This is a genomic window from Salmonella enterica subsp. arizonae, from assembly GCF_008692845.1.
GTDB lineage: Bacteria > Pseudomonadota > Gammaproteobacteria > Enterobacterales > Enterobacteriaceae > Salmonella > Salmonella arizonae.
Window position 1 is genome coordinate 173,014 of record NZ_VXJW01000003.1, and the last position, 56,716, is coordinate 229,729.

Genomic DNA, 56,716 nt, shown 5'->3' on the forward strand with positions numbered 1-56,716 from the left:
GTCTTGCAGCGTTCGCCCAACAGCTTCACCAGTTCAGCAAGCTGCGGACCATTACGGGTATCGATATTTTCCTGCTCGATATGCCATTGCAGATGCGTCGCCACATATTCCGGCGCCAGCGTATTGATGTAGTGGTGGTTCAACCACAGCAGTTTATCGGTGTTAAAGGCGCTGGAGGATTTACTCACCGCGCCCAAAGAGAACAGATTGATCATCTCTTCGCGGGTGAAGATCTCCTGATCGCCGTTGGACCAGCCCAGGCGCACCAAGTAGTTCAGCAACGCTTCTGGCAAATAACCATCGTCGCGATACTGCATGACGCTAACCGCGCCATGACGTTTAGACAGTTTTTTACCGTCGTCGCCGTTAATCATCGACACATGCGCGTACATCGGCACCGGCGCGTTTAACGCTTTCAGGATGTTAATCTGGCGCGGGGTGTTGTTGATATGGTCTTCGCCACGAATTACATGGGTAATTTCCATATCCCAGTCGTCAACAACCACGCAGAAGTTGTAGGTCGGCGAACCGTCGGTACGACGAATGATCAGATCATCCAGCTCCTGGTTGCTGAATTCGATCGGCCCACGGATCTGGTCATCAAAAATAACGGAACCGTCCTGCGGATTGGCAAAGCGCACTACGCACGGCTCATCGTCAGCATGATGTTCGTGGCTATGACGGCAACGCCCGTCATAACGCGGCTTCTCGCCTTTCGCCATCTGCTCTTCTCGTAGCTGATCCAGACGCTCTTTAGAGCAGTAGCATTTATAAGCCGTTCCCGCCTCCAGCATCTCATCAATAACCGCGTTATAGCGATCAAAACGTTTGGTCTGGAAATAGGGGCCCTCGTCCCATTCCAGGTTCAGCCAGTTCATACCATCCATGATGGCTTCGATGGCTTCCGGCGTGGAACGTTCAAGATCGGTGTCTTCAATACGCAGCACGAACTCACCGCCGTGGTGACGTGCGAAAAGCCAGGAATAAAGAGCAGTACGCGCGCCGCCGACGTGCAAATAACCTGTCGGGCTAGGCGCGAAGCGAGTTTTGATTTTCATGAAATGGCCTTACGTTTATAAAGATGCCGACAACCGGCAAATCCTGGAAAGATGAATAGCCTTGTATTCTATCACTGTAGCTTGATTCCTCAATGTTGATCCGGTCAGAACGCTGCGCTTTGCTATTTCCGTATAGAAATCATGCGGCGCGGAGCGATTCGCGATCGTTTTGTTTAATTTTACGACGAACAAACAAAAACTTTAGAAAATGCGTTGACTCATTTTCAACTCTCCCTATAATGCGACTCCACACAGCGGGGGTGATTAGCTCAGCTGGGAGAGCACCTCCCTTACAAGGAGGGGGTCGGCGGTTCGATCCCGTCATCACCCACCAACTACTTTATGTAGTCTCCGCCGTGTAGATAAGAAATTGAGAAGTGGGTGATTAGCTCAGCTGGGAGAGCACCTCCCTTACAAGGAGGGGGTCGGCGGTTCGATCCCGTCATCACCCACCACTTTCTCACCAGCTAAGTTTCTTATTGTGAAGTACCGAAGTGGGTGATTAGCTCAGCTGGGAGAGCACCTCCCTTACAAGGAGGGGGTCGGCGGTTCGATCCCGTCATCACCCACCACTTCGGGTCGTTAGCTCAGTTGGTAGAGCAGTTGACTTTTAATCAATTGGTCGCAGGTTCGAATCCTGCACGACCCACCAATGTAAAAAAGCGCCCTAAAGGCGCTTTTTTGCTATCTGCGATATAACCTTGCGATAGCCAATACTTGATGGCGCTATACTTACCGGGCCGATGAGCGAATACAGGCCGGGTAAGGCGAAGCCGCCACCCGGCACAAATACCGCATCAACGCTACCGACTTACTTACCGTCTACATCTGATACAGCGGATCTTTCGCCCTCGATGCGGTTAACTCGCCAGCCTGCGTGCGCACCACATCCCATAATGCCTGTGCCGCCGTGGAGAGCGATCGGTTTTTTCGCCGCGCCAGCATAAGTTGCCTTTCAACCACGGGCGTCAGCCGTTTAACTTGCAAGAAGCTGCCCTGCGGGAGCGGTAACGCCAGCGCGGGCAGCACGCTGATGCCGATTCCCGCTTCCACCATTGGAAAGAGCGTGGCGGGATGGCCAATCTCCTGCACGATATTCGCCTCAATAACAAAATGGGCAAGCGCCGCATCAATCAACGGTCGGCTACCAGAAGCATAATCCTGTAAGACCAGCGGCGCCTGTTTAAGATCCTGCCAGCTTACCCATTCCTGATGCGCCAGCGGATGATCCTGGCGACACAACAGTAAAAAAGGCTCTGATAAAATGGCTTCACACTGTAAATCCGCCGCCGCTCCAGTTCTTTCACGCTATGACTGACCGCAGACTGACTCAGACCAATCATATCCCCTGCCCGACTAAAACTTTTTGCCTGGGCGACAGTAATAAAAATACGCAATTGACGCAGTGAATAATTCATCGACTAGATTCATATATAGATGCAATAAATCAATTTTATTTCTCAAAGCGAAAAACGCAAAATAGCTGCACCGACTTTCAGGAGTTTTTATGAAACTTTTTCGTATCCTCGACCCTTTCACGCTGACGCTTATCACAGTGGTACTGCTGGCCTCTTTTTTCCCGGCGGAAGGCGGCTTTGTGCCTGTCGTTGAAGGCATCACGACAGCGGCCATCGCGCTGCTGTTTTTTATGCATGGCGCAAAACTCTCGCGTGACGCGATTATCGCTGGCGGTAGCCACTGGCGATTGCACCTGTGGGTCATGTGCAGCACTTTTGTGCTCTTTCCTGTCCTCGGCGTCCTGTTTGCCTGGTGGGCGCCTGTTAATGTCGACCCTATGCTCTACAGCGGCTTTCTGTATCTGTGTATTTTGCCCGCCACCGTGCAGTCCGCGATTGCGTTTACTTCACTCGCGGGCGGGAACGTCGCGGCTGCGGTCTGCTCAGCGTCTGCGTCCAGTCTGCTGGGCATTTTTCTTTCGCCCCTGCTGGTAGGTTTGGTAATGAATATTCATGGCGCGCAGGGCAGTCTGGAAGAGGTTGGCAGAATTATGCTGCAATTGCTATTGCCTTTTGTGTTGGGACACCTGTCCCGCCCTTGGATCGGCAACTGGGTCGCGCGCAACAAAAAGTGGATCGCGAAAACGGACCAGACCTCTATTTTACTGGTGGTCTACTCGGCGTTCAGTGAAGCGGTGGTCAACGGTATCTGGCACAAAGTCGGCTGGGGATCGTTGCTGTTCATCGTCGTGGTCAGCCTCGTTCTGCTGGCGATCGTCATAGCCATTAACGTCTTTGTCGCCCGTAAATGCGGCTTCAACAAAGCCGATGAAATCACTATCGTCTTCTGCGGTTCGAAAAAAAGTCTGGCCAACGGGATTCCTATGGCCAATATCCTGTTTCCGACGTCAGTGCTGGGTATGATGGTATTACCGCTGATGATCTTCCACCAGATCCAACTGATGGTCTGCGCAGAGCTGGCGCGGCGCTACAAACGCCAGACCGAGAAGTTACAGGCGCAGCAGGAAAGCTGCGCCGCGAAGGCTTAAAGCGGGCGCTTCAGGGGCTGCACCAGTTGTGTCAGCCCCTCTGTTTTAATCAGCAGCGTGATTTGCATCAACTCCCCCAGCTTACCCGCCGGAAATTGCTCCTTACGGGCAAACCACAGCAGGTACTCTTCCGGAAGGTCGATCAATCGACGCCCCTGATATTTGCCGAACGGCATCAGCGTATTGGCGATGGCGATCAATTGCGCTTTCTCCATATCAGACACCCAGCAAACGGAGCATTTCCGCTTCATCAATGACATCAATGCCCAGTTCCTGCGCTTTGGCAAGTTTGGAACCCGCCGCTTCACCCGCAATCACCAGATCGGTTTTCTTCGATACGCTGCCTGCCACCTTCGCGCCCAGTTCCACTAAACGCGCTTTAGCGTCATCGCGGGACATCTGACTCAGGCTGCCGGTTAATACCACGGTTTTACCGGCAAACGGGCTGTCGATTTCTTGCGCATTAATGACTACCGGCGCAGGCCAGTGAACCCCTTCCGCCAGTAGCTGTCCGATCACCTCACGATTGCTCTCTTCGGCAAAAAAGTTAAAAACGTGGGTAGCGACCACAATTCCCACGTCAGGCACCTTTTGCAACTCGTCAATGGAGGCGGCCTGCAGCGCCTCCAGCGTACCGAAATAAGCCGCCAGTCCCGCCGCCGTCGCTTCACCAACTTCACGAATACCCAGCGCATAAAGAAAACGAGCAAAGATCGTCGCTTTGGCTTTTTCTAGCGCGTTAACGACATTTTGTGCGGATTTCGGCCCCATCCGGTCCAGACCGGTCAGTTTACCCGCCGTCAGACGGAACAGATCCGCTGGCGTATGGACGTACTCCCTTTCCACCAGTTGGTCGATGATCTTATCGCCCATCCCGTCCACATCCATCGCCCGGCGCGACACAAAATGTTTGAGCGACTCTTTACGCTGCGCGCCACAAATCAGCCCGCCGGTACAACGGGTAACGGCTTCGCCCTCGACGCGTTCTACGTCCGATCCGCACACCGGACAGTGCGTTGGGAACACAATCGGACGCGTCTCTTCAGGGCGTTCGGACAGCACCACGTTTACCACTTGGGGGATCACATCCCCTGCCCGACGGATAACGACCTTATCGCCGATACGCAAACCAAGACGATCAATTTCATCGGCATTATGCAGCGTGGCATTACTGACCAGCACGCCAGCCACCTGAACAGGTTCCAGACGCGCCACCGGCGTAATCGCCCCAGTGCGTCCTACCTGAAACTCGACATCGCGCACAAAAGTCATCTGCTCCTGAGCAGGAAACTTAAACGCCACCGCCCAGCGCGGCGCTCGAGCCACAAAGCCCAGTTGCTCCTGCAAGGCCAGCGAGTTGACCTTAATCACCACGCCGTCGATATCAAAACCGAGCGTGGGGCGATCTTCTTCGACGTTGTGATAAAACGCCAGCACCGCCTGGGGAGAATCACACAGCGTCACGCGATCGCTGACCGGAAGCCCCCACGCTTTAAATTGCAGCAAACGTCCCAGATGCGTATCCGGCAGCTCGCCGCCCTCCAGGATACCGACGCCGTAGCAGAAGAATGTTAGCGGTCGCTTCGCCGTAATACGTGGATCGAGCTGACGCAACGAGCCCGCCGCCGCGTTACGCGGGTTAGCAAACACTTTGCCGCCACTGCGGCGCGCTTCTTCGTTGATCTTTTCAAATCCGGCCTGCGGTAAAAATACCTCTCCGCGAACTTCAAGACGCGCCGGAATGTTATCGCCGCGCAGCTTTAACGGAATGGCGCGAATCGTACGCACGTTTGAGGTAATATCTTCACCGGTGGTGCCGTCGCCACGCGTCGCGGCTCTTACCAGAACGCCGTTTTCATACAGAATGCTGACCGCCAGACCATCCAGCTTTAGCTCGCAGCACCAGGTGACATTTTCCGTGCTTTTCAGACGATCCTGCACCCGTTTGTTAAACGCCAGGAAGCTCTCTTCATCAAACACGTTATCGAGCGACAACATAGGCACTTCATGGCGAATCTGGTTAAATGCCGTTAGCGGCGCCGCGCCAACGCGCTGCGTGGGCGAATCCGGCGTGATGAGATCCGGGCGTTGCGCCTCCAGCGCCCGCAGTTCCCGCATCAGGCGGTCATATTCGGCGTCGGGAATCTCCGGCGCATCCATCACATGATATAGATATTCATGATGGCGAAGCGTGGTTCGCAGTTCTGTCAGTTGTTGTTCGATTGGTTCCATATCACACCATCAATGATAAAAAACCCCCGACAGGCGGGGGTTACGTTAAAAATGTCACACCTGCGTTAATCTCAGGCGTTAGCGTCCATCACCTCGCGGATGCGATCCTGATATTCACGCAGTTTCTGCGGCGTCATCATCCGACGCTGGTCATCCAGCACTACGCCGCCGACCTCATCAGCAATATGCTGCGCGGATTGCAGCATCAGCTTAAAGTTTTGCAGCGCATCGCCGTAAGACGGCACCTGCATAAAGATAGTGACGCCGGGCGTAGTGAAGTCCGTCATTTCAGGATCAAAGGTTCCCGGATTAACCATATTCGCGAGACTAAACAAAGCCGGGCCGCTACCGTCCGGGCTCAAATGACGATGGAAGATGTTCATATCGCCAAATTTAAAGCCTGACTGCTGAATACTGTTCAGTAGCACTTCACCATTGAGCTCGCTACCATGATGGGCCGCGACGTTCATAATGATAACCACCTCTTTACGCTGTGGTTTTTCCACAACCGGCGCTTCTTCCACCACAGGTTCCGCCTCAACGGCAGGATCCGCAGGCTGGAAGGTTTGCTCTGCTAACGGCGGTGCGGGCTGCGCAACAGGCTGCGGCGCTTGCGACGGCTGTGCAGGCTGCTGCGGCTGTACCGGCGGCGCAGATGGCTGAACCTGTTGAGGCGGCGGCACAGGTTGGGGCGGCTGCTGCACCGGCTGTTGCTGCGGCGCTTGCGGCTGCGGTGGCGTCGCTGGACGCGGTTGCGCAGACGCATAAGGCGGCTGGTACTGGTGTTGCGGCGACTGGCGAGGGGCATCATGCTCCTGCGGCTGACCGGGGGCATGATTCACGCGGTGAACACGAACTTCACCCACGCCTTCGTCTGCATCGACATCGTCGTCATACGAGTCGTCGTCGCGTTTTGATTTCATGCGTTTTAGTGGACGATCGCGGAACATAGAAGATCGTTCTTTACGGCTGGTCCAGAAACCATGTACCAGTAAAGCGATTATGGCGATCGCGCCAACAATGATTAATATCAGACGCAAATCCTGCATCATTATATTCTCTGTTGTTCTAACACCTTGCCACCACGGCAAACATTTACTCACTAAGAGTATTTGCCGATTACGTCAAGTGCAAGTGTACTGTTGGCTTTCGCAGCATAAAGATGAAGGAAAATGTACTTTTTGCTGTTTTTTCGAACATTTCCGAACTATCTACCGTCTGATAACCGGGTAAGATATCCCACGCTTACCCAGGGCTTTAAGAAAAGGAGTATGTCCTGAATATGGTTTCATCATCCACAACCGTACCACGTAGCGGCGTCTATTATTTCTCGCAAGGATGGAAGTTAGTCACCCTACCGGGAATCCGCCGCTTTGTTATTTTACCTTTGCTGGTCAACATTGTGCTGATGGGCGGCGCATTTTGGTGGCTGTTTACGCAGCTTGACGCCTGGATACCTTCGTTGATGAGTCATGTACCAGACTGGCTGCAATGGCTGAGCTATCTGCTGTGGCCGATTGCGGTTATCTCTGTTTTGTTGGTCTTCGGCTATTTTTTCTCTACCCTCGCCAACTGGATCGCCGCGCCGTTTAACGGCCTTTTAGCCGAACAGCTTGAGGCGCGGTTAACCGGCGCCACGCCGCCCGATACCGGCGTACTCGGCATCATGAAAGATGTACCACGCATTATGAAACGCGAATGGCAAAAGCTGGCGTGGTATCTGCCGCGCGCTATCGTGCTGCTGGTTCTCTATTTTATTCCTGGCATTGGCCAAACCATCGCGCCGGTGCTGTGGTTTTTGTTCAGCGCCTGGATGCTGGCGATTCAGTATTGCGACTACCCGTTTGATAACCATAAAGTGCCGTTTAAAACGATGCGCGCCGCGTTACGCACGCAGAAGGTCGCGAATATGCAATTTGGCGCGCTCACCAGTCTCTTTACGATGATTCCGGTGCTTAACCTTTTTATTATGCCTGTCGCCGTCTGTGGTGCGACGGCAATGTGGGTGGACTGCTGGCGTGCTAAGCACGCGTTATGGAAATAAAGTAAAAATGTATAAATAAGGGATGGCTTATGCTGTCTCTTATTCCATACTGATAACCATTATTTCCCATCAGCATATAGATATGCGAAATCCTTACTTCCCGATATCTGGCTGGAAGGTATGCTGGGAAGGTATCCCAATTTCATACAGTTAAGGACAGGCTATGAGTAAGATTTATGAAGATAACTCGCTGACTATCGGTCATACGCCGCTGGTTCGATTGAACCGTATCGGTAACGGACGCATTCTGGCGAAGGTGGAGTCACGTAACCCGAGCTTCAGCGTCAAGTGCCGTATCGGCGCCAATATGATTTGGGATGCCGAAAAGCGCGGCGTACTGAAACCTGGCGTTGAACTGGTGGAGCCGACCAGCGGCAATACCGGAATTGCGCTGGCGTATGTCGCCGCCGCACGCGGTTATAAACTCACCCTGACCATGCCGGAAACGATGAGCATTGAGCGCCGTAAATTGCTTAAAGCGCTGGGCGCGAATCTGGTGCTTACCGAAGGGGCGAAGGGGATGAAGGGCGCCATCCAAAAAGCCGAGGAGATTGTCGCCAGCAACCCGCAAAAATATCTCCTGCTCCAACAATTCAGCAACCCAGCCAACCCGGAAATTCATGAAAAAACCACCGGCCCGGAAATCTGGGAAGATACCGACGGCCAGGTTGATGTCTTTATCTCCGGCGTCGGCACCGGCGGTACATTGACCGGCGTCACGCGCTATATTAAAGGGACGAAGGGTAAAGCCGATCTTATCACCGTCGCGGTAGAACCCACCGACTCCCCGGTTATCGCCCAGGCGCTGGCAGGCGAAGAATTGAAGCCGGGGCCGCATAAAATTCAGGGCATCGGCGCAGGCTTCATCCCAGGCAACCTGGATCTGAAGCTGATTGATAAAGTGGTTGGCATCACCAATGAAGAGGCCATTTCTACCGCGCGCCGTCTGATGGAAGAGGAAGGTATTCTGGCGGGGATCTCTTCCGGCGCGGCAGTAGCTGCCGCGCTTAAGCTACAAGAAGATGAAAGCTTTACCAATAAGAATATTGTGGTTATCCTACCCTCATCAGGTGAGCGTTATCTAAGCACCGCGCTGTTCGCCGATCTCTTTACCGAGAAAGAACTGCAACAGTGATGCCAGCATGTTAAAAATGCGTAAAAAAGCACCTTTTGGGGTGCTTTTTTGTGGCCTGCTTCAAACTTTCACTTCACCTGGCATTGATTCACCCTGACGGAACTGGTATTTAACCAGACTAATTATTTTGATGCGCGAAATTAATCGTTACAGGTAAAGCGTTAGCTGAATCGATTTTATGATTTGGTTCAAATCTTCCTTTCGCGGCATAATGTTTAATGACGAGCGAAACGTCAGCGGCCATAAGTTGCCAGCAACGGATTGCGTAGAACACTTTTGTGTCGCGCCCCGTTTACGCCAGCGCTAACAATACAGGCTAAAGTTGAGCCGCCAGGCTAGACTTTAGTTCCACAACACTAAACCTATAAGTTGGGGAAATACAATGTTCCAGCAAGAAGTTACCATTACCGCTCCGAACGGTCTGCACACCCGCCCTGCTGCTCAGTTTGTTAAAGAAGCAAAAGGCTTCACTTCTGAGATTACTGTGACTTCCAACGGCAAAAGCGCCAGCGCAAAAAGCCTGTTTAAACTGCAGACTCTGGGCCTGACTCAAGGCACCGTCGTCACCATCTCCGCAGAAGGCGAAGATGAGCAGAAAGCGGTTGAACATCTGGTCAAACTGATGGCTGAACTCGAGTAAGATTTTTTCCGGGTTCTTTTAAAAATCAGTCACAAGTAAGGTAGGGTTATGATTTCAGGCATTTTAGCATCCCCGGGTATCGCTTTCGGCAAAGCACTGCTGCTGAAAGAAGACGAAATCGTCATTGACCGGAAAAAAATTTCTGCCGACAAGGTTGATCAGGAAGTTGAACGTTTTCTGAGCGGTCGTGCCAAGGCATCTGCGCAACTGGAAGCGATCAAGACAAAAGCTGGTGAAACGTTCGGTGAAGAAAAAGAAGCCATCTTTGAAGGGCATATTATGCTGCTCGAAGATGAGGAGCTGGAACAGGAAATCATAGCCCTGATTAAAGATAAGCACATGACGGCTGACGCAGCCGCGCATGAAGTTATCGAAGGTCAGGCCACTGCCCTGGAAGAACTGGATGACGAATATCTAAAAGAACGTGCGGCTGACGTACGTGATATCGGTAAGCGCCTGCTGCGCAACATCCTGGGTCTTGCCATTATCGACCTGAGCGCGATTCAGGAAGAAGTTATCCTGGTGGCCGCCGATCTGACGCCGTCAGAAACCGCGCAGTTGAACCTGCAGAAAGTGCTGGGCTTCATCACCGATGCGGGTGGCCGTACTTCCCACACCTCTATCATGGCGCGTTCTCTGGAACTGCCGGCAATTGTGGGTACTGGTAGCGTCACCTCTCAAGTGAAAAACGGCGACTTTATTATTCTGGATGCCGTAAACAACCAGGTTTACGTCAACCCGACCAACGACGTTATTGAGCAACTGCGCGCTGTTCAGGAGCAGGTTGCCAGTGAAAAAGCGGAACTCGCTAAACTGAAAGATCTGCCTGCAATCACGCTGGATGGACATCAGGTAGAAGTTTGCGCCAACATTGGTACTGTTCGTGATGTTGAAGGCGCTGAGCGTAACGGCGCGGAAGGCGTTGGTCTGTATCGTACTGAATTCCTGTTCATGGATCGCGACGCGCTGCCGACGGAAGAAGAGCAGTTTGCCGCCTATAAAGCTGTGGCTGAAGCGTGTGGCTCGCAGGCAGTTATCGTCCGTACCATGGATATCGGCGGCGACAAAGAGTTGCCGTACATGAACTTCCCGAAAGAAGAAAACCCGTTCCTGGGCTGGCGCGCCGTGCGTATCGCCATGGATCGCAAAGAGATCCTGCGTGACCAGGTTCGCGCGATTTTGCGTGCCTCCGCTTTCGGTAAATTGCGCATTATGTTCCCGATGATCATCTCTGTTGAAGAAGTGCGTGCGCTGCGCAAAGAGATTGAAATCTATAAACAGGAACTGCGTGACGAAGGTAAAGCGTTTGACGAAAGCATTGAGATTGGCGTGATGGTGGAAACGCCGGCGGCGGCGACTATTGCGCGTCATTTAGCCAAAGAAGTTGATTTCTTTAGTATCGGCACCAATGATTTAACACAGTACACTCTGGCAGTTGACCGTGGTAATGATATGATTTCACATCTTTACCAGCCAATGTCACCGTCCGTACTGAACTTGATTAAGCAAGTTATTGATGCTTCTCATGCAGAAGGTAAATGGACTGGCATGTGTGGTGAGCTTGCAGGCGACGAACGTGCTACACTTCTGTTGCTGGGGATGGGTCTGGACGAATTCTCTATGAGCGCCATTTCTATCCCGCGCATTAAGAAGATTATCCGTAACACGAACTTCGAAGATGCGAAGGTGTTAGCAGAGCAGGCTCTTGCTCAACCGACAACGGACGAGTTAATGACGCTGGTTAACAAGTTCATTGAAGAAAAAACAATCTGCTAATCCACGAGATGCGGCCCAATTTACTGCTTAGGAGAAGATCATGGGTTTGTTCGATAAACTAAAATCTCTGGTTTCTGATGATAAAAAAGACACCGGAACTATTGAGATTGTTGCCCCGCTCTCTGGCGAGATCGTCAACATCGAAGACGTGCCGGATGTAGTTTTTGCCGAAAAAATCGTTGGTGATGGTATCGCTATCAAACCAACCGGTAACAAAATGGTCGCCCCTGTTGACGGTACCATCGGCAAAATCTTTGAAACCAACCATGCGTTCTCTATCGAATCCGATAGCGGCATTGAGCTGTTCGTTCACTTCGGTATCGACACCGTTGAGCTGAAAGGCGAAGGCTTCAAACGTATTGCTGAAGAAGGTCAGCGCGTGAAAGTTGGCGATCCGGTCATTGAGTTCGATCTGCCGTTGCTGGAAGAAAAAGCCAAGTCTACCCTGACTCCGGTTGTTATCTCCAACATGGATGAAATCAAAGAACTGATCAAACTGTCTGGTAGCGTGACCGTGGGTGAAACTCCGGTTATCCGCATTAAGAAGTAATTCTTGCCGCAGTGAAGAATGGCGCCGATTGGCGCCATTTTTTTATCCGTTGGCCTGATAAGCGTAGCCCATCAGGCCATTGCCGGATGGCGACGCAAGCGTCTTACCCGGCCTACGATTTTCGACCCCACGGTTTACAACGGTGAGGTGACCGGTCGGTAACATGCCTCACGCATCAGGATTTTCATTCCCTCCGGCCCGCTCTCCAGCAGCCGTCGCTCCGAATCCGCCACTAACAGTTCACAATCATAGCCACCCGCAATGCCAAACATCGCCCGCGCCACGCAGATATCTTCCAGCGCCTCTGTCCCGCTCGTTTCAAAATGCCCAACCATACGCCCCTGCTGGCGAACCACCAACCGATAACTCTTCATCGCGCCTCCCCTGCCGGTGGCAGAATTAACTCATCACAGCCACACCGTTGTGTCCAGGTCATGACCTCCAGCACGCGCTGCGCGGCATCTCTTGCCGCGTTCGTCAGATTTTTGCCCTGCACAATACCGCAGACCAGCTCGGCGCAGAAGAGATCGCCCGTCCCTTTTAACTCCGTCGCCACCCGTGGATGATCAAAGACCTCCACGGCCTGCGCGGTAACAACGGCAACCGTTATCGTCTCCAGAGATTCGCCCGGCGCGCTGGTAATGACTACCCATTTCAGCGTATCGGAAAGTAGCGATTGCGCCGCCGCCACCGCCTCTTCCAGCGTGCGGCATGGTTTACCACTCAGTATCTCCAGCTCGAACACGTTTGGCGTTAACCCCTGCGCCTGCGGCAGTAAATGTGTGCGATAGGCCTGAGGAATTTCCGCTTGCACATACATTCCGCTGTCGGTATCGCCAATAACCGGATCGACAAGAATACAGACCTCCGGATGCGAAGCCCGGACAGCCATTAACCACTCTGAGAGCAAGACAATTTGGTCTGCGCTGCCCATGTAACCCGTGGTTATCGCTTTTAATTCGCGTAACGCATCGCGCTCATTCAGCGCCGTAAGGTAGCCAGCAAACCATTCGGCAGGAAGAATGCCGCCATAAAACGTTTTATAGTGCGGGGTATTGCTGAACAGTACCGTCGGGACTGCCGTCACCCGTAGCCCCTGCGCTTTAATCGCCGGTACGGCAATGCTGTTGCCGACGCTGCCGTACACGACCTGTGACTGAACGGCGACAATGTCGGTTTGCAACGCCCGATGGTTGTCGTCAAAGAGCACTGACTGAATATCACTCTCTTGCCCCATAAAATTTTCCTCTCGCTGGACAGCAGGCTATCGCCTCACTATTATCGTCATATGCTAAAATTCATTTTGTCATAGGTCAATAATGATCAACGGAAAAACCGCCAGCGAAATTTTTAACAGCATTCGTCAACACATTACCGCTGGCACATTACGAGCGGAGGATTCGCTTCCACCGGTACGGGAGCTGGCGAGCGAATTAAAGGTGAACCGCAATACCGTCGCAGCAGCGTATAAACGGCTGATAACGGCGGGGCTGGCGCAAAGTTTAGGCCGCAATGGGACGGTGATTAAAGGCAGTCCGTCTCCCGTAGCGCTGGAAGGCGGCGATCCGCATACGCCTCTGCGCGACCTTTCCGGCGGCAATCCCGACCCGCAGCGCTTGCCCGACCTCAGCCGTTATTTTGCCCGACTCAGCCGCACGCCGCATCTATACGGCGATGCGCCCGTTTCACCCGAACTGCACGCGTGGGCGGTACGTTGGCTACAGGATGCTATGCCCGTCGCAGGCGAAATTGATATCACCAGCGGGGCTATCGACGCCATCGAAAGGCTGCTTTGCGCGCATCTGCTGCCGGGCGACAGCGTCGCGGTGGAAGATCCCTGCTTTTTAAGCAGTATCAATATGCTGCGTTATGCCGGTTTTAGCGCCAGCCCGGTCAGCGTAGATAGCGAAGGGATGCAGCCTGAAAAGCTGGAACAAGCGCTAAGCCAGGGCGCGCGGGCGGTTATTTTAACGCCGCGGGCGCACAACCCTACTGGCTGTAGCCTAAGCGCTCTCCGCGCCGCCGCGCTGCAAAATATCCTGGCGCGTTACCCTCAGATACTGGTCATTATCGACGATCACTTCGCCCTGCTTTCTTCATCGCCCTGGCAACCGGTGATTGCGCAGGCAACACAACACTGGGCGGTAATACGCTCCGTTTCCAAAACTCTCGGCCCCGATTTACGTCTCGCTATTATCGCCAGCGACAGCGCAACCTCGGCAAAACTTAGGCTGCGGCTAAATGCCGGTAGCCAGTGGGTCAGCCATCTGTTACAGGATCTGGTCTATGCTTGTCTGACCGACCCTGAGTATCAGCACAGGCTGACGCAAACGCGGCTGTTTTACGCCGCCCAGCAACAGAAACTGGCCTGCGCCCTACAACAGCATGGCATCGCCATTTCTCCCGGCGATGGCCTGAATGCCTGGCTCCCGCTGGAAACTCATAGCCAGGCGACTGCGTTTGCGCTAGCAAAATCCGGCTGGCTGGTACGCGAGGGAGAAGCCTTTGGCGTGAGCGCGTCGTCCCACGGTCTACGTATTACGCTGTCGACATTAAATGATAGTGAGATCAATATGCTGGCAGCTGATATCCATCAGGCGCTAAATCGCTAACAGGGGAAAATAACGTGCGAATTCATTTTGTTGTCCATGAGTCGTTTGAATCCACTGGCGCTTATCTGCAATGGGCTGAAGATCGCGGTTACGCCATTTCATGGTCGCGCGTCTATGCAGGAGAAGCGCTGCCGCTCAATGCCGATGGGTTCGATATGCTGGTTGTATTTGGCGGACACAGTCGCCGCGGACCACCCGCGAAGAGTGCCCGTATTTTGACTCTCGCGCCGAGCAGCATTTAATTAACCAGGCGATTACGGCCCGGCGAATGGTCATTGGCATCTGTCTTGGTTCGCAGCTCATTGGCGAGGCGCTGGGCGCCGCGGTGTGTCAAAGCCCGGAAAAAGAGATTGGTCACTACCCTATTACGCTCACTGAAGCCGGCCTGCGGCATCCATTTATCGACCACTTTGGTTCCCCGTTAACCGTCGGTCACTGGCACAACGATATGCCGGGACTCACCGATCAGGCGACAGTGCTGGCAGAAAGCGAAGGTTGCCCGCGTCAGATAGTGCAGTACGGCAATTTTATCTATGGCTTTCAGTGTCATATGGAATTTACCGTCGAGGCGGTTGAAGGGTTAATCCAGCATTCGCAGCAGGAACTGGCCGACGCGCAAGAGAAGCGTTTTATCCGTTCGGTCGCCGAGATGCGCACATAGAATTATCAGGAGATGAATAGAAAGCTGTGGCAGTTTCTCGATCGGTTGGTAGAGAACCATCAGCAATAACTTATATAACTACTGATGGCGCTATGCTTAACAGGCCTACAGTCGTGCTTCGTAAGCCTGATAAAACGCCATATAATATAGCGTTAAATTCCTGCCCCCTGGCTGAAGTGCTCTTCGCCAAACACGCCGGTAGACAGGTAACGGTCGCCGCGATCGCAGATAATCGCCACCACTAGCGCGCCAGGGTTGGCCTTCGCAATTCGAATCGCACCGGCTACCGCGCCGCCGGAACTCACGCCGCAAAAAATACCTTCACGCACCGCCAGCTCACGCATGGTATTTTCCGCCTCCTGCTGATGAATATCCAGCACCTCATCCACCAGCGGCGCACTGAAAATACCGGGCATATAGTCGGCAGGCCAGCGTCGAATACCCGGAATACAGCTTCCCTCTTCCGGCTGCAATCCGACGATAGTCACCGCTTTATCCTGCTCACGCAGAAAGCGCGAAACGCCGGTAATCGTACCGGTCGTGCCCATACTGGAAACAAAATGGGTGATCCGCCCTGCGGTTTGCCGCCAGATTTCCGGGCCGGTAGTCGCGTAGTGGGCGTAAGGATTATCAGGATTATTAAATTGATCGAGCAGTTTGCCCTCGCCACGTTCAGCCATGGATAGCGCCAGATCGCGCGCCCCTTCCATTCCCTGCTCTTTGGTGACCAGAACCAGTTCCGCGCCATACGCCCGCATTGCCGACCGTCGCTCCTGGCTCATGTTGTCCGGCATCAACAGTTTCATGCGGTAACCTTTCAGCGCGGCGATCATCGCCAGCGCAATCCCGGTGTTGCCGCTGGTCGCTTCAATCAGTACATCGCCCGGTTTAATTTCCCCACGCTTTTCCGCCTCAACGATCATTGACAGCGCCGCGCGATCTTTCACCGATCCTGCCGGATTATTGCCTTCCAGCTTGACCCAAATTTCACTGCCATTATCCGGCGTCATCCGCTGTAATTTTACCAACGGCGTATTGCCGATTGTTTGTTCTAATGTGTTCACGTTTTCTGTCCAACAAAATTCCCGGTGACGCTTCGCTTACCGGGCGAGAAACAGGAAAATTAACCTATCAAGCGGATTGCGCCAGAGCAAGCGCCTCATAAGGCTCAATACGCTCATCGCCGTGATATAAACGCGCGTGTTGCAGCCCGACAAACAGACGCTCGCCGCGCTGTGGGGCGTCATCGCCCGCCATCACCACCGTCAGCGGATCGTGATACCACCCCTGCGGCTGCACCACTAGCTGTGTATAGTGGCCCTTCGGGCTGGCCTCAATGACCTGTACCGGTAACGGAGAATCCAGACTGGTGCGGCGGCTGATATCCACCTCCCACGGACGCAGGAACAGATCGACCGGCCCCTGGTACGCGGGCGTATACCCCAACGGCCAGCGGTGTGCGCCCACGTGGAATTGTCCGCCGCGAATCGTTCCCTGGAGGCGGTTAACTTCCCCCATAAATTCCAGTACAAAGCGAGTAGACGGTTCACGCCACACCCGATCCGGCGCATCAGCCTGCTCGATATTGCCCTGACTCATCACCACCACCCGATCCGCCACTTCCGTCGCTTCTTCCTGATCGTGGGTAACAAAGACACTGGTAAATTTCAGCTCTTCATGCAGTTGGCGCAACCAGCGACGTAGTTCTTTACGTACCTGGGCATCCAGCGCGCCAAACGGTTCATCCAGCAGCAAAATTTGCGGTTCCACAGCGAGCGCGCGCGCCAGCGCCACGCGCTGTTTCTGTCCGCCGGAAAGCTGAGCGGGGAAGCGATCCGCCAGGTGCGCCAGTTGAACCATTTCAAGCAATTGCGTCACTTTTGTTTTAATCGCCGCCGCATTTGGACGTTCGCGTCGCGGCAGTACCGTCAGGCCGAAAGCAATATTGTCGAACACGGTCATATGACGAAACAGCGCATAATGCTGAAACACAAAGCCGACTTTACGCTCACGCGCGTGCAGGCGGCTGACGTCTGTACCGTGAAAGCGAATATGTCCGCTGCTCTGATGTTCCAGTCCGGCAATAATTCGCAGCAGCGTCGTTTTGCCGGAACCAGACGGCCCTAACAAGGCAACCATCTGACCGGAAGGAATATCCAGCGAGATATCATTCAGTACCAGGGTGCGACCAAACGATTTCTTAATTCTGGCGATCTCAATGCTCATGATTTTCCTCCTGTTGCGCGCGTTTTTCCTGATGTTCCAGACGCCATTGCAATATGCTCTTCAAAAACAGGGTAATAATCGCCATTAACGTCAACAATGCGGCGGCAGTAAAGGAACCGACGGTGTTGTAGTCCTGCTCCAGTAATTCAATCTGTAACGGTAGCGATAACGTTTCGCCGCGAATCGAGCCGGAAACCACCGACACCGCGCCAAACTCGCCAATCGCGCGGGCGTTGGTTAATACCACGCCGTACAAAAGCGCCCAGCGAATATTCGGCAACGTTACGCGACGGAACATTTGCCAGCCGGAGGCGCCCAGTAAAATCGCCGCCTCATCCTCCTGGCTGCCCTGACTGAGCATCACCGGCACCAGTTCGCGCACCACAAACGGACAGGTGACGAAAATAGTGACCAGTACCATCCCCGGCCAGGAGAACATAATTTGCAGATTATGTTCATCCAGCCAGCCGCCCAGCGGACCGTTGGAGCCGTAAAACAGCAGATAGACCAGACCCGCCACCACCGGCGAGACGGCAAAGGGAATATCCAGCAGAGTCAGCAGTAGCTGACGACCCGGAAAGTTAAAGCGCGTCACCAGCCACGCCAGCAAAATGCCGAACACCAGATTGACCGGTACCGCAATCAGGGCAATCAACACCGTCAGCCAGATGGCGTGCAGCATGTCCGGATCGGCCAGATTTTGCAGCACTGGCATTAGCCCTTTGCTGAACGCCTGCACGAAGATGTAGATCATCGGCACCAGCAGAATAAATGCCGAGACCAACATCCCGATGATAATCAGAAACCATTTTCCCCAGTTAATACGGGGGGCGTCATATCGCGTCAATTGAGTAACTTCCGCCATTAGTGACCTACCACGCGTCGGCCAAAGCGACTTTGTAACGTGTTAATCGAAAACAGTAGCAACAAGGATGCCGCAAGGATCACCGAGGCAATGGCGCTGGCGGCGGGATAGTCAAACTCCTGCAAACGTACAAAAATCATCAGCGAGGTCACTTCTGTTTTCCACGCGATATTCCCGGCGATAAAAATCACCGCGCCAAACTCGCCAAGGCTGCGGGTAAACGACAGGGCGATCCCCGCCACCAACGCAGGCGACAGCTCAGGCAGCACCACTTTGCGAAAACTTTGCAGGCGGGTGGCCCCCAGCGTTTGTGCCGCTTCTTCATATTCCGGCCCCAGTTCTTCCAGTACCGGCTGGACGGTACGCACCACAAATGGAATGCTGGTAAAGGCCATCGCCACCGCAATACCGAGCCAGGTATAGGTGACTTTGATATCAAACTGCGCGAGAAACTGCCCGTAAAAACCGTTCACCGAGAATAGCGAGGCCAGCGTTAACCCCGCTACTGCCGTCGGCAGGGCAAACGGCAGATCCATCAGCGCATCCAACAACGTGCGCCCAGGAAAACGATAACGAGTTAAAATCCACGCCATCAGCAGACCAAACACGCCGTTAAAAATCGACGCCACAAATGCCGCCAGCAGCGTCACTTTATAGGCGGCCACCACCTGCGGGTTGGTCACGACATCCCAGTATTGCGCCCAGCTCATTTGTGAAAGCTGCATCACCAGCGCGCTCAGCGGCAACAGCAGAATCAGGCAAACAAACAGCAAACTGGTGCCCAGGCTTAACGTAAAGCCGGGCAGCACGCGTCGGGAAGACATGGCAAGCATTACTTACGTCCCGCCGCCAGCAGTTTGTCCAGCTCGCCGCCGCTGGCAAAGTGGGTTTTCATCACTTCCGGCCAGGAACCAAACTTTTCTTCCACGCGGAACAATTCGGTCTGCGGGAATTTATCTGTCTGCTTACTCATGACTTCAGGGTTGTTCACGCGGTAGTAGTAATCGGTGATGATGGTCTGCGCCTGCGGAGTGTACAGGTAGTTCAGGTAAGCTTTGGCGGCTTTCTCTGTGCCGTTGGCCTTGACGTTTTTATCCACCCAGGCGACCGGGAACTCAGCAAGAATGTTCGTTTTCGGGATCACAACTTCAAATCCCTGGGCTTCATATTGTTTGCGGATGTTGTTCACTTCCGATTCAAAGCTAATCAGCACATCGCCCAGACCACGTTCAGCAAAGGTGGTAGTGGCGCCGCGACCGCCGGTATCAAACACTTCGACGTTTTTCAGAAACTGGGTCATAAACTGTTCGGTTTTAGCTTTGTCGCCGCCGTCCGCGTTATCCGCCGCTCCCCATGCCGCCAGATACGTGTAACGGGCGTTACCGGAGGTTTTCGGGTTAGGGAAAATCAACTTTACATCCGGTCGCACCAGATCATTCCAGTCGTGGATATTTTTCGGGTTTCCTTTGCGCACCAGAAACCCCATCGTGGAGTAGAACGGCGAACTATTGTTCGGCAGACGGCGTTGCCAGCCAGCCGGGAGCAGTTTGCCTTTGTCATGGAGAATTTGTACGTCAGTCACCTGATTATAGGTTACTACGTCTGCCTTCAGCCCCTGCAAAATCGCCAGCGCCTGTTTTGATGAGCCGGCATGAGATTGCTTAATCGTCAGCTTGTCACCGCCGTTGTCTTTCTCCCACTGCTGCTCAAAAGGCGGATTGAGGGCGGCAAACAACTCGCGGGAGACGTCGTAAGAGCTGTTCAGCAGTGCCAAAGCCTGTGCCTGACCGACCATTAACAGAGACGCCGCCAGCATCAGATAGCTTTTTTTCAGGAAGTTAACGGCCATTGCGCCCCTTATAAATTTAATGACTTTCTTATAGTCATCATATTTATAACGAGTGCAAAAGGCGTAACGGTTTTATATACCGTTTATTGATTTCAAAGTCGAAAAGGGAATAAGAGAATCCCTCCCCACGCTGAGTGAGGAGGAAACCGACATCAATCAGACGCCTACGCTCACGCTTTCAGGCAGGGTGCTGCCGCCATCAATGACGTTTTGCGTTCCGGTAAGATAGCTGGACTCATCGGAAGCCAGGAACGCCGCCAGCTCTCCTACTTCCAGCGGATCGGCAAGACGGCGTAGCGGAATGGCTTTTGCCATTTCAGTTAATACCGACTCCGGATCTTCAGGGTTAGACTGACGGGCAATGCTTTCCGCCATCGGCGTTCTTACATAACCGGGGCAGATAGCATTCACGCGAATACCGGACTGCGCATACTCCACCGCCAGCGATTTGGTTAAACCGACAATGGCGGCTTTCGACAACGCATAGGCCGTTTCGCCAGGGTCCGCCACCATATCTCCCGTGACGGAAGACATCATCACAATACGGCCATCTTTACGTTTGATCATCTCAGGCAGGACGGCTTTGGTCACGTTCCAGACGCCTTTAATATTAATATCAATGTGAAAATCGCGATCTTCTTCACTCATATCAAGGAAGTTGCCCAGACGGCATACGCCAGCGTTATTCACCAAAATATCAATTCTACCTTCAATCTCTTTAGCGCGCGCAACCGCCGCCTGCACCGAAGCAAAATCCCTGACGTCAGCCTTAACGGCAGTACAGCGGTGTCCGCGCCCGCCCAGTTCATCCGCCAGCTTTTCAATCTCATCGGAGATATCCAGCAAGATTAAGTTCGCGCCGTGGCGTGCGAATACGCGGACGATCCCTTCGCCGATGCCCTGTGATGCGCCCGTAACCAATGCTGTCTTGCCCGTGAGTTTACCCATTTTCAATGTCTCCTTTTGAATATGGAGTCTTACACTCCATTAACACTGAAAATACAGTAATATCAAATAAGTGCTGAGGAATAGCTCACTATTTAGGGAAACCCTGAGCAAAAACCGCTAGCTTCGATCCAAAAGCGTAATCAGTTCGCTGCTGCGTTCGATCATGCGAAGCGACTCTACGTCGTTCAATTGCACCATGCCGACGAAAAGCAGGTCGGTGACCGAGTTTTGCGCCGTTCGGGTAGACATAGACGAGCTGCGCCATTCCGTCTCGCCGGAAACGGTATCCAGCGTGTAATCCGCCAGCCGTCGCAGCGGAGAATCAGCCAATGAGGTAATCGCAATCACCGTCGCGCCCTGCTTACGGGCCGCCTCAGCGCAAAGCACAATCTCTTTTTTTGATCCGCTATAAGAAATGGCGATTTGCACATCTCCTTGCCGTAACGCTTGGGCAATCGTTGCCTGCACATGGGTGTCGACCTCGCAGGCAACGCGAAAACCTATTTTCATCAGCTTAAAGGATAAATCGCGCCCCACCAGGGCCGATCCTCCGACTCCGGTAATCTGAATGAGCGGAGCCTTACTGATAAGGTTAATCACCTGCTCCAGTCGCTCGTAATCCATCAGATTATAGGTCTCTTCAAGAGCGACAATTTTTTCCCTGTTCAGCTTACGGGCCATCATCTCCAGGCTGTCTTCACTGGTAATGGAGCTGTGCAAATGCACGGCCTTGTCCCGCTTCTTTTCACGACTGACGCTGTGTTCTTCAATGAGCGCCATTCGAAGTTCAGTGAACCCATTCGCCCCCAATTTTTGGGCAAATTTCACAATACTCGACTGGCTGATCTCCAACTGCTTCGCCATATTGCGGGAGGAAACCGTTTTCAATTCACCAACATGCGCCAGCAGGAAAGTGGCAATTTTCTGCTCGTTTTCCGTAAACTCGCCCTCTGCATTACGCATTTTCGCCAGATATAGCATCTCTCTTCCACTCCCGTAATCATGGAATCATTAATTCCAACGCACGTTCCGCAGGATAACACAAGCCTGGTTAGAATTTGATAGCCCTCACATTATTTGTATTACGATTCATTTATTCCGTTGAAAATTACACCAAGGAATATATGATTCCTTTTGTTGTTTATGGCAATGACGACATACACACTGAAAAAGGATAATCATAATGAAACTTACCCTGAAGTCTTTGGCAACCCTTACCCTCCTCGCCACCAGCGCCAGCCATGCGGCGGTGATCTATCAGGCGAACGATGGATCGAATATCGATCTTTACGGGCGTCTGGGCTTCAATATCTCTGATAAAAAAACAGGCGATACCTCAGGAGACTTTGATGCCCGTATCGGTTTTTCTGCCCGCCAGGCTATCAATGACAAGCTGGCGGTCATTGGTTTTACCCAATATCAGGTCAATGCCGCTGAATATGCCAACAACATCAGCGCGGAAGATCCCGATGATTTCACCGCCCGCTACGTCTGGGCAGGGATCGATTTTTCAGAATACGGTAAGCTGACCGGCGGACGCGTCTCATCCGGCCTTATCATGTTCACCGATATCGGAGATGTGTTCGCCAGCTCCGACGTTGCCATGGCCAGACAGGCTAACTTTGTTGATCCTACCGCCGTGCAGGTTTTCCGTCAGGACGGAACAATTCAATATCAGAACACCTTCGGAAACCTTGATTTTTCAACCGCCTATATTCTGGGTAATAACACCTCCGATCTGGATTACGGCTATAACGCCGCCCTGCGCTATACGCTGGATATGGGCGATTTTGGCCGCCTCCAGCCGGTCATTGCCGGTCAGACAGAGAAAGCGAGCCACGACAAAACTTCTGCGCAGTCGGATGACAACGCGGATAAGTACACTTTCTATGGTATCGGCACCCGCTACTATTTAGGTGATGTGATGCTCGGCCTGCTCGTTGCTCAGGATAAAGTGTCCTATCTCGACGGCTCGCCTGACAGTACCGACACAGATTACGAAGCGACCCTGGTCTGGAACGTCAGCCCGGACTGGGCACTCCGCACCGGCTATCGTCATCTTAAAAACGAAGACGGCGACAGCTTAAAACTTCGCGATACCACCTTTGAAGCGCAGTACAAACTTACCGTTCGCAGCTCCGTATTCGCCTCTTACTCATGGCGCAATGGCGAAAAAGGGACAAAACGCACCAATGGCAGCGACGTCTCCTTCGGCGGCAGCAACCCGGCGGATGACTATTTCCACCTTGGCTTACGTTACGAATTCTAATTCCCCTTTTTGGGAGAGCTTAACTATGAATAACTCTTTTATCCCCGCCGCCGCGCTGCTGTTTTGCAGCCAGGCCCTCGCCGCACCGCATCTTTTTATTGGCGATAACGTCAACGTTCTGGCGGCCCGTTCGGCAAAAGTCAGCATCTTTAGTAAAGATGTGGTTCTGCCAGATGGCGTCCAGAAAATGGTGGTGAAATTCGACAGCCCAGTAAACCCGGAGTCGGTAAACAATAATCGCGGGCGGGTGACCTCGAATCCCTATATCCTCTCGTTTAACGCGTCAGGCAATGTCGATATTCAACTCTCCGCGGGTAAACCGCTGGACGAAAAAGAAGCGAGTCAGATGGCGCAAAAGCCGGCCTTTACCCTCACCGCAGGCGGAAAACCAGTCCCGTTTGATATACAGATGCTCGACAGGGACAGTATCACCGTCTTCACTGACCTGAGCGCCATCGTCAACGAAGATAGCGTCATGATCCCGTCTCCAGCTCGTTCCACCGCCCCTGCGACCGCGCCTCTTGCGCACGATGAACTGTCTAAACTACAGCAACTGTATCTGAAAGCTGACGACACCCAGAAAAAAGCATTCCTGAAATGGGCGCTAAACCTGTAAAGCGAGAAATACCATGCAACTTGAAAACTTAATGACCGAAAGCGTCAACCGCGCGTCTCTGGAGATCGATCGGGTTTCTACCCTCGACATGTGCCGCATCATAAATAACGAAGATAAAACCGTTCCACTGGCAGTCGAAAAGGTGCTGCCGGCAATCGCTACGGCAATTGACGTCATTTATGCGCAGGTCAGCGCAGGAGGGCGGATGATTTATATCGGCGCAGGAACCTCCGGACGTTTGGGGATCCTCGATGCCAGCGAATGCCCTCCTACCTATGGCGTCTCCCCGGGGTTGGTTATCGGGTTAATCGCCGGCGGCGAGCAGGCCATCCAGCACGCTATTGAAGGCGCGGAAGACGACGGCGAAGGTGGGGAGAACGATCTGCAACACATCGCCTTAAATGAAAACGATGTGGTGATTGGCATTGCCGCCAGCGGGCGTACGCCGTATGTCATTGCCGGCCTGGAATATGCGCGTTCCCTCGGCTGCAGGACGGTAGGCATTTCCTGCAATCCGGGGAGCGCGGTCGCTAACGCTGCGGAGATTGCCATCACGCCGGTGGTAGGTCCCGAAGTGGTTAGCGGCTCATCGCGTATGAAAGCAGGCACCGCGCAAAAGTTAATTCTCAACATGCTGTCTACCGGCTTGATGATTAAATCCGGCAAGGTATTCGGCAATCTGATGGTTGATGTGGTCGCTACCAACGAAAAGCTCCATCTCCGTCAGATCACGATTGTGAAAAATGCGACGGGCTGCACGCGCCAGGAGGCGGAGGCCGCACTCAGCGCCTGTGGTCGCCACTGCAAAACCGCTATTGTCATGCTACTGAAAAACCTCAACGCAGCGGAAGCGAGTTTGCGTCTTGAGCAACATGGCGGCTTCATTCGCCAGGTATTGGAAAAGGAATAAAGTGAATGGCAAAAGAAATCAGCAACGATCTTCTGAAGGCAATTCTCGCCCGGGTTGGCGGCCCGGCAAATATTGCCACCTGCGGGAACTGTATGACCCGTTTACGCCTGTCGGTACACGATAGCACTCAGGTCGATCCGGCAATCAGAACTCTTGAAGGCGTCAAAGGCGTTGTGCTTTCCGATAACCAGGTACAGGTCATTTTTGGCCCAGGAAAAGCCCAGCGGGCGGCAGACGCAATGAATGCGCTGTTGGCCAATAGCGGCGAGACGTTGATGCAGGCGGCAGATATTGCCGCCAAAACGAAAAGCCAGCTAAAAGCGAAACAAACCTCGGGGGTTCAGCAATTTCTGTCAAAATTCGCCACTATTTTTACCCCGTTGATTCCGGGCTTTATTGCTGCCGGCCTGCTGCTGGGGATCGCCACGCTTATCGGCACGGTCATGCATCTTCCCGCCGATGCGCAGGGGATGCTGGCAGACGCTCTTAATCTTATGAAAGTGTTCAGTAAAGGGCTCTTCACCTTCCTGGTGATTCTGATTGGCTATAACGCCGCACAAGCGTTCGGCGGTACAGGGGTCAACGGCGCCATCATCGCCTCGTTGTTCCTGCTGGGGTACAACCCCGCGGCAACTACCGGCTATTTCTCCGGGATTCAGGATTTCTTTGGTTTACCTATCGATCCGCGCGGCAACATTATCGGCGTCCTGATCGCTGCCTGGGCCAGCGCGCGTATTGAATGCATCATCCGCCGTTTTATGCCAGACGATCTGGATATGCTATTAACATCGATGTTAACCCTGCTGGTCACCGCCGCACTGGCCTATCTGATCATCATGCCGCTCGGCGGCTGGCTGTTTGAGGGGATGTCATGGCTCTTTATTCACCTCAACAGTAACCCGCTCGGATGCGCCGTGCTGGCCGGGCTGTTTCTGGTCTCGGTGGTATTTGGCGTTCATCAAGGCTTTATCCCCGTCTATCTGGCGTTAATGAGCAGTCAGGGATTCAATAGTCTGTTCCCCATTCTTTCAATGGCGGGCGCAGGACAGGTTGGCGCAGCGCTGGCGCTCTACTGGCGGGCAGAAAGACACAGCGCGTTACGCAGTCAGGTGCGCGGGGCGATTATTCCCGGGCTTCTGGGTGTGGGAGAACCGCTAATTTATGGCGTTACGCTGCCGCGCATGAAGCCGTTTATCACCGCCTGTCTCGGCGGCGCTGCCGGTGGGCTTTTCATCGGCCTGGTGGCCTGGTCAGGTTTACCGATGGGGTTAAACAGCGCCTTTGGCCCATCCGGTTTGGTTGCGCTGCCGTTGATGACCTCCGCGCAGGGTATTTTGCCCGCCATGGCGGTTTATGCCGCCGGAATGGCGATCTCTTATCTTGGCGGTTTTATTTTTACCGTTCTGTTTGGCTGCCGCAATGTGAATCTGGACTAAGATCATGAACATAAAACTACTTTTTGCATCACTGCTGGCGTTTAGTTGTGCCGCCAGCGCGACATCCTACCCCGTGTTGACTGAAAGCACGCCGGAAAAGGTAGGACTGAATATTGAGCGGCTTAACAGGCTGGAGAGCTGGATTGCCCAGCAGGTCGACGCGGGTTATCCCAGCGTGAATCTGCTGATTATTAAAGACAATCATATTGTCTACCGTAAGGCCTGGGGCGACGCGAAGAAATATGATGGTAACACTCTGATGCGTCAGCCAATCAAAGCGACTACCGAGACCCTGTACGATCTGGCGTCCAACAGCAAAATGTACGCCACCAACTTCGCGCTACAAAAACTGATGTCAGAAGGCAAATTAAAGCCGGACGATCTTATCTCAAAATACATTCCCGGCTTTGTCGATCGTCCGGGGGAGGCGATCAAAGGGAAAAGCATGCTGAGGGTTGCAGATCTGCTGCATCACTCCGGGGGATTTCCCGCCGACCCGCAATACCCCAATAAAACGGTTGCCGGTGAGCTCTATTCCCAGGATAAATCGACCACGCTTGAGATGATCAAGCGTACGCCGCTAGAGTACCGGCCCGGCACTCAACATATCTATAGCGATGTGGATTATATGCTGCTTGGCTTTATCGTTGAGGCCGTCACCGGACAACCGCTAGATCGCTACGTCGAAGAAGCCATTTATCGCCCCCTCGGGTTAACGCACACGGTCTTCAACCCGCTTAAGAAAGGGTTTCAGCCGCAGCAGATCGCCGCGACGGAGCTGAACGGTAACACTCGTGACGGGATAATTCATTTCCCGAATATCCGTACCACCACGGTATGGGGTCAGGTGCACGATGAGAAAGCATTCTACTCTATGGGCGGCGTGTCAGGGCATGCGGGACTGTTTTCAAATACCGCCGATATTGCAGTATTAATGCAAACGATGCTCAATGGTGGCAGCTACGGTAACGTAACGCTATTCAGCCCTGAAACGGTGAAGATGTTCACCCGACGTTCGCCTGAGGATGCTACGTTTGGCCTTGGCTGGCGGGTAAACGGCAATGCGTCGATGACCAGCACATTTGGGACGCTGGCAAGCGCCGAGGCTTACGGTCATACCGGATGGACTGGTACGCTAACGGTGATCGACCCGGTAAACCATATGGCGATTGTGATGCTAAGCAACAAGCCCCACTCGCCTGTCGCCGATCCGCAAAAAAATCCCAATATGTTTAAAAGTGGCCTGATGCCTGTGGCCACTTACGGTTGGGTAGTCGATCAGATATATGCGGCGTTAAAATAGCCAGTTTCGCTGAAGGCGCATCACTGACAGTGCCTTCAGTTCCCTCTTCATGACCATCACAGCGCCAGCAGACGATCCAGCGACGGCGCAAAATAGTAGCCGCCGGTCACCGGTTTGGTGAAGCGCAGCATCGCGTCGCGTTTACCATCGGTATCGCCGAACATACTCAGAAGCTGCTGTTCGATATTATGCAGGCGCGCGCAGTAAGCGCAAAAATAGAGACCGTGCGTACCGCTGGCAGTGCCGTATGGCAGGCTCTGGCGCACAATCTTCAGCCCTTTGCCCTCTTCTTTCAGATCCACGCGGCTCAGGTGGGACGTTGCCGGGCGCGAATCACCATCGATTTCTTCATTAGCCTCTTTGGTACGACCGATCATCATCTCCTGATCGTGAATACTCATCCGGTTAAGCTGCTTGAGATTGTGTTCCCAACGCTGCACGAACACATAACTGCCGCCGGCATCCACACCATCTTTGATTACCGCCACTTCACGGCGCGTCTCTTCGCCCGCCGGATTCTCTGTCCCGTCGACAAAGCCGCTCAGGTCGCGTTCTTCCACCCAACGGAAGCCGTGAACTTCTTCTTTCACATCGATGCAATCGCCAAAGGCTTCCATCGCCGCCTGGGCAACAGAAAAATTCACATCGTGGCGCAGGGAAAGAATGTGGATCAGCACATCATACTGCGTGGCTGGCGCCAGCCCTTTACCATAAGGGATAAAGTCTTTCAGTTCTTCCGCCCCGACGCCACCGCTCAGGGCGCGCCAGGTATTGTTGCCAAACGCCACAACAGCGCCCAGATTGGCATCCGGAAATTTCACTTCGAAGGTCGCCAGTTTATCGGCAAACGTTCTGCTGGCTGCGCGCAGGGCATCCACGTCGCCTTTCACATTAGCTTCAATCCAAATTGCCGCACGGCAATGTTCCGGCAAAATGCCGCTTTGAACCTGAGACATGATTCCTCCTGAAAATGAGAATGCCACGCAGTCGTGGCATTAATGGAGGCTATTTTACCTTGTTTTTAAGCGAAGCGGTTTGTTCAGACGCAAATTAACGACGCCAGATGATTTTGCGCACGACCCAGTTTTTTAAGGCGTCATCTGAAGGCATTAAGCCTTCCGGCCCGCTCCACTCGCCAGAGAAAACATAACTAATATGCTGACTTCCCTCAGCTTTGCATTCGACGTTGGTATGACTATCGCTGGAAGCTGATTCGCAGTGACCAAAGGCTTTGCTGTAAAGGTCGCTAAACGGTGTACCGATTTTGACACCCGCAGCGGAGGGGATATCGCTGTCCAGCACATCGATACGGCTCACGGTCCCCTGCTCGCCGTTAATCACCATCGCGACGTTGTCGCCCTTCATCGCTTCAAAAAAGCGCACCACGTTGCCGTTATCGGTTTTCATGCCGCTACGCAGGCGATAATCGCCATCTAATGCCTCTGCAATAGCCTGCTTTTCCAGCGGCGTGGCGGCTGTCAGCTCTCCCACGCCTTGCTCAGTGACTTTTGTCGAGGAACCAAACCAGTTCCACGGATTTGCGGCAGACCAGTTGACCGATGAGAGCGTCGAACAACCGGTCAACGCCAGCGGCAGCGCGAGTAAAGTCAAACGCAGCGATTTCATCTCACTTCCTTTCTTTATTAATCAACGTTGGTTGGAGTGCGGGTTAACCAAAAAGTGCCGTTATTCTTTTCCGGAGACAAAACAGGCGCGGCAACGACGGTGAGTGACCAGCCAGATAAGCGCGACGATATCCACTACAAAAAGCGCCATCCCAGCGCCATTAACCGATTCCCCAGACAGCCATAACGCAGGTTGCCAGCAAAGCAATACCAGTTGCGCCAGAATGAGCCATCCTCGTAGCATACGCCACATCCCAGGAAATGCTTCACGCCGCCCGCTGAGTAAAAACGCCACTACCGCCGGAACGCCAGGCAACAGTCCCAGCCAAAAATTATCATGGTCGGGGTAAAAAAAGTTTAACAAAGTATTACCTTGTTCACGGGATGAACCGGCAATGACAAAGAGTATCCATGCGCGCGCCTGAAGTAGCAGCACGCACCAGAAGAGAAACGGCAGACGTAAACGTCCGTGTACGTCATAATCGGCTGGATGAAACTCAGTACTCTTCATCTTCAATCAGACGTTTACCCAGACTCAGAGCGTCAGAATGCTCATATCCCAGACGTTCATACATGCCCAACACAACGTCATTATCATCACGCACCATAATTTGGATTTTCGGACAACCACGGGCGATGAGTTTTTTTTCCAGTCGGTTAAGCAGCGCATTCGCAATACCGCGCCCGCGGAACTCTGGGTGAACACCCAGGTAATACGCCGAGCCGCGATGCCCGTCGTAACCGCCCATTACCGTACCGACAACTTCGCCGCTAACTTCCGCAACGAGAAACAAGCTGACATCGTGATTCACCTTGCGTTCAATATCCATTTCAGGATCGTTCCATGGACGCAGCAGATCGCAACGCTCCCAGAGGGTGATCACCTCTTCGAAATCTTCCTGGCGAAAAACACGTATTTCCATGGTATTCGTTGCCTTTTCGGGTGGAAAAACCAAGATTATGGCGCAAACATCTGATTCAGCCAATATCTGACGCGATGCAGCAGAAAAAATGGCATAATGGCGATGTGTCACGTATTGAAATTAAAAGTAAAACAATTCTCATCATCAGCCATCGTAACGGATTACGCGATACGATATAACGTCTTGAACTTAATTTTCACAACTCAGGCCGTATGAGCAACTTTAAACTCCTAAAAACTCTCACATCGCGCCGCCAGGTACTCAAAACAGGTCTGGCGGCCCTGACGCTGTCAGGTATGTCGCACGCATTAGCCAAAGAAGATACGCTGAAAACGAGCAATGGTCACAGCAAACCCAAAACTAAAAAAACCGGCAATAAACGGCTGGTGATGCTTGATCCCGGACACGGCGGCATCGATACCGGCGCAATTGGCCGCAATGGTTCTCAGGAAAAACACGTCGTGCTGGCAATCGCCAAAAATGTACGCGCTATTCTGCGAAATCACGGAATAGATGCGCGTTTAACCCGGACAGGGGATACCTTTATTCCGCTGTACGATCGGGTGGAAATCGCCCATAAGCACGGCGCGGATCTATTTATGTCTATTCACGCCGATGGTTTTACGAATCCGAAAGCGGCGGGCGCTTCCGTTTTTGCGCTTTCCAACCGTGGGGCCAGTAGCGCGATGGCGAAATATCTCTCCGAGCGCGAAAACCGCGCGGACGAAGTGGCGGGTAAAAAAGCCACTGACCGGGATCATCTGCTACAACAAGTCCTGTTTGATCTTGTGCAGACCGATACTATTAAAAACAGCCTGACGCTGGGTTCGCACATTCTCAAGAAAATCAAGCCAATACACAAACTACACAGCCGTACTACCGAACAGGCGGCTTTCGTGGTGCTAAAATCACCGTCAATTCCGTCGGTCCTGGTGGAAACCTCGTTCATTACCAATCCGGAAGAAGAACGTCTGCTGGGTACGACGGCGTTTCGCCAGAAAATCGCTACGGCGATTGCCAACGGCATCATCAGTTATTTTCACTGGTTTGATAACCAGAAAGCACATACGAAGAAACGGTAATCATGAAGCCCGATGCACAACACGTAAAACAGTTTCTGCTACGCCTGCAGGATGATATTTGCCAAACGTTATCCGCTGTGGATGGCGCAAACTTTATCGAAGATAGCTGGCGACGCGAAGCGGGCGGCGGCGGACGTAGTCGGGTATTACGCAACGGCGGGATTTTCGAACAGGCGGGCGTTAATTTCTCTCACGTTAACGGCGATGCGATGCCCGCGTCCGCCACCGCGCATCGCCCGGAACTTGTCGGGCGGAGCTTTGAAGCGATGGGCGTGTCGCTGGTAGTACATCCGCGCAATCCGTATATTCCCACCAGCCACGCTAACGTGCGCTTTTTTATTGCCGAAAAACCGGGCGCCGATCCGGTGTGGTGGTTTGGCGGCGGGTTCGATTTAACGCCCTACTACGGTTTTGAAGAGGATGCCGTTCACTGGCACCGCACGGCGCGGGATCTCTGCCAGCCGTTCGGCGAAGACGTTTATCCACGCTATAAAAAGTGGTGCGACGACTACTTCTTCATTAAGCACCGCAACGAGCAGCGCGGCATTGGCGGATTATTCTTTGACGACCTGAATACGCCGGATTTCGCCAGTTGCTTTGCGTTTATGCAGGCGGTAGGTAAAGGCTATACCGAGGCGTATCTACCCATTGTCGAGCGGCGTAAAACTATGGCTTGGGGTGAGCGCGAGCGCAGTTTCCAGCTCTATCGTCGCGGTCGCTATGTCGAATTTAATCTGGTATGGGATCGCGGCACGCTGTTTGGCTTACAGACCGGGGGACGCACCGAATCCATCCTGATGTCGATGCCGCCGTTAGTGCGCTGGGAATACGATTACCAGCCCAAGGAAGGCAGCCCGGAGGCAGCATTGAGCGAGTTTATTCAGGTACGCGACTGGGTGTAATTACCTGATAACTGCTCCGTTTCGTAAGACGGATATCGCCATCCGGCATGGGCATCGTCTCATTGACTGATGGCGGCTTGCTCATTATCAGGCCTACCTACACAAGCCATATATCATGCCCACTGACGCATCCGTTGATGCAGCGTCAATGACGGTTTCTCGGCAAACAGTTGCTGATAATCGGTGGCGAATTGTCCCAGATGCCAGAATCCCCACTGCATGGCGGCGTCTTTCACCGTCGTGCTTTGCGACCAGGGGCTTATCAGTTCCCGGCGTACCGCATTTAAACGAATACGTTTCAGCCACGCATTGGGGCCGATGCCCAAAATCGCGTGAAACGCATTTTGCATCGTGCGACGGCTCACATGCAGTTGATTACATAAATCAAGCACCGTCAACGGCTCCGACATATTTTCCAGCACATACTCCCGAGCCCGAGACAGTAACCTGCGATATCCTTGATGGCTGATACTTTCGGCGCTATGAATCGGCTTCGCCTCTTCCAGCATCGTGCCCATCGCCAGCAACAAATTATCACTTAACACCTTACGCACCGCGGGTTGATGCAGGGTTTCAGGGCTCTCGCTGAAGGTGGCCAGCGCCTGCTGCACAAAGCCCCACAGCGCCGCTTTATGCTGCTCTTTTACCTCCAGCGCTAACTGGTTACGCAACATATGCAGCACCCTTTCCGGGTTATGCAAAAACGTGGCCTGCCGGGAAATGACATCTTCTGAGATAACGACACCCAGAATGGTGTAATCGTCCGGCGTACTCAGTTCAAATTCGGTGCCTCCCGGTCGGGTGGCAATCTCAGCGCTGCCAAGCCCCTGAGCGCCAATAAACCCCTGCTCGCCGCGTGTCGCCGGAATACCAAACCAGAAAGAGTTTGGCCAAACCAGACACGACTGACGCAGCGCCAGGCCGGTGTATTCACGGAACACCTGAATCTCATCAAGCAGGATTTCCGTGAACTCGCCATGAAATTTGCCCGGGTGTAGCTGATCGTAGATCTGCTGCCAGGCGGTAATGGTCAGGGCATGTTCATAGACATCCGTCGTCCGCCGCTGATGAACATTGTCCACCTCGACTCTGGGCGTAAGTTTAACGTCTTCGGGTAACGCTTCATGATAAAGATGGTGTAAATTCGCTGTACGGGTCTTTTTCATGATCTTTTATGCCGGACGCCCGCCAGGACGCCCGGCCCTCCGACAGATTAATTTTTGATGCGATAGCGACTACTGCGTTTACGCAATACTCCGTCAGAAAAGAGGCTTTCCAGCACATTTCTGGCCTGCTCCAGCGGCCAGCCAAAATGCGCGGCAACCTCTCCCGCCGTCATTCCCTGACGTACTGATGCCAATAGCGCCAGTAACGCTTCGGCGAACTCTGGCGTCGCGGGGACGTCTGACGTTTTCTCAGGCGACGTTGGCGCACGCGTAAACCCGCCGATCAGCCACTGGGTATCCTCCTCCGGGCGACCAATTTCTTTGCGGCTAATCACACGGCCTGCGCGCTGAGCGGCGGCGCTTCCGGCATCCAGCGCCGCACGACATGCCGCCAGATCGCCCTCCACCACCAACGTTAGCCTGCCAGGGTCGAGCACTTGATGACTGAGCAAACGCACGTTGGCGGCTTTCAGCATGGCATCCGCCGCATCGACGGCGGCGACCATGCCGTCCACTTCCAGTAATCCCAGGGCATTGATCATCGGCAACCTCCGTTACGCACGCTGGACAGGATTACGGGCGATATCCAGTACGGCGTCGGCGAACGCGTTACAGGCAGCTTTACACGCAGCCTGGCTTCCGGTTAAGAACGCCGCCGAATAGTTGGTTTCCGACGGCGGCGGTACGTAAGTCACCAGTTGGACGTCTGCGGATTTCATCGCCGCGTCAATGCCGAATGTCGCTTCCAGCGGCGGCGCCACCAGGTAGGCCATCGGATCGCCCAGCGCGATACCTGCGGTGGAAGAAAGATATGAGCCGGTACGCGAAACCACATGCGCCAGGAACGCCGTATTTTCTGCATCGTTCGCCCACTGGAACGCTGCGCCATTTTCAATGCTGGCGACCATCGCATCCAGACCGGCCCGCACTTCCGCCGGGTTAGGCCCGCCGAGCATAATCAGCACCTCACCCGCGGTGGGCGATGGCCCGTGAGCCGCCCCGGCGTACAGCGAACGGCCATACACCACTTCGACCATTGCCTGTTTGGTCGCTTCATCTGCGGCAATATACGTCACGTCATCAGAGTCTGCAGTGATGAGTCCGAGGCTACGTATATGCGGCGGTAATTTAAGTTCTCGCGCGAAACCGTCATTCACGGAGGCAATCACGCGCATCGCGGTGACTGAAGGTCGAATCAAATCTAATGCGGGCATGATGCCTCCTTAACGGGTCATATTGATACCGGACGCTTTCTGCTCCAGCATCCGTTTGGCCAAATCCACAATCACGGCGGCCGCTTCTACCGGCGGCGTACCGCCCTGGTGAATATTCGAAATACAGGTACGATCCGCTTCGACGGTGGTCGTTACGCGCGGCGAGTACACGGCGTAGCAGGAAAGGCTTTCCGACTGGCCTAAGCCCGGACGTTCGCCCACCAGCAAAATCACTACTTTCGCGCCAAGAAGCTCGCCAATTTGATCTTCAATCTTCACGCGGCCATAGCGCACAAAGAACGGCGTGCCAACCTTAAGCCCTGCCTGTTTCAGACCCGCCAGCAGCGGTGGCAGGATCTCTTTATAGTTAGCGGTGATCGCATCCGTAGAGAGGCCGTCGGAGATCACCACCTGCACATCCGGGTTCATCACACACTGCGATTTCAGCGCGTCAATGGCTTCCTGGCTCAGGCGACGCCCCATATCCGGGCGGGTCAGGTAGCGGTTTTTGTCGCTGATTTCCGAACGCACTTCTAGCAGCCCCTGGGCTTTCACCCATTCTTCTGGCACCTCTTTGAGCACGGTGTCTTTCGAACGGGAGTGATCCGCCAGGAAGCGTAACAGCGCCTGGGTACGTGGACGCGGCCCGGCACGACCAGTACAGACGCGTGCCGCAGTACTGCGACGCAGTTCGGTCAGCACATCCGCACGATGCGGGTTCTCGACGCCAATCCAGGCTTTTGCCTCCGCGGAACCCAAATCCAGCGCGCAGCTTTCAGTCGCCGTCGGCGCGGCGCGCTGCGGCTTTGCGCCTTCCTGCGTTGACGGCGCGACGGGTTGCGGTACGTCCTGTCCCATTGACGCCATCACGCTACGTACAATTTCTTCAATCTGTTTTTGATCCATGGTGTTATCCCCGCGTCATCAGAAGAACAGTGACGGATCGCCCGCCCGTTTGGTCAGACGACCATTTGCCATAATGCCCATCGTTTCCAGCCAGCGTTCAAACTCCGGAGACGGCCGTAAATTCAGCAACTGACGGACGGTGGCGGTATCGTGGAAAGCGGTGGTCTGGTAGTTAAGCATGATGTCGTCGCCGAGCGGCATCCCCATGATGTAGTTACAGCCGGCGGTGGCGAGCAGAATCATCAGGTTTTCGTTGAGATTTTGGTCGGCGTCGGCATGGTTGGTATAGCAGCAGTCGCAGCCCATGGAGATGCCGCTCAGCTTGCCCATAAAGTGATCTTCCAGGCCAGCACGAATAATCTGCCGATCGTTGTAGAGATACTCCGGCCCGATAAAGCCCACCACGGTGTTAACCAGGAACGGATCGTAGTGCCGCGCCAGGCCATAGTTACGCGCTTCCATCGTCACCTGGTCGGCACCAAAGTTCGCGCCAGCCGACAGCGCTGAACCCTGTCCAGTTTCAAAGTACAGGCAGTTTTCCCCGGCGATGCGGTTGAACTCTGCCCCCACCGCCCGCGCTTCGTCGAGCATTGCCAGCTCCACGCCGAACTCTTTTAAGCCCTTCTCGCTACCGCAAATGCTCTGGAAAATCAGTCCGCCCGGCGCGCCCCGGCGTATCGCTTCAATCTGGGTGGTGACGTGCGCCAGCACGCAACCCTGCGTCGGAATATTGAATTTATCGATAACGCCGTAAACGGTGTCGAGCACGCGGGTCAGGTTTTCCACGTCATCGGTCACCGGGTTGACGCCGATCACTGCATCGCCTGAGCCGAAAGAAAGCCCTTCGTAGATTTGCGCGGCGATACTCTGCACATCGTCACGGGTATCGTTCGGCTGCAAACGGCAGCTAAAGGTGCCCGGAATACCGATGGTAGTATTGGCTTTTTTAATTACCGGCATTTTCTTACCGCCGTAGATCAGGTCGGCGTTGGAGCAGATTTTCGCCACTGCCGCCACCACTTCGGAGGACAGGCCTTTGCGGGTAAACGCGATGTCGTCCACGGAGGTTTCATCGCTCAGCACGTATTCGCGCAGTTCGCTGATGCTCCAGTTTTTAATCCGGTTATAGGCCGTTTCGTTGACGTCGTCCTGAATCAGGCGCGTCACGCAGTCCTCTTCATAGGCAATCACCGGATTGTTGCGGATATCCGCTACCGTCATTTCCGACAGTACCTGTTTTGCCGCTACGCGCTCCTGCGAACTTGCTGCGGCAACCCCGGCCAGCACATCCCCCGAACGCAGTTCGTTGGCTTTAGCCAGTACCTCTTTTACATCCTTAAACTGATAAACATTGCCGAACAATGTGGTCTTTAGTTTCATAAGTCGTTCCCTCAGGAAGGAAATGCGAGTGATTTCACCGTCACCGGCACAACCGATCCGCCAAAAAGAGGCGTACCAATGTCGATATAGTCTCCCGCCCGCACGACCACCTCATCGATGACCGCCAGCGGAAGTTGCGGTAACTGTGGGCGCAATAACATGCCCAGCGCTTTACCCAAATCCTGTTCGGCCACCACCAGCAGAGGATGCGGATTGGGATAACGCGCGACAAAAGCCGTCAGCGCGTCGATGACCGTGAGTAATGCGGCGTAACGCACTGGGAGCGTGGCGGGAAGCGCCAGCACGTAAGCGTCGGTTTGCGGGTCGAGATCGAGCTGGAGAAGCGCCTGCCGCCAGGCATTCACCAGATCGGCATCATCCTGCGGGATCGCCACCGGCAGGTTGCGCAGCGGCAGTTGAACGTCTTCCAGCCAGATAGTGCTGCCGGAAAGCGAGAGTGTATGCGCCCCCGCGCCGATGACCGTGGCGCGTACGGTTTGCGCCGGAAACTGCACGTTCATCTCACGCAGACGCGGGTGCTCATGCAGCGCGGTCGCCAGCAGCGGCCCGATATCAGAAAAGCAGAACGGGTCGGCAGGCTGATGGCGATAACATTCGCCGACGCCGCCGGACAGCGTGATCACCTCCGGCGTAATATCGGCGGGCAGCAGCCCGGTTTGCATCAGCGATTGCGCCAGCGGCGTGAGCGTACCGGCGATAACCTCAACGATGAGAGCCGCCATCCGCCGCGCCACCTGTCCCAGTTGCGCTACGGTCAACGCGCGGGCATCGGTGCCTGCGCCAAAAACCTCATCGACAATCCGCTGTCCTGGCTGATGCGCGTGGACCACCCGTCCCTGGCCGTCGGTTTCCAGCAGGCGACCACCGACGTTAAGGCAGGCGGTGCCGCTGACTTTTCCCGCATCAAACAGCGCGTAGTTAGACGTGCCGCCGCCGATATCAATATTCAGCACCCGACACATCCGCTGCTCAGACAAGCTTTGCGCCCCGGCGCCGTGACCGGCAATGACCGATTCCAGATGCGGCCCGGCGCTGGCGACCACAAAGTCGCCCAGCGACTGCGAGAGCGCCATGACCGCCGGACGGGCGTTGCGGGTTTTGGCGCTTTCGCCGGTGATAATGATCGCCCCGGAGTCCACCGATTCAGGCGCGATGCCTGCGGCCTGATACTGGGCCAGAATCAGCGTTTTAAGTTCTGCCTCTTTCAGACCGCCCTGCTTATCCACGGGCGTAAAGAAGACCGGGCTTTGCCAGCTAATGTCGCGTTTGATGAATTCGTAGCGCGGCACCTGCGACACCGCCGCACGGTTAACCAATTCCAGGCGCGAGAAGATCACCTGCGTAGTGGTGGTGCCGATATCGATACCGACGCTCAGTAGCTGGCGAGTATTCACGATTGCGCCTCCGCTTCGGTTTTCACCTGTGCGGCGTCATCTTTCGGCACCAGCATCATCGCCACGCCAATTGCCGTCACGCCGCCGATCAGCTTGCCGACAATCATCGGGAAGATCATGGCGTTCATATTGGCGGCGGCGAAGCCTAAATGGTCGCCCAGCGCGAACGCCGCAGAGACGGCAAATGCGCAGTTAATCACTTTGCCGCGGGTATCCATCTGCTTCATCATGCCGAACATAGGGATATTGTTCGCCAGGGTCGCCACCATGCCCGCCGCCGCAATATTATTTACGTTCAGCAGCTTACCGACATTCATCAACGGTTTTTCAAACCAACGTGTCAGCAACAGCACCATCGGGTAGGCGCCGAGCAGCACGCAGGAGATAGAACCGATCACTTCAATGGCGCGCATCACTTCGCCTGGTTTGTCGCCAGGGGCCATAAAGATAGGGTCAAGACCCGGAATTAACTCCCAACCCAGCAGGAATTTGACCACCGCAGCCGCCAGACCGATGGTGATCAGCGCCACCAGAAATTTGGCGAAGATCTGGAAACCGTTGATCATTTTTTCTGGGATAAACTTCAGCCCCAGCGCCACCAGCACCGCGACGATTAATACCGGGATCATGTTCATCAGGATAAGCGTGAAGGTAAACTCCACCGGCTGACCGTTGATTTGCACGCCTGAGTACATGGCGATCAAACCACCCGCAATACAACCAATGGGAATAGTAACGATACCCGCCAGTACGCCAAGCGCCAGGTAACGACGGTCAGAGGGTTCGATAATGCCAAGCGCCACCGGAATGGAGAACACAATGGTCGGCCCCATCATCGACCCCAGGATCAACCCTGAGTATAGCCATGCCGCCACATCACCGCCTGCCAGCTCTTTGGCGAGGAAGAATCCGCCCATATCACAGGCCAGCAGCGTACCGGCGAACATGGATGGGTTTGCGCCCAGCATTTCGTATACCGGGATAATAACCGGCCCCAGTACATGCGCCAGCACCGGCGCCAGCGCGGTCATACCGACCATCGCCAGACCCAGCGCCCCCATCGCCATAAAGCCCTCTTCAAACTGGCCGCCGGCCCCTTCGATACTCTTGCCGAATTTACCGAGGAAGCGCGCCGATCCGCCGAACTGCGACAGGACTCTGTCCACGGCGGCAATCAGCATAAAGAACATCATGATGTACATGATGATTTCGTTAATTCCCATAGCCTTATCTCCATTTGCCCTGTGTTTTCATAGACCTGATATTCTTTATTGTGCCGCCGCGTACAACTCGATGAGCTGTTCCTGGCTGGCGGTTCGTGGATTGGTGCGCATACAAATGTCATCCTGCGCCGCCTGCGCCCATGCGCTGTAGTGTTCGGGTCTGGCACCAGCGTCAGCCAGCCGTTTGCTCTGCCCCACTTCGGCAATCAGCTCGCTCACCGCCGCAATCGCATCGCGATCGTCCGATTTCTTATTGGTTAACGCCCGACCGATTTGACTGAAGCGTTCGCGGCATACCATCCGGTTAAAGCCCATGACCGTTGGCAGCAGCATGGCGTTGGCCAGGCCGTGCGGAATATGCAGCGCCGCCCCCGGCTGGTGCGCCATCGCATGACACAGTCCCAGACCGGCGCTGGAAAAGGCCATTCCCGCCATACAGGAGGCCAGTAACATATTTTCACGCGCCGTCAGATCGTGGCCGTAACCCACGGCTTTCGGCAGCGATTTGCCAATCATCGCTATCGCGCCAATCGCCAGGCTGTCGGTAAACGGCGTGGCGTTGAGCGCGCTGTAGGCCTCAATCGCATGAGTCAACGCATCAATACCGGTCATCGCCGTCACGTTTGGCGGAACGCCTTCGGTCACGGCAGCATCAAGAATCGCCACATCCGGCATTAGCGACGCGTGTGCCAGCACCTGCTTGCGCCCGCTGGCCGCATCGATAATCACCGTCACGTTGGTGGTTTCTGAACCGGTTCCGGCGGTGGTCGGCACCGCAATCAGCGGCAGACGCGGGCGTAATGTACTGCGCTCGGTCATTGCGCTCAGCGTCTGGTCAGGGTTAGTCACCAGCAGGGCGACCGCTTTCGCCGCGTCCAGCACCGAACCGCCGCCAAAGGCCACTACGCCATCGCATGCCGCCTCACGCAGTTGCGCCACCGCCGCGCAGACATCGGTGATGCACGGTTCACCCGGCGGGCACGGCCAGACCGTCATCGCGACGCCCTTCATCGCCAGGCTGCGTGCCAGCGGCGCGGTCATTCCCGCCTGATGCAGAAAACTGTCAACCATCACAAACAGATGGCTTAAGCCTCGCGATTGCGCCTCCTGTCCACAGGCGCTGAGCGCCCCAAGTCCGCACAGCGTGACCGGCGGTACGCTGAACGTTTTCACGCGTTGCAGATTCAGGGTGTCGAATGCCTGAAACAGCGCCGTCTGCAGTTCAGCTTGCATAGAGTCCCTCCGCTTTCGCTCTCCCGCTATTGGCTATCGCCAGCGGGGTCATAAACAGGCTGTGCTGCGGTAAATGCACCTGTAACTCCGGGAAACGCTGGCGAAATAACGCCTCCACGCCCGGCTGCATACAGGAACCGCCCGCCAGCCATAAATCAGTCACTCCCTGCCCGGCAATATGCCGAGCGACGATCTCCGCCATCTTTTCGTACACTGGCTTCACTATCGGCCAAATTTCCTGCGCATTGCTGCGCTTGTACTGTTCCGCCTCTTCCAGTGGAATACGGCGGTTGCCCGCCAGCGTCAGGGAGATATGATGTCCGCCAGTGGCTTCATCGGCGGACCAGGTCACCTTGCCCTGTTTGACGATGGCAATGCCGGTAGTACCGCCGCCAATATCCACCACACCCGCGTTATCCAGTTGCAGCAGATCCGCCACCGCCGTCGGTTCATCCAGTACGTGGCTGACCTCTAACCCGGCAGACTCCAGCACGTTGATCGAAATACGCGGGTCGGTGCCCGGCGGGAACGAGGTCGCCGCATGAGTAAAGCGACAGCCGAGCTGCTGTTCAAGCGTGTCGAGATGGCGGCGCACAATGGTCACCGCGCCGAAGAAATCCCAGACGATGCCGTCACGCACGACGTCCGCCCAGTCAAGGCACACCGCCACCGGCTGCGCGTCAGAGTCAACCACTATCGACACCACGTCACAGGTACCCAAATCCACCCCCAGCCACAGCGGTGTGTCACTGGCGGCGGGCGTCTGATGACACAGGGCCGCCGCTTTTTGCAGTCTGGGGGTGAGCCAGAGTTGTTCGTCGTGCGCCATGAGTCATCCCTTATACAATGCGAAACGCATCCACCAATACACAACGACGCAGCCGTACAAAGGTACGCGCGCTGGTCACGCCTTCGCCGGTTGGCGTAGTGATAGTCATGGTGGTCCAGCCTTCACCGCCCAATCCAAGCCCGGCAATGCACGGCCCGTTTTTGACGAAAATGCTGGTGTCGATGGCGTTCGCCATCTGGTTCATATTGTCAATGTTGCGCGAGTGCATCGCCGCCGTATGGTGGCAACCGCCTTCAAGTTGTACCGCCAGAGCGATGGCTTCTTCGACGTTGGCGACTCGCACCACCGGCAGTACCGGCATCATCATTTCAGTGACGGCAAACGGATGGCTGGCCGGGGTTTCAACGAACAACAGGCGCGTCTGCTGCGGCACGTTCAGGCCGATGGCGGCCGCGATCTTGCCCGCGTCACGACCGACCCAGTCACGGCTGACGGTACCTTTACCGCGTTCATCGATATTCTTCAGCAGCACCGGCTGGAGCTGTTCGGCCTGGGCTGCGGTCAGTTTCACCGCGTGCTGACCTTCCATCAGGCGCATTAGCTCGTCGGCGACGCTATCGACCACAATCAGCACTTTTTCGTCGGCGCAGATGATGTTGTTGTCAAACGACGCGCCTTTGACGATGGACTGCGCGGCACGCGACAGGTCTGCGGTCTCATCCACCACCACTGGCGGATTACCGGCTCCGGCGGCAATCAGGCGTTTATTAGTATGTTTGCGCGCCGCGTCCACCACCGCTTCGCCGCCAGTCACCACCAGCAGGCCAATACCGGGGTACTTGAACAGCCGCTGGGCGGTTTCGATATCCGGGTTCGCCACAGTGACCAGCAGATTTTCCGGGCCGCTGGCGGCGACTACCGCCTGATTGAGCAGGGTGATTGCCCGCTGAGAGACCTTTTTCGCTGCCGGATGCGGGGCAAACACCACGCTGTTGCCTGCGGCAATCAGGCTGATAGCGTTATTAATGACCGTTGCCGCCGGGTTGGTGGACGGCGTGACCGAGGCCACCACGCCCCACGGCGCATTTTCAATCAGCGTCAGGCCGTTATCGCCGGTCAGCACCTGCGGGGAGAGACACTCAACACCGGGCGTGCCGCGCGCCTGAGCGACGTTTTTGGCAAATTTATCGTCAACGCGTCCCATGCCGGTTTCGCTGACGGCAAGTTCCGCTAATTCTCGGGCATGTTTTTCGCCCGCCTCGCGAATGGCTTGAATGGCAAGCTGGCGCATCGCCACGCTCTTTAGCCCCTGCTGGGCCAGTTTTGCTGCCGCCACTGCGTCATCCAGGGAGGCAAAAACGCCCATCTCATGAACGGTACTGGTGGGCTTGCTGCTATCCTGCATTTTTAGCAGCACCGCTTTCACCACCTGTTCAATATCCTGTTGATTCATGATGCTCAGTCCTATTTATGGAAAACCACTTTCCCGCCAGCCACCACTTCATCGACGATGCCAATGACGCACAGATCGACCGGTGATAATTCGCTACGATGCGCCTGACGTGCGGAGCTACCGCTGACCAGCAGTACCCACTCCCCGGTTCCCGCCCCGATACTGTCGATAGCGACGGCGCACTGCCCGTCGGGGTTTCCCTTAGCATCGATCATTTCCACCATCAGCAATTTGTCATGCGCCAGTCCCTGATGGCGGACGGTACATACGATTTGTCCTGTGACGACTGCCAGTTTCATATCCGCCTCCATGGATTGTCCGTTGGGTCGTAGGCCTTGAATCTGCGCACCATCAGGCAATGGCGCACATTCATGCCGGATGGCGACGCTACGCGTCTTATCCGGCCTACCATCAAATGTTGCTGTCGCCTTTGAAGCTGATCGGGAACACCTCTTCCAGATCGCCGTGCGGACGTGGGATCACGTGTACCGAGACCAGCTCGCCAATGCGCTGCGCCGCAGCGGCGCCTGCATCCGTTGCGGCTTTGCACGCTGCGACGTCGCCACGCACCATCGCCGTGACCAAACCGCCGCCAATCTGCTTCACGCCGACCAGCTTCACGCGTGCGGCTTTTACCATCGCATCTGAGGCCTCAATCAGCGCAACCAGGCCCCGGGTTTCAATCATTCCTAATGCTTCCATCGTGTTTTCCTCTCATTAAAGGGGTCCAGAACGGGACCGTTCATTCAACCAGTGTTTGTAAGCGGCTTTCACTGCTTACGTCAGCCTGGCGCGGCACGGCTGCCACCAACGCCAGTTCGATAATTTCCTGCACGCTACAGCCGCGGGAGAGGTCGTGAAGCGGCGCGGCAAGTCCCTGAATTAGCGGCCCCACAGCGCGATATCCCCCCAGGCGCTGGGCGATTTTGTAGCCAATATTGCCCGCCTCCAGCGACGGGAAAATCATCACATTGGCGCGGCCTTGTAGCGGGCTGTCAGGCGCTTTTTGCGCGGCGACATCCGGCACGAAAGCGGCGTCAAACTGCAATTCACCGTCCACAAGCAGTTGCGGCGCACGTTCGCGAACGATCTCTGTCGCCTGCTGCACGTTGGCAACATTGGGGTGACGGGCGCTGCCGTTGCTTGAAAATGACAGCATCGCCACGCGCGGCTCTTCGCCGGTAATGGCCCGCCAGGTGTCGGCGCTGGCGATAGCGATATCCGCCAGTTGCGCCGCCGTCGGCTGCGGCACTACGCTGCAATCAGCGAACCCTAATGCCTGACCGGCGTACTGCGGCAGCATCAGGAAAATAGACGACAATGTCTGGCAGCCGGGTTGCAGACCAATCACCCGCAGTCCTGCGCGCAGCACGTTCGCCGTCGAGGAGAGATTGCCCGCGATACACACATCGGCATCACCCGCGCTCACCATCGCGGCGGCGAACATCAGCGGGTCGTTAAGCTTTTCCACCGCGTCCGACGGCGTTTTTTCTCCGGCGCGGGCAAGCCAGCGCTGCGCAAAGCTTTCGCGCATTGGCAGGTTGCCAGGGGGGGCGATAACCTGAATACCATCCAGCGCCATACGATGGCTGAGGGCAAACTGACGCAGCACAAACGGGCTGGCGACCAGAATGGGGCGTGCCAGGCCATGCTGTTGCAGGTAATGCGCCGCTTTCAGCACGCGTTCGTCCAGCGCATCCGGGAAGACCACCCTGGCAGGGGCGCGTACCGCCAGTTCGCGGGCGCGTTCAATGATCATGGCTTCTCTCCCAACCGTTGTTGAATTTGGGCGACCGTCAGCGGATGTTCCGCCACGCTCAAAATCATCATCACGTAAACCGTGCTAGAGAGACGGTTCAGCGCCTGTAAAATGTCCGGGCGCAAGACCTCAAAACTACGGGTAATAAACACCTGCGCGGCGAGGGTTTCCGTTTCGCGCACTTTGGTGCGTAGCAAATTAAGCAGCGCCGCATCGCGACCGTGGCTGGCCTCCGGCACCAGGTGATCGTGGTCGAGATAGCGCAGCGGCTGGTGGGAAAGCCGATGCAGTTCATCCTCGCTCAGCCCGACGATAGACTGCGCCGCCAGCGGCTCATCTATAGCGTCGGCGCGCATAATGTTGCCCAGCCGCGAACGGATATCCGCCAGCCACGGCTGCCAGGGTTCCGCCAGTTCGATTTGTAGCCACACGGTAAGCGCGATGGCGCTGTCGAGCGCGGCGCGAAAGCCGAGGCGCGGGTCGCTTTTGGCGACCATTTTGTCCGCCGTCAGATGGGTCAGCGTATCGGGCTTTTTCACCACCGGCTGGCGACACAGTTCACAGCAGGCCTGTGGGTGCGTATCGCTACTGGTTAAGCCATGTACCGGCTGCGGCTGCTGTTCGTCATCATCGACAAACAGCCGGCCTTGCTGATCCAGAAACTTAATGCGCAGGCGGCGGCTTTCCAGCAATTCCCGGGCCGAGGGCGTCAGTCGTGCATCAGCGGGCAGATGGATCTCCGATCCTTCGCTGAGCGTATGATTCGCTCTGAGCCACGTTTCGGTGATGAAATCGTTCATACAGATTGCCAGTTCGCAGGCCACGCCACGTACAGGAAGCGCACGGACGTTGGCGTGCCAAATTCAATGCTGGAGCCTTTGGGGATGAACATCACATCTCCGGCTTTGGCAATTAGGGTTTCGCCTTCATGGCGTACGTGCAGTTCGCCTTCCAGCACCATGTCGATTTCGTCGTAGTTCAGCGTCCACGGAAAAAAGGCGTTGTCCCACTGCATAAACCCGGCAGCCATGCTGCTACCGTCCTGCTCTGTAACCAGATCGGTTAAGCCGACGCAGTGCGGCTCGGCGCCGTCGAAGCGGCCAAATTTCACGCTGCTGCCGTCAATGACTTTCACGCCGCCTTTACCCGTGACGGAGGTAAAGCTCGGCTGCATCGTCCCCAGTTCCAGCGACTGCTTTTCCTTCAGCACTTTTTCCATCAACTGCGCCACCAGGCTTTCAGTAAACTGCCCTTCCGGGAGCTGCGCGATGATGGCTTCCCGAATGCGCTGGCTTTCGCTTTTACACGCTTGCGTCGATGTGGATACCGGGACGGACTCGTCGCATTCGGTAATCGTGAAGCCCAGGAGCTCCGCCACTTCGCGAGCCTCCGGGGTAATAATGCTGGCGCGCAGTACTACCGACATCGCCTGTTCGCCGCGGGCGTGGGCCGCACGAATATCGTTAGCTGTGATAAGTTTTTTCACCTGCCTCTTCCTCCTGTTCACTGAGAGCCGCCAGATAATCCACTAACTGCCGCACGCTTTGCGGGTCGTGGCCGTTGAGCTCGAAAATCGGCTCCCGGAATCCAATCTCGCAAAGCAACTGCCGCGTAGCGGCGATGTCGGCATCCGGCATGTCCGTTTTGCTGATGACGGCGATATGTCGTTTACGGGTTCCAACATCCAATAACCCGGCAGGTAAGCGACTTTCTTTATCGTTTGCCGCGTGGACATAAATCAGCGTGTCCACATCCTGCAACGTGGTAATTAAGGCGTGATACCAACGGGGATGGCTAAAATATTCCCCCGGTGTATCGATATCGCCATGATCATTAAATTCCACGGCCTGCGTTTTTCTGGCGAGGGAATAATTTCCCCGTAACGCGTTAAAAAGCGTTGTCTTTCCGGCACCGACCGCGCCGACAAAAGCAATACGTTTCATTACCGCCACCAATTAACTTTTTGTTAACTCACACAGGGTGAAGTTTAATAATCGCCCCAGCCCGCTGACCGTCTGTAATAGCGCTTCTTCTACTGCGCCGACGGTGCCATAAATCACCAGCGCGCCGCTAAATCTGTCGAGAAAACCGATGTGTACATCAGCAGCCTTCATCGCTAAATCACCCGCGATCATGGCCGTTTCCCCCGGCGTTAAGGTCATAATGCCAATCGCGCCAGCATCGGGAACGCCGATCTTTTTCGCCAGTTCTTCACCAGGGTGCGCAATGAGATGCGCCAGCGTGACCTGTTTGCCCGGCACAAATTCCTGAATAATGCGTTCTTTATTCATTGCTCACCGTCTCCACTGAAACTGCCGTCATCGTGGCAATTTTTTGTCGGAGTAAATAACAAAATTCGGCAAGGTGATGTAAAAGGTGAGGTAGATCACTAAGAAAAAGAAAATAAAAGTGACTTCTGTCGAAGGTGTTAACGATAAATATCGTGGTACATCACATTTTCAGGCGTAATTCTGAATTCAAGCCTTTTCCGCAATAAATGCCTCACCGGATATTCTTTGTATTACTACCATCGATAAAAATAATTCGTATCACTCGATTTCTGCATAGTACAGATTCAGTGAAATAAGTAAGGGTAAACGCAATATGCTCCAGAATATCCCCACCCGAGCCTTTCATGCCATGGCGAAGCCCAGCGGTTCAGACTGTAATCTCAACTGCGCCTACTGCTTTTATCTTGAAAAGCACGCTCTGTATAACCATACGCCGCAACCAAGAATGACTGACGCCATGCTGGAGCGCTACGTCCGTGATTACATTGCGTCTGTCGCGCCGGAGGCGGAAGTCGCCTTTACCTGGCAGGGCGGCGAACCCACATTATTGGGGCTGGAATTTTATCGTCGCGCCGTCGCGTTACAGGCCAAATATGGCGCAGGACGGCAGATCTCCAATAGTTTTCAAACTAATGGCGTTCTACTGGACGATGCGTGGTGTGAGTTCTTTGTCCGCCACCATTTCCTGATCGGACTGTCGCTCGATGGGCCTGAAGAGATTCATAATGAATACCGGTTGACGAAAGGCGGACGTCCAACGCATAAACTGGTCATGCGGGCGTTGGCCCTGCTCCAGCAACATGGCGTAGAGTACAACGTACTGACCTGCGTTAACCGACGCAGCGCTCGCTCGGCGGAAAAAATTTATGATTTTCTCGTCGCCAGCGGCGTGGAGTTTATTCAGTTTATCCCCATCGTCGAACGTCTGGCCGATGAATCTGCGCAGCAATCGGGGCTGACGCTACACGCGCCGGGCGACGCCTGCGGTACATTAACCGACTGGTCTGTTATTCCCGAGGACTATGGTCGGTTTCTGTGCGCCGTTTTTGACAGGTGGATCACGCGCGATGTCGGTAAGGTGTTCGTCATGAATATCGAATGGGCATTCGCGAATTTCGTTGGCGCGCCGGGAACGGTCTGCCACCACCAACCGACCTGCGGGCGTTCGGTGGTGGTCGAGCATAATGGCGATGTCTATGCCTGCGATCATTACGTTTATCCGCAGTTCCATTTAGGCAATCTTAACGAACAGACGTTTGCCGCTATGTTGGATTCCCCACAGCAGGAGGCGTTTGGCAAAGATAAATATGCAACGCTACCTGAGCAGTGTCGGCAATGCCCGGTACTACGCGCCTGCTGGGGCGGTTGCCCTAAACACCGTTTTGCATTAACAAAAGAGGGTAAGTCCGGACTCAATTATTTATGCGCAGGGTTTCGCGCTTATTTCCAGCATTTACCTCCCTATCTGAAAGCAATGGCTGATTTGATGGCAATGGGACGTCCGGCCAGCGATATTATGCATGCTCATTTACATTACGCCAGAAGCGATAAGTAAAATTAACCCGCCTCGTAAAGGCGGGTTATTCATATATCGCGTATTACAATTTAATTTGTACTTTCGGCGGATATTTTTTCAGAATTTCCATGTAATTATGGACTTCAGTCTGTAAAGGGACGCCCATAGGGATATGTCTTACGCCTACGCTATCGTCTTCCTGAGGATTAGTATAAAGGTTAAAGATTGTCGTACCTGCTGTTTTTGTAATGGCGCCAGTGAATCCGCCCTGATAGCCAGTTTGCGTGAAAGCGAAAGGCTGCTGGATAAGCAAATGATATTTAAACTCATCAATACGTACCGCCGACAGTTCACCATTGAGGAAATAGTGTTCCGCTTTACGGTTAGACTGGCCGTTTGTCCCCAGGAAGAAAGAGGACTGGTCAACGCCATCAATAAAGGTTTTTGAAGGCACCAGTTTCGCCAGTTCCGCTCCCGGATGCCCGGCTAACGAAAGGCTGGTCGGGAACAAATCCGCTAAATCGACAATACCATCGGATTTACGCGGCTGGATCATCCCCTTCCAGTAAACAAAGGTTGGCACGCGCACGCCGCCTTCCCACGTCGAACCTTTAGCGCCGCGGAACGGCGTCCGGCCATGCGGCGGAACTTCAGCTTCCGGTCCATTATCAGACGTGAACACAATCAGCGTGTTATCCAGTTGGCCGCTCGTTTCAAGCGCACGGTACAAATTCGCAAAGACGTCATTCATCTCTACTATGCAATCGCTATACGAGGTACGCGCTGGCGAGCGTCCCGCATAATGGGCGTTAGGATAGTTATCAAAATGACAGCCGCGCGTGCCGTAATAGAGGAAAAACGGTTTATCGTTTTTCGCCATTTTATTAATAAAGTCAACACCATATTTCATCCAGCGTTGATCAAGATCTTCCATGTATTTCGACGTAATTTCGGCAACCGCCTCCTGCTTACCGCCGCGCACGGCATGGACATCATTTTTATCGAATGGCAGGTTTTTAATGTATTGATAGCGTGAAGGACTGAGCGCCACTTCCGGGTTCATATTCGGATCGCGCCATTCGGTGTACATATCAGAAACGGAGTTAAAACCACGGAAATCGTCAAATCCAACGTTCTGCGGCTGCGAACCGGTATTTTCCCCCATGTGCCATTTACCGATAGCCTGGGTCACATAGCCCTGTTCGTGCAGTAATTGCGGCAGCGTTGTCAGGCCTTCCAGCCCTCCCGGCATACCATACATCGGCGGCATTAAAATCCCATGGTGGACGGAATATTGCCCGGTCATGATCGTAGCGCGAGTCGGCGAGGAGCTGGGCTGAGAATAGGCCGATGTCAGGATAAGCCCCTGGCTGGCTACCGCATCAATATCCGGCGTCGGGTTGCCAACCGCGACCCCGCCGCCGTTAAAACCGACATCCATCCAGCCTACATCATCAAGAATAAACACGACAATATTCGGTTTTTTACCCGTTTTTTTCTCTATATCGGCCAGCTTTTGCCGCGTTTCTCTCTCCTGTGTGGGATGAGAAATCACCGGCATCATATTGTCCGCCAATTTCGTGGTCGGCACGCCGATATATTGATTGGGATGGTCATATCCGGCAAAGCCATTCTGAGATGTCGCCACCATCGGTGTTTCGGCAGCGCTGACGGCTAGCGGGATAGCAGCGGCAATAGCGATTGCCAGCTGTCTCGGAGAAAACGTAAAGTCCATAATAATAGCTCCATATAATTCATCTCCCGCAATACGAGAGTATGACGATAAGAGCGCAAAAAAATGATCTAAGCAGTAAGCGTCTTTGAGGTAAAGGATAATAAAAAAGTGGGTAGTGGCGCAGACCCTTATTAGTTAATGATCATAGATTTGCCCGTGTCAGACTACTATAAACCCGTCGCTATTGTTGTAAATGGTCAGCTTTCATTAACGATACCCGCCTCGAATGAAGAAATGTAAAATTATATTTTAATTATCATTGAAATAAATAAAATGTCATTATTGATTATCTCGAAAATATAATTTAAGCCATACTTACGCTAAAGTGGCTTATTAATGTTATTTAATTGTTTTTAATAAGACAAATATCATTATAATAAATTATATAAATGATTATTATCGCTGCGGCGCATAAAAAAGCGCAGGAGAACCTGCGCCAGAAGAGAGTAATGCGTTATTAAAGCGGCGTGGTTTGCGCTTCAACCACGGCCAACGCCACCATATTCACAATACGGCGAACAGAGGCGATTGGCGTTAATACATGTACTGGTTTAGACACGCCCATCAGTACCGGGCCGACCGTGACGCCTTCGGAGCTGGAGACGCGTAGTAAGTTGTAACTAATGCGGGCGGCTTCCATATTCGGCATCACCAGAATATTAGCGGCCCCCTTCAACGAGCTATCCGGCATCCGGTCATTACGAATACTTTCCACCAACGCCGCATCGCCGTGCATCTCACCGTCAATCATCAGATCGGGCGCTCGTTCGCGCACCCGCTCAAGGGTTTCGCGCATTTTGCTGGCAGATAGTGAATTTGAGGAACCGAAGTTAGAGTGCGACAACAGCGCGACTTTCGGCTCAATACCAAAGCGACGAACGGTTTCCGCCGCCATCACGGTGATCTCCGCCAACTGTTCCGGCGTCGGATCTTCGTTAACATAGGTATCGGCAATAAAAGTGTTGCCGCTTGGCAGCAGTAAGGCGTTCATCGCCCCTGCCGTATGCACGCCGTCACGGTAGTCAAATACCGCCTTCACCACGCCGAAATGCTCATGATAGTCGCCAATGGTGCCGCAGATCATCGCATCCGCTTCCCCACGCTGCACCATGATCGCGCCAATGGCCGTATGGTTGCCAATCATCGCACGCTGCGCCTGTTCCTGAGTTACCCCGCGACGCTTCATGATCTGGTAATACTCGCTCCAGTACTCTTTGAAGCGCGGATCGGATTCATTATTAACTATCTCGAAATCAACGCCCGCTTTGATCTGCAACCCCAGTTTCTGGATGCGCATTTCGATCACGCTCGGACGACCGATCAGGATGGGCTTCGCCAGTCCCAGGGTTATCAACTCCTGGGTCGCGTGCAGCACGCGCGCCTCTTCCCCCTCCGGCAGTACTACGCGCTTCGGATCTTTACGTGCCTGCGAGAAGATCGGCTTCATGAACAGGTTGGTTTTGTAGACAAACTCGGTCAGCTTATCGATATAGGCATCAAAGTCAGCAATCGGGCGCGTCGCCACGCCGGAATCCATTGCCGCTTTCGCGACCGCCGGAGCGATTTTGACAATCAGACGCGGGTCGAATGGTTTTGGAATAATGTATTCCGGGCCAAAGCTCAGATCCTGATCGCCATAGGCCGAGGCCACCACTTCGCTCTGTTCTGCATGCGCCAGCTCGGCAATCGCATGGACCGCCGCCAGTTTCATCTCTTCGTTGATCGCCGTCGCGCCGACGTCCAGAGCGCCGCGGAAGATAAACGGGAAGCACAACACGTTGTTAACCTGGTTCGGATAGTCGGAGCGACCAGTACAGATGATGGCGTCCGGACGCACTTCTTTCGCCAGCGGCGGCAGAATTTCCGGTTCCGGGTTGGCCAGCGCCAGAATCATTGGCGCGCGGGCCATTTTCTTCACCATCTCCTGAGTCAGCACTTTCGGGCCTGAACAGCCGAGGAAAATATCCGCGCCGTCAATGACATCATCCAGCGTGCGTTTGCCACTGTCGTCTACCGCATAGGCCGCTTTGGTCTCCGCCATATTCGGCTCACGGCCTTTGTAAATGACGCCTTTAGAGTCGCAAACCACGATGTTGCGCTTTTGCATTCCCAACGCGACCAGCAGGTTCATACAGGCGATTGCCGCCGCCCCTGCGCCGGAGACCACCATCCGCACGTCGGAAATGTTTTTCTCCACCACTCGCAAGCCATTAAGAATAGCGGCAGTACTGATGATTGCCGTTCCGTGCTGGTCGTCATGGAAGACCGGGATATTCATGCGCTCGCGCAGTTTCTGTTCGATATAGAAACATTCCGGCGCTTTAATATCTTCGAGGTTAACACCGCCGAAGGTGGGCTCCAGCGCTGCAACCACGTTGATAAATTTGTCCGGGTCAAGCTCGTCGACTTCAATGTCAAACACGTCGATGCCGGCGAATTTTTTAAACAGAACGCCTTTGCCTTCCATGACTGGCTTGCCGGCCAGCGCGCCGATGTTGCCTAAGCCAAGCACCGCTGTACCATTGGAAATGACCGCCACAAGGTTGCCGCGCGCGGTGTATTTGTAGGCTGCCAACGGGTCTTTTTCAATTTCCAGGCAGGGCGCCGCTACGCCTGGCGAGTAAGCCAACGCCAGATCGCGCTGGGTGGCAAGGGGCTTAGTCGGAGAAACCTGAATTTTACCTGGTACCGGAAATTCGTGGAAATCAAGGGCGCTTTGTTTTAACTGCTCATCCATCTTGTTGTTCCTTTCACGTATCGTTCAAAAAGTAACGCGGTCTGGCGCGTTGCACATTATTACCGTACTGCGCAACGCAAACTTTGAAGGTCTACAAACTATCACGACGCGGCGTAAGAGTTTGTTATTAACTTATAACAGCCATGTTACCTGCTTATACCAGCAATACCATGCCTGTCTGCTATGCTTTTTGGTTATGTAGTTTATGAACTTTTCAGAAGTGTGAATCAACACACTCATCTAACACTTTACTTTTCAAGGAGTATTTCCTATGAACCAGCTAGACGGCATCAAACAATTTACCACCGTCGTCGCCGACAGCGGCGATATCGAGTCTATCCGCCACTACCAGCCGCAGGACGCCACGACGAATCCGTCTTTACTGCTGAAAGCCGCCGGGCTTGAGCAGTATAGCCATCTGATTGAAGATGCGATTGCCTGGGGGAAAAAACATGGCGGCACGCAGGAGCAGCAGGTTACGGCAGCCAGCGATAAACTGGCGGTCAATTTTGGCGCGGAAATATTGAAAAGCATTCCCGGTCGCGTCTCCACCGAAATCGATGCGCGGTTATCGTTCGATAAAGAAAAAAGTATCGAGAAAGCACGCCATCTGGTAGCTCTCTATCAGCAGCAAAACATCGATAAATCGCGCATTCTGATCAAACTCGCCGCGACCTGGGAAGGTATCCGCGCCGCCGGGCAACTCGAAAAAGAGGGCATTAATTGCAACCTGACGTTGCTGTTCTCTTTTGCCCAGGCGCGCGCCTGCGCCGAAGCGGGCGTCTATTTGATCTCTCCGTTCGTGGGCCGAATTTACGACTGGTATCAGGCGCGTAGTCCTATGGATCCGTATATCGTGGAGGAAGATCCTGGCGTGAAGTCGGTACGCAATATCTACGATTACTTTAAACAGCATCGCTATGAAACTATCGTGATGGGCGCAAGTTTCCGTCGTACTGAGCAAATCCTTGCGCTAACTGGCTGCGATCGTCTGACTATCTCCCCTAACCTGCTTAAAGAGCTAAAAGAAAAAGAAGAACCGGTGATCCGTAAACTGGTGCCTTCCTCGCAGATGTTCCATCGTCCTACGCCGATGACAGAAGCGGAGTTCCGCTGGGAACACAATCAGGATGCGATGGCCGTAGAGAAGCTGTCGGAAGGTATCCGCCTTTTCGCCGTTGACCAGCGCAAACTGGAAGACCTGCTTGCCGCCAAACTATAAACCTTGCCACGGAGTGATTTATGTCCCGTAAAGACCTTGCCAATGCGATTCGTGCGCTGAGCATGGATGCCGTTCAAAAAGCCAATTCCGGGCACCCCGGCGCGCCGATGGGGATGGCGGATATCGCTGAAGTGTTATGGAACGATTTTCTTAAACATAACCCCACCGATCCGGCCTGGTATGACCGTGACCGTTTTATCCTTTCCAACGGTCACGCCTCCATGCTGCTTTATAGCCTGCTGCATTTAACCGGTTATGACCTGCCGCTGGAGGAACTGAAAAACTTCCGTCAGTTGCATTCTAAAACGCCAGGCCACCCGGAGATTGGCTATACGCCCGGCGTAGAAACCACCACCGGGCCGCTGGGGCAGGGGTTGGCGAATGCCGTCGGGCTGGCGATCGCCGAGCGCACACTGGGCGCGCAGTTCAACCAGCCGGACCATGAGATTGTCGATCACTACACTTATGTATTTATGGGCGACGGCTGCCTGATGGAGGGGATCTCGCATGAGGTATGTTCGCTGGCAGGTACGCTGGGACTGGGCAAACTGATCGGCTTTTACGATCACAATGGCATCTCCATTGATGGCGAAACCGAAGGCTGGTTTACCGACGATACCGCCAAACGCTTTGAAGCCTACCACTGGCATGTCGTGCATGACATTGACGGGCACGATCCGGAAGCGGTGAAAAAAGCCATTCTCGAAGCCCGGAGCGTAAAAGATAAACCTTCGCTAATTATCTGTCGGACGGTGATAGGTTTTGGTTCGCCGAATAAAGCCGGGAAGGAGGAGTCGCACGGTGCGGCGCTGGGCGAAGAAGAGGTGGCGCTGACCCGCCAGAAGCTAGGGTGGCATCATCCGGCATTCGAGATCCCAAAAGAGATTTACCGCGCGTGGGATGGCCGTGAAAAAGGCGAGAAAGCGCAGCAGCGGTGGCAGGAAAAGTTTGCTGCTTATGAGAAGGCTTATCCTGAGCTGGCCGCGGAGTTTACCCGCCGGATGAGCGGCGGACTGCCGGAGGCATGGGAATCCGCCACGCAAAAATTTATTAACGACTTGCAGGCTAATCCGGCCAAAATTGCCACCCGTAAAGCATCGCAAAATACGCTCAATGCCTATGGTCCCCTGTTGCCGGAACTGTTGGGCGGATCGGCGGATCTGGCGCCGAGCAACCTGACTATCTGGAAAGGTTCGACCTCGCTGAAAGAGGATCCGGCAGGCAATTACATCCACTATGGCGTGCGCGAATTCGGCATGACCGCCATTGCCAACGGCATCGCCCACCACGGCGGCTTTGTACCGTATACCGCCACGTTTCTGATGTTTGTCGAATATGCGCGTAACGCGGCGCGTATGGCGGCATTAATGAAAGCCCGGCAGATTATGGTCTATACCCATGATTCCATCGGTTTGGGCGAAGATGGCCCGACGCACCAGGCGGTGGAGCAACTGGCGAGTCTGCGCTTAACGCCAAATTTCAGCACCTGGCGTCCCTGCGATCAGGTTGAGGCGGCGGTGGGCTGGAAGCTGGCTATCGAACGTCAGCACGGGCCGACGGCGCTGATTCTCTCCCGGCAGAATCTGGCGCAGGTGGAACGCACGCCGGAACAGGTAAAAGCGATTGCCCGCGGCGGTTATATTCTGAAAGACAGCGGCGGCAAGCCGGATATCATTCTAATCGCCACCGGATCGGAGATGGAAATTACCCTCCAGGCGGCGGAAAAATTAACCGGCGAGGGCCATAACGTTCGCGTGGTGTCGTTGCCTTCAACGGATATTTTCGATGCGCAGGAGGAGGCATATCGCGAATCGGTGCTACCATCGCATGTGACCGCCCGCGTCGCGGTGGAAGCGGGTATAGCCGACTACTGGTATAAATATGTTGGCTTAAAAGGCGCAATTATTGGCATGACGGGATATGGCGAATCCGCCCCGGCTGACAAACTGTTCCCGTACTTTGGCTTTACCGTGGAAAATATTGTAGAAAAAGCTCGCCGGGTGCTGAGCATGAAAGGCTAAGAACGAACGTTAGAAAGCAGGCTTTGCGCAGTCTGCAGACCTGTTCTGTAGGCTGTGCAAAATTACCTCGCAGACTCAGGCGCATCAGATTGCCCGATGACGGCCTCGTCAATAGATTTATGGCACATCAGGCAAAAGGCCTTTTTTTTATGCGCCTGCAAAGTGGAATCCCACGCCTTTGAGCCCCCTTTTTTATTAACTTTTTCTCTTATCGCCGCCAGCCGATCTATTTCATAATAAGCGCTCAGGCAGCCACAATGGGGGCATAATACGGGGCCATTATTTATTTTCATACTATTTCCTGCTGTGGTGAGGCTCTCGGGTAAAGTAACAATCTTACCGTAACGTAGCAATCTCTATACCATAAATGCGACCTCAACAGGTGTATCCCCCTTCTGAGAATGGCGATAACAACCGTGATTCAACGCGTGATCCACAGCGTGGGCCAGGCATCCGGTCCGTGCCAGTTATCACAGCTCGGTTCTTC

General features: G+C 54.3%; 55 protein-coding genes, 4 tRNA genes and 2 pseudogenes (2 of these 61 running past the window's edge). 22 read left to right on the plus strand and 39 right to left on the minus strand.

Annotated elements, in window-relative coordinates; translation table 11 throughout:
• Window positions 1-1,058 carry the 5' portion of a glutamate--tRNA ligase gene (gltX, locus tag F4V61_RS08030; protein ID WP_000695615.1) on the minus strand. Its footprint begins 358 nt before the window's first position, so 1,058 of the gene's 1,416 nt are visible here — the first part of the coding sequence; the start codon lies at window positions 1,056-1,058; its stop codon lies beyond the left edge, outside the window.
• 258 nt (window positions 1,059-1,316) lie between these two features.
• Here gltX and F4V61_RS08035 point away from each other — a divergent pair.
• The 4 genes from F4V61_RS08035 (at window position 1,317) to F4V61_RS08050 (ending at window position 1,710) form a co-directional block, all read left to right on the plus strand.
• Window positions 1,317-1,392: transfer RNA gene (locus F4V61_RS08035), tRNA-Val, on the plus strand.
• Between the two features lie 45 nt (window positions 1,393-1,437).
• Window positions 1,438-1,513: transfer RNA gene (locus tag F4V61_RS08040), tRNA-Val, on the plus strand.
• Window positions 1,514-1,554: 41 nt separating this feature from the next.
• Window positions 1,555-1,630 (plus strand) — tRNA-Val (locus F4V61_RS08045).
• A 4-nt stretch (window positions 1,631-1,634) separates the two neighbouring features.
• A tRNA-Lys gene (locus F4V61_RS08050) sits at window positions 1,635-1,710 on the plus strand.
• Window positions 1,711-1,880: 170 nt separating this feature from the next.
• Here the strand turns inward: F4V61_RS08050 and F4V61_RS08055 are convergent.
• Window positions 1,881-2,476, minus strand: a pseudogene (locus tag F4V61_RS08055) (LysR family transcriptional regulator).
• 89 nt (window positions 2,477-2,565) lie between these two features.
• Between F4V61_RS08055 and F4V61_RS08060 the strand changes: the two are divergent.
• Window positions 2,566-3,564 carry a bile acid:sodium symporter family protein gene (locus tag F4V61_RS08060; RefSeq protein WP_000765561.1) on the plus strand — a complete coding sequence of 333 codons (999 nt, stop codon included), beginning with the start codon at window positions 2,566-2,568 and terminating at the stop codon, window positions 3,562-3,564.
• On the opposite strand, the gene F4V61_RS08065 is transcribed toward F4V61_RS08060, so the two are convergent.
• The 3 genes from F4V61_RS08065 to zipA all read right to left on the minus strand — a co-directional run bounded on the left by F4V61_RS08065 (window position 3,561) and on the right by zipA (window position 6,848).
• Window positions 3,561-3,779 (minus strand): DUF3820 family protein, encoded by a 219-nt coding sequence (locus F4V61_RS08065; protein ID WP_000409535.1) that lies wholly within the window; start codon window positions 3,777-3,779, stop codon window positions 3,561-3,563. The two genes, F4V61_RS08060 and F4V61_RS08065, sit on opposite strands and share 4 nt — an antisense overlap.
• Window position 3,780: 1 nt before the next feature.
• Window positions 3,781-5,796: an NAD-dependent DNA ligase LigA gene (gene ligA, locus F4V61_RS08070; protein ID WP_000433259.1), complete on the minus strand. Its 2,016-nt coding sequence runs from the start codon at window positions 5,794-5,796 to the stop codon at window positions 3,781-3,783.
• Window positions 5,797-5,867: 71 nt separating this feature from the next.
• On the minus strand, window positions 5,868-6,848 hold the full coding sequence (gene zipA / locus F4V61_RS08075) for a cell division protein ZipA (RefSeq protein ID WP_000983111.1): 981 nt from the start codon (window positions 6,846-6,848) through the stop codon (window positions 5,868-5,870).
• Between the two features lie 230 nt (window positions 6,849-7,078).
• On the opposite strand from zipA, the gene cysZ reads away from it, so the two are divergent.
• The 5 genes from cysZ (at window position 7,079) to crr (ending at window position 11,941) form a co-directional block, all read left to right on the plus strand.
• On the plus strand, window positions 7,079-7,840 hold the full coding sequence (gene cysZ, locus F4V61_RS08080) for a sulfate transporter CysZ (RefSeq protein WP_000255009.1): 762 nt from the start codon (window positions 7,079-7,081) through the stop codon (window positions 7,838-7,840).
• A 163-nt stretch (window positions 7,841-8,003) separates the two neighbouring features.
• Complete coding sequence (gene cysK, locus F4V61_RS08085; RefSeq protein WP_038395019.1) at window positions 8,004-8,975, plus strand: cysteine synthase A; 972 nt, start codon at window positions 8,004-8,006, stop codon at window positions 8,973-8,975.
• A 382-nt stretch (window positions 8,976-9,357) separates the two neighbouring features.
• Window positions 9,358-9,615, plus strand: a complete 258-nt coding sequence (ptsH, locus tag F4V61_RS08090; protein WP_000487600.1) for a phosphocarrier protein Hpr — start codon at window positions 9,358-9,360, stop codon at window positions 9,613-9,615.
• A gap of 48 nt (window positions 9,616-9,663) precedes the next feature.
• Complete coding sequence (gene ptsI, locus F4V61_RS08095; RefSeq protein ID WP_000623116.1) at window positions 9,664-11,391, plus strand: phosphoenolpyruvate-protein phosphotransferase PtsI; 1,728 nt, start codon at window positions 9,664-9,666, stop codon at window positions 11,389-11,391.
• Between the two features lie 40 nt (window positions 11,392-11,431).
• On the plus strand, window positions 11,432-11,941 hold the full coding sequence (crr, locus tag F4V61_RS08100) for a PTS glucose transporter subunit IIA (protein ID WP_000522253.1): 510 nt from the start codon (window positions 11,432-11,434) through the stop codon (window positions 11,939-11,941).
• A 134-nt stretch (window positions 11,942-12,075) separates the two neighbouring features.
• Here crr and F4V61_RS08105 read toward each other — a convergent pair whose 3' ends face one another.
• Both F4V61_RS08105 and pdxK read right to left on the minus strand, forming a co-directional pair.
• Complete coding sequence (locus F4V61_RS08105; RefSeq protein WP_000844548.1) at window positions 12,076-12,315, minus strand: hypothetical protein; 240 nt, start codon at window positions 12,313-12,315, stop codon at window positions 12,076-12,078.
• Window positions 12,312-13,178 (minus strand): pyridoxine/pyridoxal/pyridoxamine kinase, encoded by an 867-nt coding sequence (gene pdxK / locus F4V61_RS08110; protein WP_079827489.1) that lies wholly within the window; start codon window positions 13,176-13,178, stop codon window positions 12,312-12,314. Before pdxK ends, F4V61_RS08105 begins: the two co-directional genes overlap by 4 nt.
• A gap of 82 nt (window positions 13,179-13,260) precedes the next feature.
• Between pdxK and ptsJ the strand changes: the two genes are divergently transcribed.
• Both ptsJ and F4V61_RS08120 read left to right on the plus strand, forming a co-directional pair.
• Window positions 13,261-14,553, plus strand: a complete 1,293-nt coding sequence (ptsJ, locus tag F4V61_RS08115; RefSeq protein WP_038395015.1) for a transcriptional regulator PtsJ — start codon at window positions 13,261-13,263, stop codon at window positions 14,551-14,553.
• A 14-nt stretch (window positions 14,554-14,567) separates the two neighbouring features.
• Window positions 14,568-15,283 (plus strand): annotated as a pseudogene (locus F4V61_RS08120) (type 1 glutamine amidotransferase).
• An 83-nt stretch (window positions 15,284-15,366) separates the two neighbouring features.
• Here the strand turns inward: F4V61_RS08120 and cysM are convergent.
• The 7 genes from cysM to murR form a co-directional block, all read right to left on the minus strand.
• On the minus strand, window positions 15,367-16,278 hold the full coding sequence (gene cysM, locus F4V61_RS08125; RefSeq protein ID WP_001093893.1) for a cysteine synthase CysM: 912 nt from the start codon (window positions 16,276-16,278) through the stop codon (window positions 15,367-15,369).
• A 67-nt stretch (window positions 16,279-16,345) separates the two neighbouring features.
• Window positions 16,346-17,440 (minus strand): sulfate/thiosulfate ABC transporter ATP-binding protein CysA, encoded by a 1,095-nt coding sequence (cysA, locus tag F4V61_RS08130; RefSeq protein ID WP_058819480.1) that lies wholly within the window; start codon window positions 17,438-17,440, stop codon window positions 16,346-16,348.
• Complete coding sequence (cysW, locus tag F4V61_RS08135; protein WP_079827487.1) at window positions 17,430-18,305, minus strand: sulfate/thiosulfate ABC transporter permease CysW; 876 nt, start codon at window positions 18,303-18,305, stop codon at window positions 17,430-17,432. The genes cysA and cysW overlap by 11 nt, the downstream gene beginning before the upstream one ends.
• Window positions 18,305-19,138 (minus strand): sulfate/thiosulfate ABC transporter permease CysT, encoded by an 834-nt coding sequence (cysT, locus tag F4V61_RS08140; protein WP_000880643.1) that lies wholly within the window; start codon window positions 19,136-19,138, stop codon window positions 18,305-18,307. Before cysT ends, cysW begins: the two co-directional genes overlap by 1 nt.
• Window positions 19,138-20,154, minus strand: a complete 1,017-nt coding sequence (locus F4V61_RS08145; RefSeq protein WP_000290194.1) for a sulfate ABC transporter substrate-binding protein — start codon at window positions 20,152-20,154, stop codon at window positions 19,138-19,140. Before F4V61_RS08145 ends, cysT begins: the two co-directional genes overlap by 1 nt.
• Before the next feature lie 156 nt (window positions 20,155-20,310).
• The gene (ucpA, locus tag F4V61_RS08150; RefSeq protein WP_038395008.1) at window positions 20,311-21,102 is read right to left on the minus strand and encodes an SDR family oxidoreductase UcpA; all 792 of its coding nucleotides are present in this window, start codon (window positions 21,100-21,102) and stop codon (window positions 20,311-20,313) included.
• Window positions 21,103-21,219: 117 nt separating this feature from the next.
• Window positions 21,220-22,083, minus strand: coding sequence for an HTH-type transcriptional regulator MurR (gene murR, locus F4V61_RS08155; RefSeq protein ID WP_000966078.1), 864 nt, complete (start codon window positions 22,081-22,083; stop codon window positions 21,220-21,222).
• A 202-nt stretch (window positions 22,084-22,285) separates the two neighbouring features.
• Here murR and F4V61_RS08160 point away from each other — a divergent pair, with 202 nt between their 5' ends.
• The 5 genes from F4V61_RS08160 to pbp4b are packed head-to-tail and all read left to right on the plus strand — an operon-like array spanning window position 22,286 to window position 27,636.
• Window positions 22,286-23,371 (plus strand): porin, encoded by a 1,086-nt coding sequence (locus F4V61_RS08160; protein ID WP_079827486.1) that lies wholly within the window; start codon window positions 22,286-22,288, stop codon window positions 23,369-23,371.
• Between the two features lie 25 nt (window positions 23,372-23,396).
• Complete coding sequence (locus F4V61_RS08165) at window positions 23,397-23,987, plus strand: DUF2057 family protein (RefSeq protein ID WP_079827485.1); 591 nt, start codon at window positions 23,397-23,399, stop codon at window positions 23,985-23,987.
• Window positions 23,988-24,000: 13 nt separating this feature from the next.
• Entirely contained in the window at window positions 24,001-24,897 is an 897-nt protein-coding gene (gene murQ, locus F4V61_RS08170; RefSeq protein ID WP_058819477.1) for an N-acetylmuramic acid 6-phosphate etherase, read from the plus strand.
• 5 nt (window positions 24,898-24,902) lie between these two features.
• Window positions 24,903-26,333: a PTS N-acetylmuramic acid transporter subunit IIBC gene (murP, locus tag F4V61_RS08175; RefSeq protein WP_001040436.1), complete on the plus strand. Its 1,431-nt coding sequence runs from the start codon at window positions 24,903-24,905 to the stop codon at window positions 26,331-26,333.
• A gap of 4 nt (window positions 26,334-26,337) precedes the next feature.
• Window positions 26,338-27,636 (plus strand): penicillin binding protein PBP4B, encoded by a 1,299-nt coding sequence (pbp4b, locus tag F4V61_RS08180; protein WP_001022325.1) that lies wholly within the window; start codon window positions 26,338-26,340, stop codon window positions 27,634-27,636.
• A gap of 56 nt (window positions 27,637-27,692) precedes the next feature.
• Here pbp4b and F4V61_RS08185 read toward each other — a convergent pair whose 3' ends face one another.
• From F4V61_RS08185 to F4V61_RS08200, 4 genes are all read right to left on the minus strand, one after another.
• Entirely contained in the window at window positions 27,693-28,592 is a 900-nt protein-coding gene (locus F4V61_RS08185; RefSeq protein ID WP_038394999.1) for a Dyp-type peroxidase, read from the minus strand.
• 94 nt (window positions 28,593-28,686) lie between these two features.
• Window positions 28,687-29,262, minus strand: coding sequence for an RpoE-regulated lipoprotein (locus F4V61_RS08190; protein WP_038394997.1), 576 nt, complete (start codon window positions 29,260-29,262; stop codon window positions 28,687-28,689).
• Between the two features lie 60 nt (window positions 29,263-29,322).
• Window positions 29,323-29,772 (minus strand): DUF2919 domain-containing protein, encoded by a 450-nt coding sequence (locus tag F4V61_RS08195; protein ID WP_000842930.1) that lies wholly within the window; start codon window positions 29,770-29,772, stop codon window positions 29,323-29,325.
• A complete protein-coding gene (locus F4V61_RS08200) occupies window positions 29,759-30,184 on the minus strand; it encodes a GNAT family acetyltransferase (RefSeq protein WP_000406008.1) in 426 nt (141 codons plus the stop codon). Before F4V61_RS08200 ends, F4V61_RS08195 begins: the two co-directional genes overlap by 14 nt.
• A gap of 212 nt (window positions 30,185-30,396) precedes the next feature.
• Between F4V61_RS08200 and amiA the strand changes: the two genes are divergently transcribed.
• A complete protein-coding gene (gene amiA / locus F4V61_RS08205) occupies window positions 30,397-31,266 on the plus strand; it encodes an N-acetylmuramoyl-L-alanine amidase AmiA (RefSeq protein WP_038394995.1) in 870 nt (289 codons plus the stop codon).
• A 2-nt stretch (window positions 31,267-31,268) separates the two neighbouring features.
• On the plus strand, window positions 31,269-32,168 hold the full coding sequence (gene hemF / locus F4V61_RS08210) for an oxygen-dependent coproporphyrinogen oxidase (protein ID WP_000801393.1): 900 nt from the start codon (window positions 31,269-31,271) through the stop codon (window positions 32,166-32,168).
• 113 nt (window positions 32,169-32,281) lie between these two features.
• On the opposite strand, the gene eutR is transcribed toward hemF, so the two are convergent.
• The 17 genes from eutR to eutS form a co-directional block, all read right to left on the minus strand.
• Complete coding sequence (gene eutR / locus F4V61_RS08215; RefSeq protein WP_058819474.1) at window positions 32,282-33,334, minus strand: HTH-type transcriptional regulator EutR; 1,053 nt, start codon at window positions 33,332-33,334, stop codon at window positions 32,282-32,284.
• A gap of 47 nt (window positions 33,335-33,381) precedes the next feature.
• Complete coding sequence (gene eutK / locus F4V61_RS08220; RefSeq protein ID WP_038394987.1) at window positions 33,382-33,876, minus strand: ethanolamine utilization microcompartment protein EutK; 495 nt, start codon at window positions 33,874-33,876, stop codon at window positions 33,382-33,384.
• A gap of 12 nt (window positions 33,877-33,888) precedes the next feature.
• Window positions 33,889-34,548, minus strand: a complete 660-nt coding sequence (gene eutL / locus F4V61_RS08225) for an ethanolamine utilization microcompartment protein EutL (RefSeq protein WP_001111055.1) — start codon at window positions 34,546-34,548, stop codon at window positions 33,889-33,891.
• Window positions 34,549-34,557: 9 nt separating this feature from the next.
• Window positions 34,558-35,454 carry an ethanolamine ammonia-lyase subunit EutC gene (gene eutC, locus F4V61_RS08230; RefSeq protein WP_080160997.1) on the minus strand — a complete coding sequence of 299 codons (897 nt, stop codon included), beginning with the start codon at window positions 35,452-35,454 and terminating at the stop codon, window positions 34,558-34,560.
• A gap of 18 nt (window positions 35,455-35,472) precedes the next feature.
• Window positions 35,473-36,834, minus strand: a complete 1,362-nt coding sequence (gene eutB / locus F4V61_RS08235) for an ethanolamine ammonia-lyase subunit alpha (RefSeq protein WP_000769984.1) — start codon at window positions 36,832-36,834, stop codon at window positions 35,473-35,475.
• A gap of 11 nt (window positions 36,835-36,845) precedes the next feature.
• Entirely contained in the window at window positions 36,846-38,249 is a 1,404-nt protein-coding gene (gene eutA / locus F4V61_RS08240) for an ethanolamine ammonia-lyase reactivating factor EutA (RefSeq protein ID WP_080160996.1), read from the minus strand.
• Window positions 38,246-39,472, minus strand: a complete 1,227-nt coding sequence (eutH, locus tag F4V61_RS08245; protein WP_000512408.1) for an ethanolamine utilization protein EutH — start codon at window positions 39,470-39,472, stop codon at window positions 38,246-38,248. The genes eutA and eutH overlap by 4 nt, the downstream gene beginning before the upstream one ends.
• A 45-nt stretch (window positions 39,473-39,517) precedes the next feature.
• Complete coding sequence (gene eutG / locus F4V61_RS08250; RefSeq protein WP_079832596.1) at window positions 39,518-40,705, minus strand: ethanolamine utilization ethanol dehydrogenase EutG; 1,188 nt, start codon at window positions 40,703-40,705, stop codon at window positions 39,518-39,520.
• Window positions 40,695-41,534 (minus strand): ethanolamine utilization protein EutJ, encoded by an 840-nt coding sequence (eutJ, locus tag F4V61_RS08255; protein ID WP_038394978.1) that lies wholly within the window; start codon window positions 41,532-41,534, stop codon window positions 40,695-40,697. The genes eutG and eutJ overlap by 11 nt, the downstream gene beginning before the upstream one ends.
• A 10-nt stretch (window positions 41,535-41,544) precedes the next feature.
• Entirely contained in the window at window positions 41,545-42,948 is a 1,404-nt protein-coding gene (locus F4V61_RS08260) for an aldehyde dehydrogenase family protein (protein ID WP_038394977.1), read from the minus strand.
• Window positions 42,949-42,959: 11 nt separating this feature from the next.
• Entirely contained in the window at window positions 42,960-43,247 is a 288-nt protein-coding gene (eutN, locus tag F4V61_RS08265; protein WP_000762202.1) for an ethanolamine utilization microcompartment protein EutN, read from the minus strand.
• 112 nt (window positions 43,248-43,359) lie between these two features.
• A complete protein-coding gene (eutM, locus tag F4V61_RS08270) occupies window positions 43,360-43,650 on the minus strand; it encodes an ethanolamine utilization microcompartment protein EutM (protein WP_000387720.1) in 291 nt (96 codons plus the stop codon).
• A 40-nt stretch (window positions 43,651-43,690) separates the two neighbouring features.
• Window positions 43,691-44,707, minus strand: coding sequence for a phosphate acetyltransferase (pta, locus tag F4V61_RS08275; RefSeq protein WP_058819467.1), 1,017 nt, complete (start codon window positions 44,705-44,707; stop codon window positions 43,691-43,693).
• On the minus strand, window positions 44,704-45,507 hold the full coding sequence (gene eutT / locus F4V61_RS08280) for an ethanolamine utilization cob(I)yrinic acid a,c-diamide adenosyltransferase EutT (protein WP_080160995.1): 804 nt from the start codon (window positions 45,505-45,507) through the stop codon (window positions 44,704-44,706). The genes pta and eutT overlap by 4 nt, the downstream gene beginning before the upstream one ends.
• Entirely contained in the window at window positions 45,504-46,193 is a 690-nt protein-coding gene (gene eutQ / locus F4V61_RS08285) for an ethanolamine utilization acetate kinase EutQ (RefSeq protein WP_038394971.1), read from the minus strand. The genes eutT and eutQ overlap by 4 nt, the downstream gene beginning before the upstream one ends.
• Complete coding sequence (eutP, locus tag F4V61_RS08290; RefSeq protein ID WP_000820748.1) at window positions 46,171-46,650, minus strand: ethanolamine utilization acetate kinase EutP; 480 nt, start codon at window positions 46,648-46,650, stop codon at window positions 46,171-46,173. Before eutP ends, eutQ begins: the two co-directional genes overlap by 23 nt.
• Before the next feature lie 12 nt (window positions 46,651-46,662).
• Window positions 46,663-46,998 carry an ethanolamine utilization microcompartment protein EutS gene (gene eutS, locus F4V61_RS08295; RefSeq protein WP_001031445.1) on the minus strand — a complete coding sequence of 112 codons (336 nt, stop codon included), beginning with the start codon at window positions 46,996-46,998 and terminating at the stop codon, window positions 46,663-46,665.
• 313 nt (window positions 46,999-47,311) lie between these two features.
• Here eutS and F4V61_RS08300 point away from each other — a divergent pair, with 313 nt between their 5' ends.
• On the plus strand, window positions 47,312-48,553 hold the full coding sequence (locus F4V61_RS08300; RefSeq protein WP_079781987.1) for an anaerobic sulfatase maturase: 1,242 nt from the start codon (window positions 47,312-47,314) through the stop codon (window positions 48,551-48,553).
• A gap of 43 nt (window positions 48,554-48,596) precedes the next feature.
• Here the strand turns inward: F4V61_RS08300 and F4V61_RS08305 are convergent, their stop codons facing one another.
• Window positions 48,597-50,249, minus strand: coding sequence for a sulfatase-like hydrolase/transferase (locus F4V61_RS08305; protein ID WP_079781986.1), 1,653 nt, complete (start codon window positions 50,247-50,249; stop codon window positions 48,597-48,599).
• A 457-nt stretch (window positions 50,250-50,706) separates the two neighbouring features.
• Window positions 50,707-52,986 (minus strand): NADP-dependent oxaloacetate-decarboxylating malate dehydrogenase, encoded by a 2,280-nt coding sequence (gene maeB / locus F4V61_RS08310; RefSeq protein ID WP_080152868.1) that lies wholly within the window; start codon window positions 52,984-52,986, stop codon window positions 50,707-50,709.
• Window positions 52,987-53,257: 271 nt separating this feature from the next.
• Here maeB and tal point away from each other — a divergent pair, with 271 nt between their 5' ends.
• Window positions 53,258-54,208 (plus strand): transaldolase, encoded by a 951-nt coding sequence (tal, locus tag F4V61_RS08315; RefSeq protein WP_001072454.1) that lies wholly within the window; start codon window positions 53,258-53,260, stop codon window positions 54,206-54,208.
• Between the two features lie 20 nt (window positions 54,209-54,228).
• Entirely contained in the window at window positions 54,229-56,229 is a 2,001-nt protein-coding gene (gene tkt / locus F4V61_RS08320) for a transketolase (RefSeq protein ID WP_080160994.1), read from the plus strand.
• Between the two features lie 62 nt (window positions 56,230-56,291).
• Here tkt and F4V61_RS08325 read toward each other — a convergent pair whose 3' ends face one another.
• Both F4V61_RS08325 and F4V61_RS08330 read right to left on the minus strand, forming a co-directional pair.
• Window positions 56,292-56,522, minus strand: a complete 231-nt coding sequence (locus F4V61_RS08325; RefSeq protein ID WP_080160993.1) for a hypothetical protein — start codon at window positions 56,520-56,522, stop codon at window positions 56,292-56,294.
• A gap of 128 nt (window positions 56,523-56,650) precedes the next feature.
• Window positions 56,651-56,716 carry the 3' end of a DUF1176 domain-containing protein gene (locus F4V61_RS08330; RefSeq protein ID WP_080160992.1) on the minus strand. 978 nt of this gene lie beyond the right edge of the window, so the window shows 66 of its 1,044 coding nt (coding positions 979-1,044); the start codon falls outside the window, past its right edge; the stop codon is at window positions 56,651-56,653.

Excerpts from the sequence above, each read along its gene's own strand:
- F4V61_RS08060 (WP_000765561.1), top strand. The coding sequence starts at position 2,566 with ATGAAACTTTTTCGTATCCTCGACCCTTTCACGCTGACGCTTATCACA.
- F4V61_RS08065 (WP_000409535.1), bottom strand. The coding sequence starts at position 3,779 with ATGGAGAAAGCGCAATTGATCGCCATCGCCAATACGCTGATGCCGTTC.
- ligA (WP_000433259.1), bottom strand. The coding sequence starts at position 5,796 with ATGGAACCAATCGAACAACAACTGACAGAACTGCGAACCACGCTTCGC.
- zipA (WP_000983111.1), bottom strand. The coding sequence starts at position 6,848 with ATGATGCAGGATTTGCGTCTGATATTAATCATTGTTGGCGCGATCGCC.
- cysZ (WP_000255009.1), top strand. The coding sequence starts at position 7,079 with ATGGTTTCATCATCCACAACCGTACCACGTAGCGGCGTCTATTATTTC.
- cysK (WP_038395019.1), top strand. The coding sequence starts at position 8,004 with ATGAGTAAGATTTATGAAGATAACTCGCTGACTATCGGTCATACGCCG.
- ptsH (WP_000487600.1), top strand. The coding sequence starts at position 9,358 with ATGTTCCAGCAAGAAGTTACCATTACCGCTCCGAACGGTCTGCACACC.
- ptsI (WP_000623116.1), top strand. The coding sequence starts at position 9,664 with ATGATTTCAGGCATTTTAGCATCCCCGGGTATCGCTTTCGGCAAAGCA.
- crr (WP_000522253.1), top strand. The coding sequence starts at position 11,432 with ATGGGTTTGTTCGATAAACTAAAATCTCTGGTTTCTGATGATAAAAAA.
- F4V61_RS08105 (WP_000844548.1), bottom strand. The coding sequence starts at position 12,315 with ATGAAGAGTTATCGGTTGGTGGTTCGCCAGCAGGGGCGTATGGTTGGG.
- pdxK (WP_079827489.1), bottom strand. The coding sequence starts at position 13,178 with ATGGGGCAAGAGAGTGATATTCAGTCAGTGCTCTTTGACGACAACCAT.
- ptsJ (WP_038395015.1), top strand. The coding sequence starts at position 13,261 with ATGATCAACGGAAAAACCGCCAGCGAAATTTTTAACAGCATTCGTCAA.
- cysA (WP_058819480.1), bottom strand. The coding sequence starts at position 17,440 with ATGAGCATTGAGATCGCCAGAATTAAGAAATCGTTTGGTCGCACCCTG.
- cysW (WP_079827487.1), bottom strand. The coding sequence starts at position 18,305 with ATGGCGGAAGTTACTCAATTGACGCGATATGACGCCCCCCGTATTAAC.
- cysT (WP_000880643.1), bottom strand. The coding sequence starts at position 19,138 with ATGCTTGCCATGTCTTCCCGACGCGTGCTGCCCGGCTTTACGTTAAGC.
- F4V61_RS08145 (WP_000290194.1), bottom strand. The coding sequence starts at position 20,154 with ATGGCCGTTAACTTCCTGAAAAAAAGCTATCTGATGCTGGCGGCGTCT.
- ucpA (WP_038395008.1), bottom strand. The coding sequence starts at position 21,102 with ATGGGTAAACTCACGGGCAAGACAGCATTGGTTACGGGCGCATCACAG.
- murR (WP_000966078.1), bottom strand. The coding sequence starts at position 22,083 with ATGCTATATCTGGCGAAAATGCGTAATGCAGAGGGCGAGTTTACGGAA.
- F4V61_RS08160 (WP_079827486.1), top strand. The coding sequence starts at position 22,286 with ATGAAACTTACCCTGAAGTCTTTGGCAACCCTTACCCTCCTCGCCACC.
- F4V61_RS08165 (WP_079827485.1), top strand. The coding sequence starts at position 23,397 with ATGAATAACTCTTTTATCCCCGCCGCCGCGCTGCTGTTTTGCAGCCAG.
- murQ (WP_058819477.1), top strand. The coding sequence starts at position 24,001 with ATGCAACTTGAAAACTTAATGACCGAAAGCGTCAACCGCGCGTCTCTG.
- murP (WP_001040436.1), top strand. The coding sequence starts at position 24,903 with ATGGCAAAAGAAATCAGCAACGATCTTCTGAAGGCAATTCTCGCCCGG.
- pbp4b (WP_001022325.1), top strand. The coding sequence starts at position 26,338 with ATGAACATAAAACTACTTTTTGCATCACTGCTGGCGTTTAGTTGTGCC.
- F4V61_RS08185 (WP_038394999.1), bottom strand. The coding sequence starts at position 28,592 with ATGTCTCAGGTTCAAAGCGGCATTTTGCCGGAACATTGCCGTGCGGCA.
- F4V61_RS08190 (WP_038394997.1), bottom strand. The coding sequence starts at position 29,262 with ATGAAATCGCTGCGTTTGACTTTACTCGCGCTGCCGCTGGCGTTGACC.
- F4V61_RS08195 (WP_000842930.1), bottom strand. The coding sequence starts at position 29,772 with ATGAAGAGTACTGAGTTTCATCCAGCCGATTATGACGTACACGGACGT.
- F4V61_RS08200 (WP_000406008.1), bottom strand. The coding sequence starts at position 30,184 with ATGGAAATACGTGTTTTTCGCCAGGAAGATTTCGAAGAGGTGATCACC.
- amiA (WP_038394995.1), top strand. The coding sequence starts at position 30,397 with ATGAGCAACTTTAAACTCCTAAAAACTCTCACATCGCGCCGCCAGGTA.
- hemF (WP_000801393.1), top strand. The coding sequence starts at position 31,269 with ATGAAGCCCGATGCACAACACGTAAAACAGTTTCTGCTACGCCTGCAG.
- eutR (WP_058819474.1), bottom strand. The coding sequence starts at position 33,334 with ATGAAAAAGACCCGTACAGCGAATTTACACCATCTTTATCATGAAGCG.
- eutK (WP_038394987.1), bottom strand. The coding sequence starts at position 33,876 with ATGATCAATGCCCTGGGATTACTGGAAGTGGACGGCATGGTCGCCGCC.
- eutL (WP_001111055.1), bottom strand. The coding sequence starts at position 34,548 with ATGCCCGCATTAGATTTGATTCGACCTTCAGTCACCGCGATGCGCGTG.
- eutC (WP_080160997.1), bottom strand. The coding sequence starts at position 35,454 with ATGGATCAAAAACAGATTGAAGAAATTGTACGTAGCGTGATGGCGTCA.
- eutB (WP_000769984.1), bottom strand. The coding sequence starts at position 36,834 with ATGAAACTAAAGACCACATTGTTCGGCAATGTTTATCAGTTTAAGGAT.
- eutH (WP_000512408.1), bottom strand. The coding sequence starts at position 39,472 with ATGGGAATTAACGAAATCATCATGTACATCATGATGTTCTTTATGCTG.
- eutG (WP_079832596.1), bottom strand. The coding sequence starts at position 40,705 with ATGCAAGCTGAACTGCAGACGGCGCTGTTTCAGGCATTCGACACCCTG.
- eutJ (WP_038394978.1), bottom strand. The coding sequence starts at position 41,534 with ATGGCGCACGACGAACAACTCTGGCTCACCCCCAGACTGCAAAAAGCG.
- F4V61_RS08260 (WP_038394977.1), bottom strand. The coding sequence starts at position 42,948 with ATGAATCAACAGGATATTGAACAGGTGGTGAAAGCGGTGCTGCTAAAA.
- eutN (WP_000762202.1), bottom strand. The coding sequence starts at position 43,247 with ATGAAACTGGCAGTCGTCACAGGACAAATCGTATGTACCGTCCGCCAT.
- eutM (WP_000387720.1), bottom strand. The coding sequence starts at position 43,650 with ATGGAAGCATTAGGAATGATTGAAACCCGGGGCCTGGTTGCGCTGATT.
- pta (WP_058819467.1), bottom strand. The coding sequence starts at position 44,707 with ATGATCATTGAACGCGCCCGCGAACTGGCGGTACGCGCCCCTGCCAGG.
- eutT (WP_080160995.1), bottom strand. The coding sequence starts at position 45,507 with ATGAACGATTTCATCACCGAAACGTGGCTCAGAGCGAATCATACGCTC.
- eutP (WP_000820748.1), bottom strand. The coding sequence starts at position 46,650 with ATGAAACGTATTGCTTTTGTCGGCGCGGTCGGTGCCGGAAAGACAACG.
- eutS (WP_001031445.1), bottom strand. The coding sequence starts at position 46,998 with ATGAATAAAGAACGCATTATTCAGGAATTTGTGCCGGGCAAACAGGTC.
- F4V61_RS08300 (WP_079781987.1), top strand. The coding sequence starts at position 47,312 with ATGCTCCAGAATATCCCCACCCGAGCCTTTCATGCCATGGCGAAGCCC.
- F4V61_RS08305 (WP_079781986.1), bottom strand. The coding sequence starts at position 50,249 with ATGGACTTTACGTTTTCTCCGAGACAGCTGGCAATCGCTATTGCCGCT.
- maeB (WP_080152868.1), bottom strand. The coding sequence starts at position 52,986 with ATGGATGAGCAGTTAAAACAAAGCGCCCTTGATTTCCACGAATTTCCG.
- tal (WP_001072454.1), top strand. The coding sequence starts at position 53,258 with ATGAACCAGCTAGACGGCATCAAACAATTTACCACCGTCGTCGCCGAC.
- tkt (WP_080160994.1), top strand. The coding sequence starts at position 54,229 with ATGTCCCGTAAAGACCTTGCCAATGCGATTCGTGCGCTGAGCATGGAT.
- F4V61_RS08325 (WP_080160993.1), bottom strand. The coding sequence starts at position 56,522 with ATGAAAATAAATAATGGCCCCGTATTATGCCCCCATTGTGGCTGCCTG.